48 protein-coding genes and 4 pseudogenes (1 of these 52 running past the window's edge) are annotated in these 56,567 nt (G+C 70.0%); 24 read left to right on the forward strand and 28 right to left on the reverse strand.

The window, feature by feature from the left end; genetic code table 11:
* Positions 1-140 precede the first annotated feature (140 nt).
* From ACZ5Y0_RS30635 to ACZ5Y0_RS30660, 6 genes are all read left to right on the forward strand, one after another.
* Complete coding sequence (locus ACZ5Y0_RS30635) at positions 141-4,940, forward strand: class I SAM-dependent methyltransferase (protein WP_469131922.1); 4,800 nt, start codon at positions 141-143, stop codon at positions 4,938-4,940.
* A gap of 782 nt (positions 4,941-5,722) precedes the next feature.
* Positions 5,723-5,980 (forward strand): response regulator transcription factor, encoded by a 258-nt coding sequence (locus tag ACZ5Y0_RS30640; RefSeq protein ID WP_469131923.1) that lies wholly within the window; start codon positions 5,723-5,725, stop codon positions 5,978-5,980.
* 203 nt (positions 5,981-6,183) lie between these two features.
* Positions 6,184-7,218 (forward strand): LuxR C-terminal-related transcriptional regulator, encoded by a 1,035-nt coding sequence (locus tag ACZ5Y0_RS30645; RefSeq protein ID WP_469131924.1) that lies wholly within the window; start codon positions 6,184-6,186, stop codon positions 7,216-7,218.
* Positions 7,219-7,560: 342 nt separating this feature from the next.
* Positions 7,561-8,043, forward strand: a complete 483-nt coding sequence (locus ACZ5Y0_RS30650) for a hypothetical protein (RefSeq protein ID WP_469131925.1) — start codon at positions 7,561-7,563, stop codon at positions 8,041-8,043.
* Between the two features lie 277 nt (positions 8,044-8,320).
* The gene (locus ACZ5Y0_RS30655) at positions 8,321-10,699 is read left to right on the forward strand and encodes an ATP-binding protein (protein ID WP_469131926.1); all 2,379 of its coding nucleotides are present in this window, start codon (positions 8,321-8,323) and stop codon (positions 10,697-10,699) included.
* A 106-nt stretch (positions 10,700-10,805) separates the two neighbouring features.
* Complete coding sequence (locus ACZ5Y0_RS30660; RefSeq protein WP_469131927.1) at positions 10,806-12,104, forward strand: aminotransferase-like domain-containing protein; 1,299 nt, start codon at positions 10,806-10,808, stop codon at positions 12,102-12,104.
* 76 nt (positions 12,105-12,180) lie between these two features.
* Here ACZ5Y0_RS30660 and dpgC read toward each other — a convergent pair whose 3' ends face one another.
* The 5 genes from dpgC to ACZ5Y0_RS30685 form a co-directional block, all read right to left on the reverse strand.
* Positions 12,181-13,479: a (3,5-dihydroxyphenyl)acetyl-CoA 1,2-dioxygenase DpgC gene (dpgC, locus tag ACZ5Y0_RS30665; RefSeq protein ID WP_469131928.1), complete on the reverse strand. Its 1,299-nt coding sequence runs from the start codon at positions 13,477-13,479 to the stop codon at positions 12,181-12,183.
* A 20-nt stretch (positions 13,480-13,499) separates the two neighbouring features.
* Positions 13,500-14,186, reverse strand: a complete 687-nt coding sequence (dpgB, locus tag ACZ5Y0_RS30670; RefSeq protein ID WP_469131929.1) for an enoyl-CoA-hydratase DpgB — start codon at positions 14,184-14,186, stop codon at positions 13,500-13,502.
* Between the two features lie 78 nt (positions 14,187-14,264).
* Positions 14,265-15,350, reverse strand: a complete 1,086-nt coding sequence (gene dpgA, locus ACZ5Y0_RS30675) for a 3,5-dihydroxyphenylacetyl-CoA synthase DpgA (protein ID WP_469131930.1) — start codon at positions 15,348-15,350, stop codon at positions 14,265-14,267.
* Between the two features lie 188 nt (positions 15,351-15,538).
* On the reverse strand, positions 15,539-17,965 hold the full coding sequence (locus ACZ5Y0_RS30680; RefSeq protein WP_469131931.1) for an ATP-binding protein: 2,427 nt from the start codon (positions 17,963-17,965) through the stop codon (positions 15,539-15,541).
* 273 nt (positions 17,966-18,238) lie between these two features.
* On the reverse strand, positions 18,239-18,451 hold the full coding sequence (locus tag ACZ5Y0_RS30685) for an MbtH family protein (protein ID WP_469131932.1): 213 nt from the start codon (positions 18,449-18,451) through the stop codon (positions 18,239-18,241).
* A 156-nt stretch (positions 18,452-18,607) separates the two neighbouring features.
* On the opposite strand from ACZ5Y0_RS30685, the gene ACZ5Y0_RS30690 reads away from it, so the two are divergent.
* The gene (locus tag ACZ5Y0_RS30690) at positions 18,608-19,369 is read left to right on the forward strand and encodes a thioesterase II family protein (RefSeq protein ID WP_469132005.1); all 762 of its coding nucleotides are present in this window, start codon (positions 18,608-18,610) and stop codon (positions 19,367-19,369) included.
* An 81-nt stretch (positions 19,370-19,450) separates the two neighbouring features.
* Here ACZ5Y0_RS30690 and ACZ5Y0_RS30695 read toward each other — a convergent pair whose 3' ends face one another.
* From ACZ5Y0_RS30695 to ACZ5Y0_RS30725, 7 genes and pseudogenes are all read right to left on the reverse strand, one after another.
* Entirely contained in the window at positions 19,451-21,190 is a 1,740-nt protein-coding gene (locus ACZ5Y0_RS30695; protein WP_469131933.1) for a beta-ketoacyl synthase N-terminal-like domain-containing protein, read from the reverse strand.
* On the reverse strand, positions 21,187-24,426 hold the full coding sequence (locus tag ACZ5Y0_RS30700; RefSeq protein ID WP_469131934.1) for a non-ribosomal peptide synthetase: 3,240 nt from the start codon (positions 24,424-24,426) through the stop codon (positions 21,187-21,189). The genes ACZ5Y0_RS30695 and ACZ5Y0_RS30700 overlap by 4 nt, the downstream gene beginning before the upstream one ends.
* Before the next feature lie 400 nt (positions 24,427-24,826).
* Complete coding sequence (locus ACZ5Y0_RS30705; protein ID WP_469131935.1) at positions 24,827-28,096, reverse strand: non-ribosomal peptide synthetase; 3,270 nt, start codon at positions 28,094-28,096, stop codon at positions 24,827-24,829.
* Complete coding sequence (locus ACZ5Y0_RS30710; RefSeq protein ID WP_469131936.1) at positions 28,093-29,151, reverse strand: MupA/Atu3671 family FMN-dependent luciferase-like monooxygenase; 1,059 nt, start codon at positions 29,149-29,151, stop codon at positions 28,093-28,095. The genes ACZ5Y0_RS30705 and ACZ5Y0_RS30710 overlap by 4 nt, the downstream gene beginning before the upstream one ends.
* Before the next feature lie 805 nt (positions 29,152-29,956).
* Entirely contained in the window at positions 29,957-30,079 is a 123-nt protein-coding gene (locus tag ACZ5Y0_RS30715) for a hypothetical protein (RefSeq protein WP_469131937.1), read from the reverse strand.
* Positions 30,080-30,171: 92 nt separating this feature from the next.
* Positions 30,172-30,453, reverse strand: a pseudogene (locus ACZ5Y0_RS30720) (sigma factor); the annotation flags it as partial.
* The gene (locus ACZ5Y0_RS30725; RefSeq protein WP_469131938.1) at positions 30,450-30,812 is read right to left on the reverse strand and encodes a YciI family protein; all 363 of its coding nucleotides are present in this window, start codon (positions 30,810-30,812) and stop codon (positions 30,450-30,452) included. The pseudogene ACZ5Y0_RS30720 and the gene ACZ5Y0_RS30725, both read right to left, overlap by 4 nt.
* Before the next feature lie 204 nt (positions 30,813-31,016).
* Here ACZ5Y0_RS30725 and ACZ5Y0_RS30730 point away from each other — a divergent pair, with 204 nt between their 5' ends.
* On the forward strand, positions 31,017-31,271 hold the full coding sequence (locus ACZ5Y0_RS30730; protein WP_469131939.1) for a hypothetical protein: 255 nt from the start codon (positions 31,017-31,019) through the stop codon (positions 31,269-31,271).
* A gap of 57 nt (positions 31,272-31,328) precedes the next feature.
* Here ACZ5Y0_RS30730 and ACZ5Y0_RS30735 read toward each other — a convergent pair whose 3' ends face one another.
* Positions 31,329-31,949: a TetR/AcrR family transcriptional regulator gene (locus tag ACZ5Y0_RS30735; protein ID WP_469131940.1), complete on the reverse strand. Its 621-nt coding sequence runs from the start codon at positions 31,947-31,949 to the stop codon at positions 31,329-31,331.
* A gap of 282 nt (positions 31,950-32,231) precedes the next feature.
* Between ACZ5Y0_RS30735 and ACZ5Y0_RS30740 the strand changes: the two genes are divergently transcribed.
* Positions 32,232-33,407 (forward strand): YbfB/YjiJ family MFS transporter, encoded by a 1,176-nt coding sequence (locus ACZ5Y0_RS30740; protein WP_469132006.1) that lies wholly within the window; start codon positions 32,232-32,234, stop codon positions 33,405-33,407.
* Positions 33,408-33,573: 166 nt separating this feature from the next.
* On the opposite strand, the pseudogene ACZ5Y0_RS30745 reads toward ACZ5Y0_RS30740, so the two are convergent.
* A pseudogene (locus ACZ5Y0_RS30745) lies at positions 33,574-33,911 on the reverse strand (hypothetical protein); the annotation flags it as partial.
* 178 nt (positions 33,912-34,089) lie between these two features.
* On the opposite strand from ACZ5Y0_RS30745, the gene ACZ5Y0_RS30750 reads away from it, so the two are divergent.
* The 5 genes and pseudogenes from ACZ5Y0_RS30750 (at position 34,090) to ACZ5Y0_RS30770 (ending at position 37,102) form a co-directional block, all read left to right on the forward strand.
* The gene (locus ACZ5Y0_RS30750; protein WP_469131941.1) at positions 34,090-34,785 is read left to right on the forward strand and encodes a type 1 glutamine amidotransferase domain-containing protein; all 696 of its coding nucleotides are present in this window, start codon (positions 34,090-34,092) and stop codon (positions 34,783-34,785) included.
* Between the two features lie 111 nt (positions 34,786-34,896).
* A pseudogene (locus tag ACZ5Y0_RS30755) lies at positions 34,897-35,145 on the forward strand (YbhB/YbcL family Raf kinase inhibitor-like protein); the annotation flags it as partial.
* 46 nt (positions 35,146-35,191) lie between these two features.
* Positions 35,192-35,440 (forward strand): hypothetical protein, encoded by a 249-nt coding sequence (locus tag ACZ5Y0_RS30760; RefSeq protein ID WP_469131942.1) that lies wholly within the window; start codon positions 35,192-35,194, stop codon positions 35,438-35,440.
* A 205-nt stretch (positions 35,441-35,645) separates the two neighbouring features.
* Complete coding sequence (locus ACZ5Y0_RS30765) at positions 35,646-36,404, forward strand: hypothetical protein (protein WP_469131943.1); 759 nt, start codon at positions 35,646-35,648, stop codon at positions 36,402-36,404.
* 5 nt (positions 36,405-36,409) lie between these two features.
* Positions 36,410-37,102, forward strand: a complete 693-nt coding sequence (locus tag ACZ5Y0_RS30770; protein WP_469131944.1) for a DedA family protein — start codon at positions 36,410-36,412, stop codon at positions 37,100-37,102.
* 287 nt (positions 37,103-37,389) lie between these two features.
* Here the strand turns inward: ACZ5Y0_RS30770 and ACZ5Y0_RS30775 are convergent, their stop codons facing one another.
* The 7 genes and pseudogenes from ACZ5Y0_RS30775 to ACZ5Y0_RS30805 all read right to left on the reverse strand — a co-directional run bounded on the left by ACZ5Y0_RS30775 (position 37,390) and on the right by ACZ5Y0_RS30805 (position 41,478).
* Positions 37,390-37,902 carry a cupin domain-containing protein gene (locus tag ACZ5Y0_RS30775; RefSeq protein WP_469131945.1) on the reverse strand — a complete coding sequence of 171 codons (513 nt, stop codon included), beginning with the start codon at positions 37,900-37,902 and terminating at the stop codon, positions 37,390-37,392.
* A gap of 193 nt (positions 37,903-38,095) precedes the next feature.
* Entirely contained in the window at positions 38,096-38,386 is a 291-nt protein-coding gene (locus tag ACZ5Y0_RS30780) for a hypothetical protein (RefSeq protein WP_469131946.1), read from the reverse strand.
* Positions 38,387-38,796: 410 nt separating this feature from the next.
* A complete protein-coding gene (locus ACZ5Y0_RS30785) occupies positions 38,797-39,057 on the reverse strand; it encodes a TetR/AcrR family transcriptional regulator (protein ID WP_469131947.1) in 261 nt (86 codons plus the stop codon).
* 20 nt (positions 39,058-39,077) lie between these two features.
* Positions 39,078-39,319 (reverse strand): annotated as a pseudogene (locus ACZ5Y0_RS30790) (LLM class flavin-dependent oxidoreductase); the annotation flags it as partial.
* Positions 39,320-39,465: 146 nt separating this feature from the next.
* Positions 39,466-39,705, reverse strand: a complete 240-nt coding sequence (locus tag ACZ5Y0_RS30795; RefSeq protein ID WP_469131948.1) for a hypothetical protein — start codon at positions 39,703-39,705, stop codon at positions 39,466-39,468.
* A gap of 444 nt (positions 39,706-40,149) precedes the next feature.
* Positions 40,150-40,857 (reverse strand): NAD(P)H:quinone oxidoreductase, encoded by a 708-nt coding sequence (gene wrbA, locus ACZ5Y0_RS30800; RefSeq protein WP_469131949.1) that lies wholly within the window; start codon positions 40,855-40,857, stop codon positions 40,150-40,152.
* A gap of 288 nt (positions 40,858-41,145) precedes the next feature.
* The gene (locus tag ACZ5Y0_RS30805) at positions 41,146-41,478 is read right to left on the reverse strand and encodes a hypothetical protein (protein ID WP_469131950.1); all 333 of its coding nucleotides are present in this window, start codon (positions 41,476-41,478) and stop codon (positions 41,146-41,148) included.
* 273 nt (positions 41,479-41,751) lie between these two features.
* On the opposite strand from ACZ5Y0_RS30805, the gene ACZ5Y0_RS30810 reads away from it, so the two are divergent.
* From ACZ5Y0_RS30810 to ACZ5Y0_RS30830, 5 genes are all read left to right on the forward strand, one after another.
* Entirely contained in the window at positions 41,752-42,102 is a 351-nt protein-coding gene (locus ACZ5Y0_RS30810; protein WP_469131951.1) for a TetR/AcrR family transcriptional regulator, read from the forward strand.
* Between the two features lie 121 nt (positions 42,103-42,223).
* Entirely contained in the window at positions 42,224-42,502 is a 279-nt protein-coding gene (locus ACZ5Y0_RS30815; protein ID WP_469131952.1) for a hypothetical protein, read from the forward strand.
* Positions 42,503-42,581: 79 nt separating this feature from the next.
* Complete coding sequence (locus ACZ5Y0_RS30820; protein ID WP_469131953.1) at positions 42,582-43,529, forward strand: ABC transporter ATP-binding protein; 948 nt, start codon at positions 42,582-42,584, stop codon at positions 43,527-43,529.
* A 47-nt stretch (positions 43,530-43,576) separates the two neighbouring features.
* Positions 43,577-44,530 (forward strand): ABC transporter permease, encoded by a 954-nt coding sequence (locus ACZ5Y0_RS30825; protein WP_469131954.1) that lies wholly within the window; start codon positions 43,577-43,579, stop codon positions 44,528-44,530.
* Between the two features lie 462 nt (positions 44,531-44,992).
* Positions 44,993-45,169 carry a helix-turn-helix domain-containing protein gene (locus ACZ5Y0_RS30830; RefSeq protein WP_469131955.1) on the forward strand — a complete coding sequence of 59 codons (177 nt, stop codon included), beginning with the start codon at positions 44,993-44,995 and terminating at the stop codon, positions 45,167-45,169.
* A 109-nt stretch (positions 45,170-45,278) separates the two neighbouring features.
* Here ACZ5Y0_RS30830 and ACZ5Y0_RS30835 read toward each other — a convergent pair whose 3' ends face one another.
* Together ACZ5Y0_RS30835 and ACZ5Y0_RS30840 are read right to left on the reverse strand one after the other, a co-directional pair.
* Positions 45,279-45,998, reverse strand: coding sequence for a hypothetical protein (locus ACZ5Y0_RS30835; protein ID WP_469131956.1), 720 nt, complete (start codon positions 45,996-45,998; stop codon positions 45,279-45,281).
* A gap of 178 nt (positions 45,999-46,176) precedes the next feature.
* Entirely contained in the window at positions 46,177-47,325 is a 1,149-nt protein-coding gene (locus ACZ5Y0_RS30840; protein ID WP_469131957.1) for an MFS transporter, read from the reverse strand.
* Between the two features lie 682 nt (positions 47,326-48,007).
* Between ACZ5Y0_RS30840 and ACZ5Y0_RS30845 the strand changes: the two genes are divergently transcribed.
* The 3 genes from ACZ5Y0_RS30845 to ACZ5Y0_RS30855 all read left to right on the forward strand — a co-directional run bounded on the left by ACZ5Y0_RS30845 (position 48,008) and on the right by ACZ5Y0_RS30855 (position 50,175).
* Positions 48,008-48,727: an SDR family oxidoreductase gene (locus tag ACZ5Y0_RS30845; protein WP_469131958.1), complete on the forward strand. Its 720-nt coding sequence runs from the start codon at positions 48,008-48,010 to the stop codon at positions 48,725-48,727.
* Positions 48,728-48,793: 66 nt separating this feature from the next.
* Positions 48,794-49,549, forward strand: coding sequence for an SDR family oxidoreductase (locus ACZ5Y0_RS30850; protein WP_469131959.1), 756 nt, complete (start codon positions 48,794-48,796; stop codon positions 49,547-49,549).
* A 149-nt stretch (positions 49,550-49,698) separates the two neighbouring features.
* On the forward strand, positions 49,699-50,175 hold the full coding sequence (locus ACZ5Y0_RS30855; protein ID WP_469131960.1) for a winged helix-turn-helix transcriptional regulator: 477 nt from the start codon (positions 49,699-49,701) through the stop codon (positions 50,173-50,175).
* A gap of 579 nt (positions 50,176-50,754) precedes the next feature.
* Here the strand turns inward: ACZ5Y0_RS30855 and ACZ5Y0_RS30860 are convergent.
* The gene (locus ACZ5Y0_RS30860) at positions 50,755-52,221 is read right to left on the reverse strand and encodes a dihydrolipoyl dehydrogenase family protein (protein WP_469131961.1); all 1,467 of its coding nucleotides are present in this window, start codon (positions 52,219-52,221) and stop codon (positions 50,755-50,757) included.
* A gap of 231 nt (positions 52,222-52,452) precedes the next feature.
* A complete protein-coding gene (locus ACZ5Y0_RS30865) occupies positions 52,453-52,896 on the reverse strand; it encodes a VOC family protein (protein WP_469131962.1) in 444 nt (147 codons plus the stop codon).
* Between the two features lie 423 nt (positions 52,897-53,319).
* Between ACZ5Y0_RS30865 and ACZ5Y0_RS30870 the strand changes: the two genes are divergently transcribed.
* Entirely contained in the window at positions 53,320-53,940 is a 621-nt protein-coding gene (locus ACZ5Y0_RS30870; protein WP_469131963.1) for a TetR/AcrR family transcriptional regulator, read from the forward strand.
* A gap of 64 nt (positions 53,941-54,004) precedes the next feature.
* Here ACZ5Y0_RS30870 and ACZ5Y0_RS30875 read toward each other — a convergent pair whose 3' ends face one another.
* The 3 genes from ACZ5Y0_RS30875 to ACZ5Y0_RS30885 all read right to left on the reverse strand — a co-directional run bounded on the left by ACZ5Y0_RS30875 (position 54,005) and on the right by ACZ5Y0_RS30885 (position 55,623).
* Positions 54,005-54,163 (reverse strand): hypothetical protein, encoded by a 159-nt coding sequence (locus ACZ5Y0_RS30875; protein ID WP_469131964.1) that lies wholly within the window; start codon positions 54,161-54,163, stop codon positions 54,005-54,007.
* A 218-nt stretch (positions 54,164-54,381) separates the two neighbouring features.
* Entirely contained in the window at positions 54,382-54,786 is a 405-nt protein-coding gene (locus tag ACZ5Y0_RS30880; protein ID WP_469131965.1) for a tautomerase family protein, read from the reverse strand.
* A gap of 24 nt (positions 54,787-54,810) precedes the next feature.
* Positions 54,811-55,623 (reverse strand): MBL fold metallo-hydrolase, encoded by an 813-nt coding sequence (locus ACZ5Y0_RS30885; protein ID WP_469131966.1) that lies wholly within the window; start codon positions 55,621-55,623, stop codon positions 54,811-54,813.
* Positions 55,624-56,386: 763 nt separating this feature from the next.
* Here ACZ5Y0_RS30885 and ACZ5Y0_RS30890 point away from each other — a divergent pair.
* A protein-coding gene (locus tag ACZ5Y0_RS30890) for an RNA polymerase sigma factor (protein WP_469132007.1) crosses the window boundary here: on the forward strand, positions 56,387-56,567 show its beginning. Its footprint extends 440 nt past the window's final position; the window shows 181 of its 621 coding nt (coding positions 1-181); it begins with the start codon at positions 56,387-56,389; the stop codon falls past the right edge of the window.

Raw genomic sequence — 56,567 nt, forward strand, 5'->3', positions numbered from 1 at the left:
CGGTCCTCGAAAGCCACCCGGGTGTCGCCCAGGCCGTCGTCGTCGCGCGGGAGGACCGCCCCGGCGACCAGCGACTCGTCGCCTACATCGTTCCGGGCGGGGCCGTGGAAGAAGCGGACGGGGCCGTCGATCAGAACCACGTGCACGACTGGCAGCGACTGTACGACTCGGTGTACACGAACTCCGCCCCAGCGCCGTCCGGCGACGACTTCACCGGCTGGAACAGTACTTACGACGGCCGGCCGATCCCGCTGGAGGAGATGCACGAGTGGCGCGACGCCACCGTGGCACGCATTCTGGAGCTCCGCCCTCGCCGTGTGCTCGAGATCGGTGTGGGCACCGGCCTGGTGCTCTCCCAGGTCGCACCCCAGTGCGAGGCCTACTGGGGCACGGACGTCTCCGCGTCGGTGATCGAGGAAGTACAGCGCTGGGTGGACCAGGATCCCGCGCTCGCCTCCAAGGTGGAGCTGCGGAGCCAGGCTGCGCACGAGACCCAGGGCATCCCGGACGGCTACTTCGACACGGTGATCCTCAACTCGGTCGCGATGTACTTCCCCAGCGCCGACTATCTGCACCAGGTCCTTCAGTGGGCCATGAAGATCATCACGCCGGGCGGTGCGGTGTTCGTCGGGGACGTCCGCAACCGGCGGCTCCTCCGGGCGCTCACCACCGCGGTCCATGCGGGGCGCGCTCAGGACACGACCGACGTGAATGCCCTCAAGCGTCAGGTCGAACATGCTCTGGTCATGGAGGAGGAACTGCTGGTCGATCCCGACTTCTTCTCAGCGCTCCAGCAGCGGGAAGCGGATCTGGCTGGTGTGGATCTCCGTATCAAGCGGGGCAAGCACCACAACGAGCTGACCAGGTACCGGTACGACGTCGCGTTGTACAAGCAGGGCGCGTCCCTCCTCCCGCTCGCCGACGCGCCCCAGGCCAAGTGGTCGCGAGAGCTCGACGGCCTGGCCGCGCTGGAGCACCGGCTGACCACCGGGCAGCCGGCGGTGCTGCGGGTCACCGGAGTGCCCAACACCCGGGTGGCCGGTGAGGTGGCGCTCGCCGAGGCGATCCGGAACGGACAGGCCCCTGACAACGACGCCACAGCTGAAAGGGCCGCGGACGACCTGGAGACGTTCCATCGACTCGGGCAGCGGTTGGGTTACTGGGTGGGTATCGCCTGGTCCGGCGATACCTTGGAGACCGCTGACGTCACGTTCGTGCGAGCCGACCGAGTGAGCACCGAGGCACCGGTCGGAGCGTACCTGCCGGCCGCCACGCCCAACGCGACGACGCCGTTGTCGGCATGGACGACCAACCCACACGCGGCGTCGGCCGCGGGCACGCTGCCACTGGCCCTGCGGGAGTTCGCCGGCGTGAGACTGCCGGGCTACATGGTGCCCGCGGCGTTCGTGCCCCTGGACCGACTGCCGCTCACCAGGAACGGCAAGCTCGACCGAGCGGCGCTGCCCGCGCCCCAGCTGGAAGCGCATTCCAGCGGAGGGCGGCTGGCGAGGACACCCCAGGAGGAGATCCTCCGCGCCATGTTCGCCGACATCCTGGGTATACCCGACGTCGGGGTCGAGGACGACTTCTTCGAGCTGGGCGGTCATTCGTTGCTGGCCACCCGCCTCGTCAGCCGGATCCGCGTGACGCTGGGCGTGGAAGTGCCCATCCGCACGGTCTTCGACAGGCCGACCGCCGCGGGCATCGCCTCCTGGGTGGCACGCGCCGGCGTCGCACGGCCCGAGGTGGTGGTGCGGCCGCGTCCGGAGGAGATGCCCCTGTCGTACGCCCAGCAGCGGCTCTGGTTCCTGGGCGAGTTGGAGGGACCGAACACCACCTACAACGTTCCGGTGGCGCTGCGGCTGACCGGCGAGCTGGACGTCGCCGCCCTGGCGGCGGCGCTGCGGGACGTCGTGGTCCGGCATGAGAGCCTGCGTACGCTGTATCCCTCCGTGGACGGCCGGCCGCGCCAGCTCGTCCTCGACCCGGAGTCGGTGGATCCACGGCTGCACGTGGTGGAGGCCGCCCCGGAGGGGCTGGATCAGGCCGTGCTTGTGGCCGCGGCGTACGTCTTCGACCTGACAGTGGACCTGCCGCTGCGCATGACACTGATCAAGCTGAACCCCGATGAGCACGTGCTGGTCGTCACGCTGCACCACATCGCCACCGACGGGTGGTCGATGAAGCCGTTGTGGCAGGACCTCTCGCAGGCCTACGAGCACCGGTGTGCAGGCCGGGCACCCGATTGGGAGCCGTTGCCTGTGCAGTACTCGGACTACGTGCTCTGGCAGCAGGACCTGCTGGGTGACCCGGACGATCCGGACAGTGTCGTGAGCAGGCAGCTCGCGTACTGGTCGCAGCAACTGGCAGGACTGCCCGACGAGCTGACCCTGCCCCGGGACCGTCCGCGACCGGCTGTGGCCAGCCATCGCGGCGCACTGGCCGACCTCTCGGTGCCACCCGAGCTGTACGCCCGGCTGACGAAGCTGGCGGCCGAGCGCGGGGTGACGATGTTCATGCTCCTCCAAGCCGGGCTGGCGGTCCTCGTGTCCCGGCTCGGCGGCGGCGACGACGTCCCGATCGGCAGCCCGATCGCCGGGCGTACCGACGAGGCTCTCGACGATCTGGTCGGGTTCTTCGTCAACACACTGGTGCTGCGCACCGACGTGACAGACGACCCGACCTTCGCAGAGCTGCTCGACCGCGTACGAGAAGCCGGGCTGGCGGCCTTCGAGCACCAGGATGCCCCCTTCGAGAGCCTGGTCGACACCCTCGCCCCCACCCGCTCGCTGGCGCGGCATCCGTTGTGCCAGGTGGTGCTGTCCGTGCAGAACGCCGAGTACGCGGAACCCGTGTTCACCGGCGTTCAGGTGGAGCCGCGTTCAACCGGGTTCACGGCGACGCAGTTCGACCTGAACTTCGAGTTCGTCGAACGGCTCGACCCGGCCGGACGCTCGATCGGTCTGGACGGGCGGATCATCTTCGCGACGGACCTGTTCGACCAGGGCACCGCGGAGGCCCTCGGCACCAGGCTGCTGAGGCTGCTTTCGGCGGCAGCGGCCGATCCCCACGCGCGCGTGGGACAGCTCGACTTCCTGTCGGACTCCGACCGGGCACAGCTCATGCGCTTCTCGAACGGACCGGTCGCGCCGCTTCCCTCGGCGTCCGTGACCCGGCTCTTCGAGGAGCAGGTGGACCGCACGCCTGAAGCGCCGGCGCTGGTGTCGTCGGACGGCACGCTCACCTATGCGGAGCTGGACGCACGGGCGAACCGGTTGGCGCACGTCCTGATCGAGAGGGGGGTGCGGCCCGAGCGGCCTGTGGTGATGCTCCAGGAGAGGTCGGCGGCGCTGGTCGTCTCGATCCTGGCGGTCCTCAAGGCCGGGGGCTACTACGTGCCCCTGCCCACGGGCTTCCCTGTCGCGCGCATGCGATGGGTCCTGACCGACACCGGCGCCCCGGTCCTCCTGACCGACCGGGCTTCGCTCGACCACTCGCTGGTGGCCGGAAGCGATGTGCCGGTGGTGGTCGCGGACGACCTGGACGAACGGGCGGGGCTGCCGGACCTCCGTCCGGACGTCGAGGTGCACCCCGACCAACTGCTGTACGTGATGTACACCTCGGGCTCGACGGGCGTGCCCAAGGGCGTCGGAGTGAGCCACAGCAATGTCGCGGCCTTCGCGGCCGACCAGCGCTGGCGTCCGCAGGACCGGCAGGCGACGCTGATGCACTCGCCCCACGCGTTCGACCCGTCGACCTACGAGCTGTGGCTGCCCCTGCTGTCCGGGGGGCGGGTGGAAGTGGCACCGCCGGGGATGCTGGACGTGGACGCGATGAGCGCCGTCGCCGGCCGGGCGTCATCGGCGGTGTTCGCGGCGGCCCTGTTCAACGTGCTGGCGGAGGAGGCCACCGCCGCGATGGGGCAGCTGGGACTCGCCTGGTCCGGCGGTGACGTGATCTCCCCGGCTGGCGTACGCAAACTGCTCGCCACCGGACCGGACGCCGTAGTGGCCAACGCCTATGGCGCGACGGAAACCACCGTCATCTCCACCTGGTACCCCATGCGGTCGGGAGACCCGGTGCCGGCCACCGTACCGGTGGGGGTGCCCATGGACAACACTCAGGTGTACGTGCTCGACCGTCGACTGCAGAAGGTACCGGTCGGTGTACCGGGCGAGGTGTACGTGGCCGGTTCCGGGCTCGCCCGCGGTTACCTCGGTCAGCCCGCTCTGACCGCGGAGCGCTTCGTGGCCGGTCCTGACGGCAGTCGGATGTACCGGACCGGAGACCTGGGACGCTGGCGTCACGACGGCAACCTGGAATTCGTGGGCCGCGCCGACGACCAGGTGAAGGTGCGCGGGTTCAGGGTGGAGCCGTCCGAGGTCAGCGCGGCGCTGCTCGCACAGCCCGGCGTCGGCCAGGCCACCGTCGTGCTGCGTCAGGACGCCGGGAACACGTATCTCGTCGCTTACGTGGTGCCTGTGGACGGTGCCGCGGAGCCTGCGCCCGACGCGTTGCGCCTCGCGCTGGCCGAGACTCTGCCCGACTACATGCTGCCGGCCGCGATCATCCCGCTCGAGCGGCTGCCGCTGACCGGCAACGGCAAGCTCGACCGGGACGCGCTGCCCGCCCCCACCCTGTCGAGCGTCGACGGCGGTCGAGAGCCGCGCGACGACCGGGAGAAGGTGCTCTGCGCCCTCTTCACCGAGATCCTCGGCGTGCCGGGGGTCAGTATCGACGACGACTTCTTCGCGTTGGGCGGGCATTCCTTGCTGGCCACGCGTCTGTTGAGCCGCATCCGGACGGAACTCGACGCCCAGTGCGACCTGCGGGCCCTGTTCGACGCCCCCACCGTCGCCGGGCTCGTCGACAGACTCACCGCGATAGACGCCGTCCGACCGGCGCTGAAGCCGCGTCCGAGGGTGCGCCTGGAATTCTGACGCTGGGCGCGGCGACGCGCGCACTGACCTGCCGGACCATCCGGACAACGCGACCTCGGCCACCCCCGACGCGATCTCGGCGGCGGGGGTGGCCTTGGATGTTCAGCCTCACGAGCCGGGTCCCTCAGCACGCCTCCCCGCCTGGGGAAGCGACGGGGGGCCACGGCTCGTCTGCTTGACGACGTCCATGCCGGGGCGGGTACGTCATGGCGTCGGGGCATGCGCCCAGGCCAGTGGAACGACGGTCGCGTGACGCGCGCCGACCCGCGCCGAAACGCCGCAAAGGGGCTTCCTCGAGTGGCACCAGATGGAAACGCACCGCTGTCTCACCGGAAGCGGGCTGCAGTGCCACGGCACGGGCGGGTCCGCCTGGCGGGCCCGCCCGTGCCGCATGCGGGGTGCGGCACGCGAACATCGCGTGGCCGCGTCGCCGAGATGCCGGTCGGCCACGGGCCCGAGGGGCTCCGGCCGCTGACCGGCGCACAAAGTGTCACCTTTGTCTGCTATGGGGCCGGCTCCTTCTCATGCCAAACACTTAACTGACGTGCTTGCGCCCTGGTGTTCGCCGACCGCGCCTCAGACGCTGGTATCGGACGCGGGGCACGCTGGCCGCGTGTCGACGGCACGACCAGGAGAGCTCACCACCGTCACAAGCCGCGTCCCGAGGTGCCGCGGAGCGGGGTACCGGGCTGTGCAGCTACGGCTTCACTCCTGGAGGCCGTTGACCGCACCGGCCGGACCTGCGCCATGGCCGGATCCATCGCCTACTTGCAAAGGTCGTCATGCCTTCGGAGAACGTCCGACCGTCCTTCACCCCCAGGGAACGCGAAGTCCTCGTGCGCATGTGCAGGGGTCAGACCTATGAGGCCATCGCGCGGGAGCTGGGTATCAGTCCGTACACTGTGGACACTCATATCCGGCGGATCCGAAGCAAGGCCAGAGTGACCAACCGTACGCAACTGCTCATCCTTGCCATCAAATTGGGCATTTTTGAACCAGCGGCGGAGGAATTCGGCGCTTGGTCGGGCGACGAGGTGTAACAGCCGCCCTCGCCCACCGCGCGGCATCGGTGGAGCACGGGCGGCCGGCACGGCGCCGTGAGCGGTGGTCGCCGTGTTCACGTGTCCGGCGTGGACGCCGCGGCCCTGAACCTTTCACCGGGACGCCCTCGGATCCACACACGTGTAGAAAATCACGTTCCGTTTGTCGCCGACTCCTACCTGCTTAGACCGACAATGAGCCAATGGAGCATCCGAATGGGGAGCTTGATCAGCCGGCCATCGAAGACGACGACATCCTCTTGTACGGATGGATCGTCGACGGAGGAACCGGAGACGTCGACCAGGCTGCTTCTGAACTCGGCCTCCATCCCGAGCGAGTGGCCGCAGCGCTCAAGCGGTTGAGCGGTCTCGGTCTGACCCGGACCGACGAGTCGAGGCCCGGCAAGGTCATGGTCGTGGACCCCGACGCCGTGGTCACCACGTTGACAGCGTCGTTGAGGGAGTCGGTCAACCGCCAGACGGAGCAGCTGGAACAGATTCACCGCAGCGTCGACCGGCTGCGTGACCGCTTTCTCAGCCGCAGGCCGGGGAACCGGGACGCTCTCGTCGAGGTCATTCCGACGCTGGAGGAAACGCGTGCGGCCCTGAACAGGGCGTCGGCCGAGTGCCGGGAAGAAGTGGTCAGCAGTCAGCCCGGTGGGACCGGCCGAAAGCCGGAAGCGATGCAGGAAGCCCTGGGCCGCGACCACGAACTGCTGTCACGGGGAGTGAGGATGCGGACGCTCTACCATCACACCGCCAGGTTCAATGGTCCCAGTCAGGCATATGTCGCCGCGGCCACGGCCCTCGGCGCCGAGTACCGCACCTCGTACGAGCTTTTCGGTCGCTTGATCATTTTTGACCGCAGGACCGCCTTCCTGCCGGACAGAATGGAGAGCTGGGGAGCGGTCGTCATCACCGAGCCCAACATCGTGCACTACCTCTACACCATCTTCGAGCAGTCCTGGGTCCGGGCCACTCCATTCTCCGACGCCGCGCGGGACGGTCTCGAACGCGTGGCGAAGGAGATCCACCAGACCATCGTGGACCTGCTGGCGGCCGGTCTGAAGGACGAAGCGATCGCCCGCCGTCTGGGCATGTCGCTTCGCACGGCCCGCCGGCATATCGCCGACATCATGGACAGCCTGGGGGCGGAGAGCCGTTTCCAGGCGGGCGTGCTCACGGCGAGAGCGCCGTTACTGCGTCGGCCGTCAGCGTCCGGTACCGAGGAGTCGTGACTTGCGTGACCTGCTGGGCTGCACGAGAGTTGCCTCGGCGGGTGCGAGTGTCCGCCAGATACCTGATGACCGGGGCGAAACCGTCCTCCCTGCCGCACGGCACCGTTCCGAAGGAACGTTCCGGCGCCAAGCGCCGGGGAGAGCCAGTCGTCCCATCCGTACGAGCAATCCGCGCATGTGCCTGCTCCGCGCGGGTGGGGGACGCAGCGCCGCGACACGTCCGCTGACCGGACGACCCGATCTGGACGAGTGGGAAGGTGTCGGCCGCTGTTGAGGGAGCGCGTTCCCCGGAGGAGCCGACCCGGTGTCTCTGCGCGTCCGGGACCTGGTGAGGAGACGTGCATGGACGCATTGACGGCATTCCATTCGGATGTGGAAGGCTTCCTCGAAGACATCGTACTGTCCTTCGGTATCCACGGCGGTCGCAGTCCAGCCGTGGTCTGGCCGCAGGGGGAGGCCTCGGTCGTCCAGGCCCTCGTGGCGGCTCACGACCGGACGGAGCCGTCCGCCGGAGGAGTTCCCCAGTTCGTCGCACGGACACTGGGTGAGCTGGTGGGTCGGCGTGTCAACGTCAGGCACCGCACGGTCCGTGCCGGCCACATGGAAGAGGAACGGCACATCACCCTGGACACCTTGGCGGTGATGCTGAGAGGCGCTTTGGAGGTCCGGACACGGACGCTCGGTGACGGTGAGTTAGGAGAGGTGGACCGGTTCCGGTACCGCATATTGACGGGTGAAGTGCTGTACATACCACCCGGTTTCAGCTGCGTTCTGGCCGGACAGCACAGTGCCGCACTCCTCATGGAGCTCGCCCTCGACAACTGACCGCCCCGGTCGGCCGGCTTCCCGGCCCGAGAGGCGGTGGCCGCATGGGCCAAGCGTTCGCGTTCGTATGACGACCTCGGTCGAGGGCCGCAGATCACGGATCTGTGATGCCCCCGCGTTCCTGATGTGGGAGGTGTTCTCCATGACTCAGCCGCCTGACGCACCGTCGTCGTGCGCCATGTGTGGTGCGGTGAAGCATGCGGCTGCGAAGCCGGCTCTGTCTTCGCCCGCACGCTACTGCTCGAACGCCTGTCGGCAGCGTGCCTACCGGCAACGCGTGCGGTACAGCACCTTCTTACCGCTGACATCCGGTGACCTGCTGACCCACCTGAGCAGTTTCGTCGGCCGTGTCGACGAGATGGTGGAGATCAGCCGTCTGCTTCGTGCGTCCCGTCTGGTTACCCTGACCGGCGTCGCGGGCACGGGAAAAACGCGGTTGGCCGTCGAAACGGCCAGGAAGGAGCAGCGCGGCAGCCGCCGGGACATCGCGGTCGCGGAGCTCGGAAATGTGGCCGGCATGGAGCCGGTGCAGCATCAGGTCGCCGCGGCGCTGGACGCTCCGAACGATTTCGCCGGCCTGCTGGCGAAGTTCGGAGACTCGGACACCGCATTCGCGGGCCGGCTGCTGGTGATGGACAATTGCGAGCATGTGATCGACGAGTGCGGGGCCGTGATAGGCCGACTCCTGTCCCGGTTCCCCGGACTTCAGGTGCTTGCCACCAGCCGTGAGCCACTGCGGATACCGGGCGAGACGGTCTACGCCGTGAACGGTCTTCCGCTCGCCGACCGCGACAATCGCCTGTCGGTCACCGAACACCTGCGGTCGGACGCGGTTCGCCTCTTCGTCGACCGAGCACAGGCGGTGGTACCGGACTTCACGCTCACCCAGCAGAACGCCGCGGACATCAGCGCCGTCTGTGAGCGGTTGGCGGGCCTTCCTCTGGCCATCGAACTCGCCGCCCAACTGGTCCGCGCGTTCCCGCTGTCCGAGCTCCGGCGTCGCCTGGACGACCCGCTGTCACTCCTGATCAGCGGCTGGCGTACGGCGCCCGCCCGTCAGCGCAACTGGAGGGCTGCTGTCGGCTGGAGCTACGACCTGCTCAGCCCCATGGAGCAGCGGCTGTTCCGCAGGCTCTCGATCCTTCCCGACGGCTTCGGAGTGGGCGCCGCGGCAGCGGTCACAGCGCGCAGCGATGTACCGGCTGCCATGGTGCCGGAGCTCCTGGCAGGACTTGAGGCCAAGTCCCTCATCCGCCCGCTCAGGAAGCGAGAAGGGGCGCGAGCGGAGGAGACCACGAAGTTCCACATGTTGGAACTCGTCCGGGCGTACTCGTACGAACGCCTCCTGGATTGCCGGGAGGGGGAAGACGCCTACGACGGGCTGACGCAGTGGTTGGTGGACAAGGTCAGTCCGTTCCGGCGGACGGCTGTCGCGCCCATCGGCTCGGTGCGCTCGGTGCGAGCGGAACTCGACTGTCTGCGAGCCGTTCTCAGCAGACCGAGCAGTCACGTCGACGAGCGGCGACTACTCCTGGCCGGCGCGCTGATGGCCGTGGAGACGACCCTGAGTCCCGACACGGACGCGACCCGCCTGGTCCACGGCGCGGTCAGTCACACAGACGCCTCGCCGTCCCACCGAGGGCTCGCCCTTGAGGCCCAAGCTGTACTGGCCGCCTCGCGGGGCGAGCACAGCAAGGCGCTGCGCCTGACCGAGCAGGCGGTCGGCCTCCGACGCACCGCGGCACCTGGGCCGGACCTGTGCCGTCTGCTTCTGCGGCTGAGTCTCACAAGGGAACGTTTGGCTGATGAGGTGGAAGCCGAGAAGGCCCTGCTGGAGTGCATCAGCCTGAGTGAACTGATGGGTGACGACCTGATGCTCGCCGTGGGCATGGGTCAACTCGCCAGGCTTCGCCTGACCTCCGGCAGGCCGGCGGAAGCCGAACGCCTGGTCGACGAGGTGCTGCCCTCCCTTCGGGCCGACGCGTCCGCTGATTGGCTCTGCGATCTCAGCACCACCGCGGGAGCCGTAGCCGTGGAACGGGCCGACTTCACGGAGGCAGGGAAGTACTTCACTCAGTTCCTGCGTTCCGCCGAGGCGGCCCCCGCCGTCACGGCCGGCCTGATCGAAGGGCTGGCCGTCGTGGCCATTCGGTGCTTCCAGTTCGAACGCGGGCTACACCTCATCGGGGCGGCGGAGCGCATCGATCATTCCGGCACCTACGGATGGCGTGCGCATGTCTGGTGGCGTCAACGTCTGGCGGCTGCCCGGACGACCGCGACGGAGGCCCTTTCCGCGCGCGCCGAGCGGGCACTGGCTTTCGGGCGCGCCCTCGACTGGGACCAGGTGGTGGCCTACGCCTCGGGGGACGCACCCGAGCCCGGCCCCACCGCGCGCTCGGTCGACAGCGGCCCCCTGAGCCCGCGCGAACGGGACGTGGTCACGTTGCTGGTGGAGGGGCTGACGAATCGTCAGATTGCCTCCCGTATGCACCTCTCCGTCCGCACGGTGGAGACACACGTGCGCAACGTCCGCGACACCCTCGGTCTGCGCTCGCGCTCCCACATAGCCGCGTGGGCCGCCCAGACCCGATTCGTCCTGGAACCGGCGACCCCGGGAACCGAGCCCTCGCGGGGGGCGTGGCCGACTGCGATCTGACTCGGCCCGGACAGCGAGACGGGCTCCGTGCGACTCGCGGCAGCGCCGTGCGTAACGGCGGTGACCGCTGATTGCCCGTGGTGTCGTCCGGCGAATACTCAGCCGAATGGAGCTTTCGGATCTCAACGCGATGTTGAGCGATCCCCTACTTGATTCTGTCAACTTCCTGAACGAGGTGGCCACCCGCTACCCCGATGCCATCTCCTTCGCCGCCGGCCGACCCTGCGAGGACTTCTTCGCCATGGCCGACCTCGACCGCTGTCTGGGGAAGTACCGGGAGTACTTGTCCTCGGAACTCGGCTACAGCGAGCGTGACATCGTCCGGACCTTTTTCCAGTACGGGCGTACGAAAGGGCTGACACATGGCCTGATCGCCCGCTACCTGGCGGTCGACGAAGGCACTGAGGTCGATCCGGAGTCGATCGTGGTGACGGTCGGGGCGCAGGAGGCGATGTTCCTGGTCCTGCGGGCGCTGCGCCGTGACGAACACGACGTGGCGCTGGCCGTGGCACCCACCTACATGGGCTTCAGCGGGGCCGCACGACTGGTAGGGATGCCGGTGCTGCCGGTGACCGGCGGGCCGGGTGGTATCGACTTCACCGATCTGCACGATCGTCTGCGGGCGGCGCGCGACAGCGGCCTGCGGCCCCGATGCCTGTACCTGAGTCCGGACTGCGCCAATCCGACGGGCATCTCCATGGACATGGCCTCGCGGCGTCAGCTCCTGGCGGTCGCCGCGGAAGAGGACCTGCTCATCCTCGAAGACAATCCCTACGGCCAGTTCACAGACTCCGGGGAACGGCTGCCGACCCTCAAGTCCATGGACGGTCAACAGCGGGTCGTCTACATCGGCTCGTTCGCGAAAACTGCCTTTCCCGGCGCGCGCATGGGTTTCGCGGTGGCGAACCAGCGGGTGACCGCGGAAGACGGTCGCTCGGGCTACTTCGCGGACGAGTTGGCGAAGATAAAGAGCATGGTCACGGTCAACACGTCACCGCTCACCCAGGCAGTGATCGCCGGGCAGCTGCTGGAGAACGACTTCAGCTTGGCCAAAGCGAACGCGGAGCTGTCGGCGATCTACCGGCGCAACCGTGATCTGGTGCTGACGGGGCTGCGGGCGCGCTTCCCTCAGGTAGCCGGCGCCCCGGTCACCTGGACGACACCGAGCGGCGGATTCTTCATCGTCCTCACCGTGCCCTTTCGTACGGACGACGCCCTGCTGGAACACTCGGCGCGCGATCACCGCGTGCTGTGGACACCGATGGGCCACTTCTACTCGGGGACCGAGGGCGGCCGTCACCAGCTGCGGCTTTCATGCAGTCTGCTGACTCCCGAGACCATCGAGACCGGTCTCGACCGCCTGGCCGGCCTCGTCGATGAACAAGGCTGCCTCGCCCCCCGGTGACCTCGTCGAAACGGCCGTTCCGCCACCCTGATCCGAACAACCGGGGCAGCGGGACGGCCGTGACCATCCCTGGGAGTCAGCGCTCCAGTTTGGCAAGGACGTCGGGGCTGTAGGCGCGCAGCGCCTGCTGCAACGCGAACTCGGCCACGTACGCGCGGAACGCCTCGGCCGGCTCCTCGGCCAGGTTCAGCATGGAGCGGTTGGCCGTCACGGCGGGGTTGGCCAGCGCGGCGACCGACTCCGCGACCGCGGCGTCAACGGCTTCCGGGGCGACGACCTCGTCGAAGACCAGGCCGGCCTCGGGGTCCTCGGCCTCGATGCGGCGGCCCCACAGGATGACCCGGCGCGCCTGGCGGGCGCCGAGGAACCGGGTCAGCCGCAGGTTGGCCAACCCAGGCACAATGCCTTCCTTGGCGGCGGGAAGGCTGAAATAGGCGTCGCTCGCCGCAAGGACCCGGTCGCAGGCGAGCAGGATCTGCGCCCCACCGCCGATGGCGAACCCGTCCACCACGGCGAGCCAGGGCTTCTGCACGGGCGCGCCCGGCCAGGGGGCGTGCGGCACGAGGAGTCCCCGCATCAGCTTGCTGATGTAACCGAGTTCCCGGCCCAACAGGAACTCGACGAAGGAGATGTTCCCTGCCCGCAGTTCCTTGAGGTTGATCCCGGCGCTGAAGATCCGCCGGCCGGCGTACCGGGGGTGGGTCATGACACCGCCCCTGAGGACGCCGACATCCACCTGAGGGTCGAGCAGTACGAGATCGACCAGAGTCTCCAGATCGGCGACATGCTGGTTGTCCTCGGCGTTGAGACAGCGCTCGTTGGTGATGGTCACGAATCCGGCCGTGCCCCGGCGTTCCAGCCGAGCCGCTTCGAGGACCACCTGGCCCGTGCGCCGGAACGCCGGCAGCAGCTCCTCAGCACGCGCGGTCGGACGCAGCATCGACTCCATGAGGTGGTGGCCGGCTCGGGGCGAACGCAGCAGGGCGCGGAAGAGGATGCCCTGGTCGATCTCACGTCCCTCCTTGTCGGCCTGGGAACGCTCCGCCTCGTCGGCCAGTTGCCGCGCGGACGGCGCGAGTCCCGGGAAGTCCCGGCCCACGGCCCACGCCACTTCCGCCAGACGGGGATGCTTCGTGCGGCCGTCGGTCAGCTCGTCGTACACCCGATCGGCGTGCAGCTCCAGGAACTCCGTCCGAGCCCGGCGCGCCGATTGGTGGGTGATGCGTGCCAGCTCCTCCTCCGCGTCGCTGCGTCGCGATCGTGGCGGCAGCGCGGCCAGGACTTCGTCCGAATCCTGGAAACGGGATGTGGCGAGGTCGCGGTCGGTGTCGAACACACCGGTGAAATCGAGTGGCTCGGCCGGGCGTCGCTTCATCGCGGGCACGATCGGCCCGGTCACCGTCCCTCTCCCGTCGTGGCGTGGCGCAGGGCTCGGTCGCAGGCGGCCAGATGAAGGCCGAGGGCCGTCTCGAAGGGCGTGGTGACGTCGTCGAGCAGCAGCCGGCGGCGCAGGGCCACCTCGGTGCCGGCGGACCGCGCCGCGCGCTTGAGGACATCGGCGAGGGCGTGGTCCACGTCCTCCGCGGCCTCGTCGATGATCCCGGCGGTCAGCAGACCTGTTACGTCGACCTCACCGGGGAAGGACACCAGACGGCGGGCGACGCCCATGCCGGCCTGGTGCACCAGCCGGTGCAGTGCCATCCCCGGCCACATGCCGTCGGGCCCGGTGCTCAGGTCGAGGACCATGCCGGGTCCGGCGATGCGGTGGTCGGTCGCGAGGAGCACCTCCAGCGCGGCCTGGTTGCACGTGCCCAGGCCGATGCCGACGGTGAGGACGTTGAGGCGCTCGAGCCGCCGCAAGGCGTTCTCCCACTTGCTGACGAGGCGCACCCGGACGTCTCCGGGCCACGAGGCGGGAACGGTCGCCGTCCCGGTCAGCCGGAGTACGACGACGCAGTCGCCGTGCGCGTCCTCCGCCCGGTCACAGGCGTCGGTGACCTCCGCGACCAGGCCCGGTGACAGCGCTTGGGACAGGTCGATGACGGCTTCCACGACGTTTTGCGCGTAGGTGGCAGTAGACATGATGTGTACTCCTCTTGGGATGCTGGGATCAGGGATGTGCAGGCGCCGCAGGCAGGACCGGGCGACTCCGCGCCATCGTCAGAAGCGCACCAGGGCGGTCTCGATGGTGGACCCGGGACCCATCGTCATGAGAATCCCGAAGTCGCCCGGTCGCGCCACGCCCTCGCGCACCAGCCGGTCGTACGAGAAGAGGAAGGACCCGCTGGAGAGGTTGCCGTGATCGCGTAGGACGCCGGTGGTATGGCGCAGGTCATGGCGGGCGATGCCGAGATTGACCTGCACGGAGTCGATGACCTTCTTGCCGCCCGAGTGAACCACCCAGTGGGCGATGTCGCTGCGCCGCAGACCGGTTCCGGTGAGCAGCCTGTCGACCGCGGTCTCGGCGTTGGCCCCTACGACGTACGGCACGTCCGGGTCGAGGAAGAAGCTGAACTTCCCGGCGGAGTCGTCCCAGTCGTAGCGCATCGCCGTGGACGCCTCGGGAACGATGTGACTGGTGAACTTCAACAGCTCAGGACCCGCTCCGTCCCCCGACCCGTCCGTGGTCAGGGCGACGGCGGCCGCCCCGTCACCGAACAGGCTGTTGACCACGGACGTACGCATGGTGCCGTCGAAGACGTAGGCCGCCGAGCAGACTTCGATGCACACCATGAGCGCCACTCGCCCCGGATTGGCCGCGCTCCAGCCGGCCACGGCGTTGAGAGCGTTGAGGCCGGCGTTGCACCCCATGCCCACGACGTCGAGTCTGCTGGTGTCCACTCCCATCCCCAGCTCCTTGATCAGCAGGGCGCTAAATCCGGGTGTGAGCAGACCCGTGGTGGACACGCAGCACAGATAGCCGACGTCGTCCAGCGACAGCCGCGATTCCGTCAGGCATGAACGCAGGGCGTCGGCCCCCATGGCAATTCCCTGAACGGCATGTTTGCGCAGCAGTTCACCCTGGGTCTCGGTGACGGGCCTTCCCTGCTCGTCGAGTGAGGGGAGAATGAGGTGCCGGCTGTCGATACCGCTGTTCGCGAAGACCGAGCGGATCCGCGGATCGGTGATGCCGAAGTATTCGAGGACCTCGTCCTGCGTGTAGGCGCGGCCAGGGACGGAAGTACCCACTCCCAGGACCGAGGGCACGGCCCGTTCGGGGAGGGAACCGCCATGCCGACTCGGCACGACATCATCCTCTGGTCCAACAGAAGCGGCGAACACGGTACTCAACGCTGGTCAGCCTCCCATCGCGGCGGGGCAGCATTTCCATGGAACGCGGGTGTCCATGAGCTCCCTACGGGTGTGCCCTCCTGGGCAATCGCGGTAAGACTGCGGCATGCGCGCCACAGGTGTCATCGGCGGAGTCCGCACAGTTACGTCACCGGGCTGCCCGCTCGGGAGGCGGACCACGCCGCCAGGTGTGACCGCGAACGCAGCCCGAACCGGTCCCGGATACTGCGCGTATGTGTTTCGACGGTGCGCACCGAGATATTGAGCCGTGCGGCTATCTCGCGGTTCGACATACCTTTCGCGACGAGGTCGGCGACTTGCCTTTCGCGTCCGGTCATTGCGGCACCGGGCCCGTCCGGGGCGGCGGTGCAGCCGTCCAGCGCGTAGGCGACGGCCCGCTGGGCCGACATCGACCGCCCTGCCCGGTACGCCGACGCCGCCCGCGCCCGGGACAGGTTTCGTTCGCCATCCGTACGTGTCTGCGCGATCACCTGCCGCCACCAGGACGGGGCCCGGTTTTCCGCCCGTTCCCGCAACACCTCGGCCGCTCCGAGCAGCCGCAGACCCCGTTCCGACTGCCGGGAAGCCCCTGCGACCGCCGCCACCCCTTCCAGCCCCCAGGGGACACCCCTCCTGCCGGAGCCGGCCACCGCCAGTCCGCCGGTGAAGTGATGGCGGGCAGTGCTCATGTCGCCGCGCCGCAGTTCGACGGCCCCTGCCGTGTACAGCAGCCCGGCAGCGTGCGACGAGTCACCCATCTTCGGCGGCATGTGCTCCATTCCCGCGGCGACGGCCTCGGCCGCCGCGTCGACATCGCCACGGCCCAGCAGGTACCAGCCGAGCTCCGAACTGCAGCGCAGCTGCGCCTCCTCGTCCCCCAGACGACGGCTGACGCGCAGTGCGCAGGCGATGTCGGCGACGGCCGACGACAGTTCGCCGGCGTAGGCGCTGACCGCCGCGCGTGCCCGCAGACCTCGGGCGATGCCGCGGTCGTCGCCGCTCTGCCGTGCCGTCACAAGGGCGTCCTCGGCCAGCTTCGCGGCCACCGACATCTGGCCCGCTTCACTGGCCAGGACGGCGGCGACGGCCAGTGCGGCACCGCGGTGCGGGCTTTCGGGCGGGGCGTCCCGCAGGGCGCTGGTGAGCGCGCGGCGCCCGTCCAGTTCCTCTCCGCCGGCTTCCTCGATCGCGAGCACGGCGAGCGCGAGAGCCAACCTGCGCTCGTCGGCCCTCCCGTCCAGCAACTGCACCGCTTCCAGCACGTTGTCGCGTTCCTGGACGAGCCGGGACATGTGTGTCCTGGGCGGGACGACGGCGTCACCGAGCGGGGCCGCGAGGGCCGCCAGGGCACCGACCAGGCTGTCCTCGGCTTCCCGGCGTCCCCTGTCGTCGTCCCTCCGGCCACGCGCGAAGAGGCGCGTCGACTCCGTCATGCGGAACCGGGTGCCGTCCGCGGCACCGCGTTCCGCGATCAGCAGTGACCGGGCCTCCAGCCGGCGAAGGACCGGCAGCACGGCGAAGGACGCGCCCGGTGAGGCGGGTTCGCCGGAGGCGACGGCCGCCGCCGTGTCGAGCCCGAAACTCCCGGGGAGCGACGATAAACGGCTGAGCACCGCGCGTTCGTCCGGATCGAGCCGCTGATAGCTCCAGTCGATGGCGGCGTGCAGGCTGCGGTGGCGCGGGTCGGCGGTGCGCCATCCGGTGCTCAGCAGGGTGAAGCGGTCGGTCAGTCCTTCGAGGATCTCCGCCGGTGACAGCACACGGCTGAGCCCCGCCGCCAGTTCGAGGGCCAGCGGATTGCCGTCCACCCGGGCGCAGATCTCGTCGATGACGCCCAGGTCCCAGCCGGTGTGCTCGAGGTCAGGGCGTACCGCACGGGCCCGGTCGAGGAAGAGCCGACGGGCGGCACCGTCGTCGTCATCCGCCAGGGCGGGCAGGCCGTGCAGCGAGTACACCACCTCTCCGGGGAGGCGCAGCAGCTCGCGGCTGGTGGCAAGCACACGCAGGCGAGGGCACTGGGGGAGCAGCACCGCGAGCAGTTCTCCGCACTCGTCCAAGCGGTGTTCGCAGTTGTCGAGGATGAGCTGCACCTCGTGCTGTGAGCCGAAGGCCTCGATCACCGACCGAACGGACGGCGGCGGGCCGCCGGTGCCTTCGGGCAGACCGGCGGTGGCGGCGATCCCCGCCGCCAGGGACTCGTCGTCGCCGAGCACCCCGACGTCGAAATGGAACATCGCCGAAGCCACCCTTGACCGGGGTGGGCGTTTCATCATCTCGACGGCCAGTCGGGTTTTACCGACGCCGGGTTCCCCCACGATCGTCAGTAAGCGGGAGGAACCGGCGAGCCGACCGACGGCGAGCAGGTTGTCGGCGCGGCCATGGAAGCTGCTCACATGCGCGCTCAGCCCGACGGGAAGCTGCGTCGGCAGGGACTGCGCCTTCCTGCGCAGCCGATAGGCCTGCTGGCGGCAGGCGTTCGAGCAGTAACGCAGCGAACGCGAGGTTCCGGTCCGTACCGCCGAGCCGACGAGCTGCGTGTCGCAGCTCTCGCACCGCGACTCTGGGGGCACGGGCATCCTCCTGGGCTCAGATCAACCGCGGCACTGCGCGGATACTTCGGCCCCATGCGGCACGACGGCTCACGCCGACACGTATGAGCGGTGCACCGACACGGCGTAGGGGATCGGACTGCACCGCGGACCGGGCACCGCCACCGGAGTACCGAGTGCGGACGGAGGCATGCCGCCGCGCGGCAGTCCGGGCCCGCGTGCGGCGGCCCTCGATGACGAACTCGGCGAAGCCGAGGTCTCATCGAGGGCCGGTCACGCGGCGCTCGTGGACAGTCAGCCGCCCATCGCCTCGACCAGACTCCTGGGCCGCAGGTCAGTCCAGTTCTCCTCGATGTACTCCAGACAGGCGGAACGACCGGCGCGGCCGTGGACCACGTTCCACCCGTCGGGCACGTCGATGAAGTGAGGCCACAGCGAATGCTGTCCCTCGTCGTTGACCAATACGAGGAACTCACCGTCAGGATCATCGAAGGGGTTCATGCACATGAGTCTGCCGAAGCGCCACACGCAGGACATCAGCGATGACCACAGTTACGGCGGTCGCGTCGCGGGAATCGCCGGAAACCGACCACCTGACTTCACATGTATCTCGCCCTGCCTACTTCCAACCGGCCCTCCGCCGACTAGAGTTCTCGCGTGAACATGTGGATACGGCGGTTCCATCCCGCCCCCGACGCTCCGGTACGCCTGCTGTGCTTCCCCCATGCGGGCGGCGCGGCCAGCGCCTATCACGATCTGTCGGCCGCGGTCGCGGGCCCGGTGGAGCCCTATGTGGTGCAGTACCCGGGCCGCCACGACCGCCTCCTGGAGCCGTTCTCCGAGCGTGTCGCGGACGTGATCGAGGCCGTGCTGGCCGAGATTCCCGCAGACCCGGCACGACCGCTGGCGCTGTTCGGACACAGCATGGGAGCGGTCATCGCGTACGAGACAGCCAGGCTGTTGCAGGAGCGGGGCAGCGCACCCGAAGCGCTGTTCGTGTCGGGCAGGCAAGGTCCGGCGAGTCCGGTGCCGCCGCCTTGGACACATGACCCCTCCGACGCCGAGCTGCTGGCCGAGATGCGGCTGCTGACCGGCACGGACGACGAACTGTTCCAGAATCCGGAGCTGCTGGAACTCGTCCTTCCCCCACTGCGCGCCGACTACCGCATGCTGTTCGCCCACGCGCACCGTCCCGGAACGCTGTTGAGCTGCCCGGTGGTGGCGTTGGTCGGCGACGACGACCCGAGAGCCTCTGTGGAGGGCGCCGGGGCCTGGGGGCGCGAGACCGAGGCGGGGTTCGCCAGCCACGTGTTCGAAGGCGGTCACTTCTACCTGAACGACCACGTGACCGGAGTCGGCGACGCGATCACGTCGGCCATCGCCGACGCCCCCGCGCAAGGTGCCGGCCGGCACGGCAGCCTGTAGGCGAAGGCCCCCCGGTCGCACGAGTGCGGCGCGGGGGGTCACCGGTGCGGGGCAGGCGTCTCGCCGCCCCGCACAGGCGGTTCACGCACTCAGATCTCGGCCCTCGACCTGATCGATCAGGTCGTCGAGCAGGTTCTCCGTGGCGTCCGCCGCGATCTGCCGCAACACCTCGTTCAACGGCAGGTCGTCGAGGAAGCGGGTGATCGGAACGTCGATGGCGTACTCGTCACGTATCCGGCCCAGCAGATGCACCGCGCCGAGGGAGTCGCCGCCGACGCCGATGTACGACTGCTGCAGATCCTGGGGGCCGCTGAGAGCCAGTGTGTCGATGACGAGACGTGCCAGGGACCGCTCCAAGGAGGCGTCCGCTTCCTGAGCGTCGGTGCCCTGTGGACCGTCGCCGCCCTGTTCGTGCGGCGACACGTCGGCCGGGACCGGCAGTCGCAACGCCCCCAAGGCGTCCCCGGTGAACACATGGGTCGCACGGCTCCTGGCCGCCCGCCATGACCGCGAGGCCTCCTCCAGCACCACGTGCACGTTCGTGCCGCCGATACCCACCGAGGTCACGCCCGCCCGGAGCGGCTCGCCATCGTGCGAGGCCCTCCAGTCGGACGTCTCCAGCACCAGACGGAACGGTGAGTCGTCCAGTCCCAGTTCAGGGTGAGGACGGGTCACCCCAGGAATCGGAACAAGCCGGCGCTTCTCCAGCATGAGCGTCGTCTTGGCCAGCTGCGCGATACCGGCCGCCGCGTCCAGGTGCCCGATGTTCGCTTTGACGGAACCAAGTGCGATCCGGCCCTTACCTGCCGAGCCGAACGCCGCCGCGGCGGCGGCGATCTCCACCCGGTCTCCCAGCTCCGTGCCCGTGCCGTGCGCCTCGAGGTAGTGCGCCTGTTCCGGCTCGAGTCCCGCGGTCGCCCACGCCTCGGTGATGGCCGCCGTCTGGCCCTGGATGCCTGGCGCGGTGAAACCTATCTTGCCCGCGCCGTCGTTGGTCACCGCCGTGCCGCGAATCACCGCCCGGATGGGGTCTCCGTCGGCGAGGGCGTCCTCGAGACGCCGCAGCACGACCATGCCGACGCCGTTGCCGGGAACCGTGCCCGCCGCGTCCTCGCCGAACGGGCGGCATCGCCCGTCCGGCGAGTAGATCCCCCCTTGCTGATAGCGGTATCCGCGCGGGTCCACGGTGTCCACGGCCACCCCGCCCGCCAGCGCCGTGTCGCATTCGCCCAGCAGCAGTGCCTGCACTGCCAGGTGGACGGCGGTCAGCGAGGTGGAACAGGCCGTCTGCACCGCGATGCTGGGCCCGTCGAGCCCGAGCCGGTACGAGATCCAGGGGGCGAGGAACTCACGGTCGGTGAGGATACGTACCTGCAGGTCACCCATGGATTCGGCGAGCTTGCCGGTCGTCTGCGCGGCGAACATGTGCTCGGTGATGCTGCCTCCGGCGAAGACGCCGGTTCGGCCGGGCGGCTTGTCCGGGTCGTAGGCGGCGTCCAGCAGGGCCGACCACGCGGTCTCCAGCAGCAGCCGGTGCTGCGGGTCCAGTACGGCGGCCTCGGCCCGGGTGAACCGGAACCGGGCGTGGTCGAAGCGGTCGGCATCGGCGAGCCAGCCCTTGGTGGGCACGTACCCGGAACGCCGGAGCTGCTCGGCCGGGACCCCGGCGGCCAGCAGCTCCGCTTCGCCGAAGTCCGTCAGGGAGCACACGCCGTCCCGCAGGTTCTCCCAATACCGGTCGAGGTCGGGAGCGCCTGGGAAGCGGCCGTTGAGGCCGATGATGGCGACGGCGTTGGGGCCGTACGAGGAGTGCTGGGTCATCGCGTCCTGTCTTTCGGTTCGTTGGGCATCCGGACACCACGGAGCGTGGCCGCGCGTGCGCGGCGGCTCCGTCCACGCTGGCGCGCCTCGGCCTGGGCGGCCGCTTCGTCGTCGTTCGTCGTACCCGGGCCGGCCGTGCCGAGGAGCTTGTCCAAGTGGGCCGCCATCGTGGCGACTGTCGGATATCGGAAGAGGTCTGTGAGGACCAGGCGGTCGCCGGCATCGGCCGCCGTCTCTTCGCGCAGGGCTGCCAGGACGGCGACGGACTTGAGCGAGTTGCCCCCCACGTCGAAGAAGTTGTCGTGGGTGCCGATCCGGTCGCGCCGGAGCACCCGGGCCCACACCTCGGCCACCTGGCGTTCGGTCGCTGTCGCCGGCCGGGTGCCGTGTTCGTCGTGCGTGGGCTCGTCGGCGGAGAGCTCGGGGAGCCGTGCGCGATCGATCTTTCCGGAGCGGTTCAGCGGCAGCTCGCCGGTGTACACGAAGCGCTCCGGGACCATGTACGCGGGCAGCCGCTCAGCGAGATGAGCCCGCAGCTCCCCGACCGGAGGGCGGCAGCCGGGCGCGTGCACGACATATGCGACCAGATGGCGGTCGGCGCCCGTGCCGCGAACCGTGGCCGCCGCCATCACGACGCCGGGGTGAGCCGCCAGGGCGTTCTCGACCTCGCCCGGCTCGATACGGAAGCCGCGCACCTTCACCTGGGCATCGACTCGGCCGAGGTAGTGCAGGACGCCGTTGGCGTCGTGCTTGCCCCGGTCACCGGTGCGGTACATGCGCGAACCCGGCGGACCGAAGGGGTTCGGTACGAAACGTTCCGCTGTCATGGCCGTCCGGTTCACGTATCCACGGCTCAGGGACGCGCCTGCGACGTAGATGTCGCCGGTCACCCCCGGCGGCGCCGGACACAGCCGGTCGTCCAGCACCATGACCCTCGTGCCGCCCACCGGGCGACCCAGCACGACGGGTTCGTTCGGCGCCAGCTCGGCCGTGGTGGCGTACACGGTGGCCTCGGTCGGGCCGTACACGTTGAGGACCCTGCGCCCCGGAGCGGCCCAGCGTGTCACGAGCTCGGGAGGGCACGGCTCCCCGCCCACCGCGAGGGTGCGCAGCCCGGGCAGCCCGTCGCCGGGACCGGGAATCGAGAGGGCGGCGGCGGGGGGCAGCACGGCGTAGGTGATCCGGGACTCCCTCAGCCGCGCCAGCAGATCCCCTCCGAGTCGTTCCTCGGCGCTCGCGATGTGCAACTCGGCGCCGGCCGCCCACGTGAAGAAGAGGTCGGACACGGCGGCGTCGAAACCGAAGTTGACGTACTGCAGTACCCGGTCGTCGGGCCTGACCGCGAAGGTCGGGCGTACCGCCAGGCTGAGGTTGGTCAGTGCCCGGTGCTCGACGGCGATTCCCTTGGGCGTCCCGGTGGATCCGGACGTGTAGACGACGTATGCCAGTTGGGCGGGGGCCACGGCGGCGGGCTCGAAGGGCTCCGCGGGGCCGGGCACGTCAGCCCGCACGACCGGCACGGCCAGCTCGGTCGCGAGTGCCGCCGTCTCCGCGGCGGCCAGCACCAGCCGCATCCCCGAGTTCTCGGCCATGTAGGCGAGCCGGGATGGTGGATTGCCCGGATCCAGGGGGACGTACGCGCCGCCCGCCCGGAGTACGGCGAGCGCCGCCACGCACATGTGGACGGTACGGGGCAGCAGCAGGCCGACCGGCACCTCGGGACCGACGCCCGCCGCCCGCAGGCGCGCCGCCAGGGCGTCGGCCTCATCGAGGAGCTGTCGGTAGGTCAGCGTCGTCGTTCCGTCGGTGACGGCCACCGCGTCGGGGCGCTCCTCGGTCCGCGCGGCGATCAGGTCCGTGACCGGGGGTTCGAGCACCGCCTCACGGGTGCGGTCCGCGGCCAGCAGCAGCTGTTCGTGCTCGCGGTCGTCAAGTACGCGTACGGCTGCCACGGGCCTGTCCGGACCGTCGAGCATGTCTTCCACAAGGGCGGAGAAGGCGGAGGCCCACTGCCGTACGGTGGCCGCCTCCAGCACGTCGGTCGAGTAGGTGAACCGCGCCGACAGCTCCTCACCCCGTCGCTCCACATGCAACGCCAGGTCGAACCTGGCCGTCGGCAGGAGGAGGGGCACCGGCCGCACCTCAGCTCCGGGGACGACGAAGGACGGCTGCGTGTCATCGTAGGAGAACGTCACCTGGACGAATGGCTCCCGCGCGGCGTCCCGACCGGGGGCCACCGCCTCGACCACCGCGTTGTACGGCGCGTCCCGGTAGGCCTGCCCCGCCAGCGACCGCGTCCGCACCCGCCGCATCAGTTCGGCGAAGGTGGGGTCGCCCGACAGGTCGCCGCGTACGGCGAGCATGGTGGTGAGCGGGCCCACGACGCCCTGCACCTCCGACCGTTCACGTCCGGGCGCGGGCACGCCCACGACCAGGTCCTCCGTTGCGCAGAGCCGGCCGAGGAACGCGGTGAACGCGGCGAACAACGTCATGAACGGCGTGCACCGGTGCTCGTGTGACACCCGGTCGAGGCGGGAAGTCACCTCGGGGCCGAGGATGAAGGACTCCACGCCTCCGGCAGTGGTGCGCTGGGGCGGAGGCAGCCGATCGGCGGGAATCACAAGGGTGGGCGGCGCCCCGCGCAGCTCGTCCGCCCAGAACGCCACGGCCTCGGCGTAGCCCCCCGAGTCCCGCCATTCGCGATCCCAGAGGGCGAAGTCGCCGTAGTGCACTGCCGGTTCGGGCGGGTCCCAGGCCGCGCCGGCCGTGTACGCGGCGTAGGCGGCGGCCAGTTCGCCCAGCAGCACCTGCCACGACCAGCCGTCGCACACCATGTGGTGGGCGGCCAGCAGCACCCAGGTGCTGCCGTCGTCGACCTGGTACACGGTGGTGCGCAGCAGCGGGCCCGTCGTGGTGTCGAAAGGGCGTGCCGCCGCGGTCTGTATCCGCTCACGCACATGGGCGGCGGGCACGTCCTGCTCGACGACGGCGTCGGCGCGCCCGGAGACGACGGGCACGACCACCTGCACCGGGCCGCGGTCCGAAGCGGGGAAGACGGTGCGCAGGGCCTCGTGCCGGGCCACCAGCGTGTCCACGGCACGGAGGAACGCCTCGGTGTCGAACGGGCCGCGCACGCGGAAGCCGACAGGGACGTTGGTCTGCCCGGAGGGGGAACGCGGGCGGTCCAGCGCCAGCAACCCTTCCTGAGCCGGTGACAGGGGCAACTCGTGGATCATGTTTATTCTCCCGGGGCGGGAACGACGCGAGCAGGGTCTCGGCGGCCACCGCGATGCGAAGTGCGGTTCTCGTGGGCGGGATCTGGTAGTGGGGGAGGACTGCGCGGTCGGCGGGCGTGGGGTCGCTGTCGGACGCCTCGCCGTCGAGGGCAGGGGGCCCTTGCGGGCTCCTCGGCAGCGGCATCCGCTCGTCGTACGGCTCAGGCTGTCCACTCCCGGGAAGGGCAGCGGACGTCGTTCACCCGGTCCCGGAGAGTGCCCGCGGCCCGGAAGACCGCCCGGCGGTGGCACGGACGGGTCGGGGCCCGGCCGGCCCTCCGGGGCCGCCGCTGTGACACGGTCGTCGCAGCGGCGGTCCGAAGGCCGGGCCGGACCGCCGCGGACTGGCGCGCGGCTACGCCTACCTGCCCACGATCGGGGTGAGGGGCACCCGTTCGGGTCCGGGGTCCGACGCGCCTTCCTCGTCGGCATCCGCGGCCTGGGCGACGACCGCGAGACCGGCGGGTGTGCGTGCCTCGAAGACCTGGACGGGTGTGATCAGCAAGCCTGCCGCGCGGGCCCGGCCCACCAGCCGGATCGCCATCGTGCTGTCACCGCCCAATTCGAAGAAGTCGTCGCCGACGGAGATCTTCTCGCGCTTCAGCAGCCCTGCGAACAGCTCGCTCAGCAACGCCTCCCGCGGTGTCACGGGCCCGCTCCCGGCGACACCGGTCCGGACCCGCGGGACGGGCAGCGCCGCCCGGTCGATCTTGCCGTTGCGCGTCAGCGGCATCGTGCCGAGCTCGACGTAGAAGACAGGCACCATGCCCGCGAGGAGACGCGCGGCCGCGTGGGAACGCAGCTCCTTCGCATCCATCCGGTGCCCGGGGCGCGGCACGACATACGCCACCAGTTGGTGGTCACCCGGTGTGTCCTCACGGAGCAGTACCACCGCCCGCAGGACAGCCGGGTGTTCGGCGAGCACTGCCTCGATCTCGCCGGGCTCGGTCCGCAGGCCGTTCAGCTTCAGCTGGTCGTCCGCGCGGCCGATGAATTCCAGCTCGCCGTCGGGACGGATGCGGGCCAGGTCACCCGTGCGGTACATACGTGTCCCGGGCGCGCCGTACGGGTCCGCGACGAAGCGTTCGGCGGTCAGCGCCATCTTGCCGAGATAGCCGTTGGCCAGCCCGTTGCCCGCGATGTACAACTCGCCCTGCACACCGACGGGCGCCGCCCGCAACGCCGGGTCCAGGACGTACGCCTGCGTCCCGGGGAACGGCCCGCCGATCGGAGGCGGGGTGGCCTCGGCGCCGAGGGGGCCGGAGGCGGTGGCGGCGACAGTGGCCTCGGTGGGACCGTACACGTTGAGCACGGTGCACCCCGCGGACACCCAGTGGGAGACCAGGGCGGCCCCGAAGGCCTCGCCGATGAAGCCCACCGTCCGCAGATCGGGGCAGTTGTCGGCGGACACGCCGTCGAACAGGGCCGGGGTCAGCAGGAGGTCGGTGATCCGCCGCTCGCGCAGGAGCCTGGCCAGCTGTTCCCCGGCCCACGGACCCGGCGGCGCCACGACCAGGGTCGCACCGGCCTGGAAGGCCATGGCGACATCGCTGACGGAAACGTCGAACGATGGGGAGGCGGTCTGTAGCACCCGGCTGTCCGAGGCGAGGCCGTACAGCTCGACCAGGTGCCGCCCGAGCCCCGCGATGCCGGCGTGCGGCACGACGACGCCCTTCGGGCGGCCGGTGGTGCCCGAGGTGTAGAGCAGGTAGGCCGCCTCCTGGGGCAGCGGGGCGTGCAGGGGCGCCGGTGCCGCGGCGAAAGCCTCCTCGTCCAGTTCCACCAGAGGCAGGCCGTCGGGTGCGTACGGCGCCACGCAACCGGGTCCGACGACCAGGAACTCGGGGCGCGCGTCGTCGAGCATGTGACGCAGGCGATGCACCGGGCCGTCCGGGTCGAGAAGCAGATAGGCCGCGCCCGTGCGCTGTACCGCGAGCGCCGCCGCCACGGCTGCGAAACCGCGGCCGAACGCCAGCGCGACGATGCGGCCGGGACCCGCACCCCGTGCCGCCAGGTGGCCCGCCAGGTTCGCGACCCGCTCCGCCAGCTGGCGGTAGGTCAGCGTTTCGCCGTCGGCCTCGATCGCCGGCGCGTGCGGAACGCGCTCGGCTTGCTGGTCCAGCAGTTCCGGCAGGCTCACGCACTCGGGGACTGGGCCCACTCCGCGCAGCAACCGCTGCCGCTCGCCTTCGGCCAGCAGGTCGTGGGAAGCGACGGGCGTGTCCGGGGCGGCGACGAGGCGCGCCAGCAGTGCGGTGAAACCTTCCGCCCAATGCCGGACCGCGGCCGGGTCGTACACGTCGGTCCGTATTTCGAAGGCGCCGCGGAACCCGTGCTCGGCGTCCTGGACGATGGCGACCAGGTCGTGTTCACCGCCGGTGTGTATGCGCTCGGGCATGGTGACTTCCCGCAGGCGCCTGGCGCTCTGCTGCTGCGGCGTGTAAATGAACATCCACCGGAACAACGGTGACTTCCCGGCGGTGCGCTTGGGCGCGGTGCGCGTCACGATGTTCCCCACGGGTACGGAGGAATGGGCCAGTACCTGCGGGAGCTCGCCGGCGAAGCGACTGATCAGAGAAGACAGGGAATCGTCCGAGCCGACCCGCCAGCGGGTGGGCACGACGTTCATCACATAGCCGAGGACCTGTTGCAGCCCCTTGGCCGCCCGGTTGGCGATAGGGGTACCGAGAACCAGATCGGGCGCGCTGGTGAGCCGTGCGGTGAACGCCGCGAACGCTGAGATGACCACCGCGTACACGGTCGTGCCGTGTTTGCGGGCCAGGTCGCGCACTGCCTGCGCTGTGTCGGCGTCGATGTCGAACGGCAGTTGGGCGATGCCGGGTTCCTCGCTCATGGCCCGGGCTCCGGGCACGATCAGTGGCGCGGGCGGGTCGGCGAGGTAGCCCTCCCAGAAGCCGAGCCGGGCGTCGAGGACTCCGGCGGCCTTCAGTTCCCGCTGCCAGGACGCGAAGTCGGCGTACTGGACGGCGGAGCGCACCGGCGGGGTGCCGCCTTCTGTCACGGCGCGGTAGGCGTCGACGAACTGGTCGTGCAGGATGTCGAACGACCACCAGTCGGTGATCATGTGGTGCAGGCAGAGCAGCAGGGTGGCGCGCTCGTCGTCCACCGTGACGAACAAACCTCGCATCAGACGCTCTCCGCCGGCCATGTCGAAGGCACGGCTGCGGAAGGAGGTGAAGACGTCGCCCTGCGTGCGGCCGGTGGCCCGCAGGTCCAGTCGCTCCAGAGTGAATGGACCCGCGGGCGGGAAGACCATGCGCATGCTGCTCGGATCCGTGCTGTTTCCGGAGAGCCGGACGCGCAGGATGTCGTTGTTGTCCTGCACCATGGTGAGGGCGGCCGACAGTTGTTCCGGGTCGATCGGTTTGTCGAAGTGGTAGGCGATGCACAGATTGAGGGCTGCGGTCCGCGGATGGAGCATCTCGTAGACCATCAGGTCCTCCTGCGCCGGGCTGAGCCGTACCGGCCCCTCGCCGTCGCGGCGTGGAACCACCGCCGGCACTTGATCCACCCGCCCGGCCTCCACCAGGCGGCGCATGAGCTGAATCCTCTGCTCGGCGCCCAGGGCCGTGAACCGGTCGAGCGCCGAAGCGGACGCGGATGCGGTCATGCCAAATCCTTCCATATGGCGGCAAGTCTGTGCAGACTGGCGAGGACCTCGTCCCGGCCGAGCCCGAAATCCACGAAGCAGGCCACCTCGTCACAGCCGATGTCCCGCAGATCGGCGAGCATCGCCGCGCAGGTGTCCGGTGAGCCGAGCAGGCTGCCCCAGGAGAGGTAGCGGTGGTAGGCGAACTCGGTGAGCTGGTCGAGCTGCCTCTCATCGAGAGGGGTGGGGGCTGCCCCGTCCCTGTTGCTCACCTCCTGCCTCATGTGCGAGGAGAGATAGGCCTTGAGCGGTGCCTCGACCATGCGACGTGTCTCGGCGTCGTCGGTGCCCACATAGGTGTGAGCCATGAGCGTGACGGTGCCGCGGCTTCCGTGCGGCTCGGCTACGGGCCGAGCCGCCGCGGTGCCGTAGGCGGCCCGGTAGCGGCCGATCCGGTCCACAAGTTCGGCCCGGCTCTGCCCGACCGTGGCGCCCAGCACCCCGGTTCTCAGCCGGCCGGCGGTCTCCCAAGTGGAGAGGGAGCGTGAGGCACTCAGCCACAACGGCAGTTCTGGCTGCACCGGGACAGGCTGAGGGCGTACGGCGACCGTTCGGCCGGTGCCGTCGGTGAAGTCGGCGCTCTCACCGCTCCACAGGCTGCGCAGCAGCGGGATGTGCCCCAGCGCGCGCTCGCGGCGGGTGGCGTAGTGATCGGGGGCGATGACGAAGTCGGCCGAGTGCCACCCCGTCGCGACCGAGAAGCCGGCCCGTCCCCGGGACAGGTTGTCGACCATCGCCCAGTCCTCGACGACCCGCAGCGGGTGATGCAGCGGCAGCACCACGCTGCCGGCGCGCAGGGCGATCTGCTCCGTGACCATCGCGAGCGCGGCACTCAGCACCGGAGGGCTGGGGAAGACCTGCCCGACCTGCTGGAAGTGTCGTTCCGGAGTCCATACGGCGGTGAAGCCGAGTGCATCGGCCGCGCGGGTGATGGCCACGATGTCCTCGTACTTCGTCGCGTGATCGGTCGCTTGTGCCACCGAGTCCGCGCCGAAGAACATGACGCTGCACTCCACGGTCTCTCCCCAATCGGCACGTTTAACGCCCTCCGAGCCTCACCAGGCGATTGCGTGCCGCACTGTTCGATGACTGTCCTGGGTTCTGCCCGGTTCTCACTGGCGCGGGGTCACGGCTCCAGCAGCAGATTAAAGCGCTCCGTTACCAGCCGTGATGTCCTGAGTGTTCCTGCCGGAATGTTGCCGGTGCCTTTTATGGGCAAGGCGACTGGAAAGCTGAAGAAATCGGAACTATCGACAGCAAATACTTGATGCGTAAAATACATGGAGATGGTGAGCAAGTGGCCGGGGACGTGACGGGCGGCACCGGGCAGGACCGGCTACGGGCCGTCTTCTCTCCCCCCCCCCGCCGCGGGTGCCTCTGCGCGAACCGGAGTTCGCGGCCCTGCCTCACCTGTACAGCCGGCGGTCGTGGCTCGCGACGACGATCGCGCCGGGCCGGGGCCGACTTCAACCGCATGCTCGGCCAGCTCTACCACTGCCCCCAGCACCGCACCTTGTTCGACGAGCAGACCGCTTTCCCCACCGCGCTCGCCGCCGCTGCTTGACACGTTGAGCGCCTGAGGTGTCTACACCGCCCGGTGGGGCCTGTCCCACCTCCCCGACCGGCCCCGCCCACCCAGCCCCGCACCTGACCCGGACCGGCAACGCCCGGCCGATCCCGGCGAGCCGGTGCGCCCCGGCCCCGGGCCAGGGCGCGGGGGAGTGGGAAGTACCCCGCGCCCCGTCGCAGCTCGGATATGTGCTCAGCCGGGTACGGGCGAACGTGCTCAGCGCCGGTGGTGTGCGATGGCTGGAAGCACGGTCACAAGGTCCACAGATGAAGAGCGGTCTCGCTGGCGGACACGGTGCACCAGGTGCCGTCGCCGAGGACCCTTGGCAGGCTGGGCACCTCGAAGGCGTAGACGAGCCGGTCGGTCAGTCGCATTCGGGCCGGCATCGATGAGCCAGTGCCGGCCCGTGCCGAACTCCTCGTCGCTTTCGACTGTCCCGACAACTGTGTGCCAGAACCGAGAACCGCAAATCCGCCTGCGGGGTGGCCAGGGCGATGCGGTCCTCTCGCTGCCTGCGTGCCTGTTCACTGCGTACCTGGTCCACCAGCTTGCGGGAGGCGACGGTGACCAGCCAGGCCCGGGGGCTGTCCGGTACTCCCTGGGACGGCCACTGCAGCGCAGCGGCGAGCAGCGCCTCTTGGACGGCGTCCTCACACGTGTCGAAGACGCCGTACCGACGGACCAGCGTGCCGAGGACCTGCGGCGCCAGCTCGCGCAGCAGGTCCTCGACACGGTGCTGCTCGCTCACATGTCCGCCGCGGACTCGTGCAGGACCGGCCACAGCTCGACCGGCTCCACATCGGCGAAGGGCATGTCCGCCGCGATCTGCTGCGCGCGCTCCTCGCTCTCGCAGTCGAGCAGGTAGAAGCTGGCGATGTACTCCTTGGTCTCCAGGTACGGACCGTCAGTGACCGCGGGGATCCCGTCCCTGCGCCGTACGAGCCGGGCCTCGGCCGCGTCCGCAAGGCCGAAGGCGCCCACAAGCTCTCCGGTCTCCCGGTACTTCTTGTTGAACGCCTCCTGCTTGGCGATGGCCTCCGGCCATGCCTCGGCCGGGAAGGACTCCCACTTGGCCTGGTTGCCGTAGATCATCGCGACGTACTTCATCTCGGGTGTCCCCTCACTCCCGCGCACCCCCTCGGCGCGCTGTCACCCCTCAGTCGGAGCCGGAAACGAGCCCTCGACATCCCACGACAACTTTCTTCAACCTTTTCTTCCACAGGGCCGAAGACCGCTTTGAGGCCCCGTGCGCCACAAACGATCAACCTACCTGGCCTCCCTGCGAAGAGCGCAGCCGCTTGGCACATTCGCGTGTACCTGGCGGCACAGACAGACCTGTGCCCTGGTCACAGCAGGGCGACGGACCGGCCGGCGGGCAGTCTGCGCAGCCAGCCGCGGTCGGCCAGTCTGACCAGCTTCCCGCGCAGCGTGCTGCTCTACGATCTCTTCGTCGGCGACGTCCTGCGCATGCGGCAGACGGTGGCCCTGACGTCCGAGGTGGGCCGCACGCGCCCCGTGACCAGCGAGAAGAGGTACTTGGTCGGCGGTGGGCTGCCCGGAGGGTGACCGGTGAGGGAAGGAAGCGGCCCGAGTGAGGGGACACCTGCGAAGCCCACTGGGCTGTCAGGCCCGGGCGGCGGTTGCCTGATCGTCGTGAACGCCCAGGAGCGCGCGGCAGCTCGGCCAGAGGGTGTCGAGCTGGGAGGGGTTGTTGTAGAGCTTGGCGAAGAGCACCTGGCCCTCCAGTTGTGCGACCACGGAGCGGGCCGTGTCCCGGGTGTCGCTCAACGTCACCTCGCCGCGTTCCTGAGCCTCCTGGATGACCGCGTCGACCATCTCCACTTCGGCCTCGAAGATCTCTTGCAGGCGCAACCGTATGGCATCGGCTTGATTGCTCATCTCCAGCGAGAGGTTTCCGAACATGCAGCCCAGTACGGCCCCGTAACTTCCCTGGCCCTCCCGCTGTCGCGCTTCCGTGGCCACCAGCAAGTGCCGCAGCCGCCGCAGGGGCTCGTCGTCGGCGTGCAGGATCGATTCCCAGTCGTGCCGTTCGGCGGCCCAGTGCATGTCGATCACGGCCAGCGCCAAAGCCTCCTTGGACTCGAAGAAGTAGTAGAAACTGCCCTTCGGTACCCCGGCCGCCTTGCAGATCTCGGCGACACCCAGGCCCGAATAGCCGCGCTGCCCCAGCAGTGACTGGGCCGCGAGGAGGATCTTGCTCTTGGCTTCGCTTGTACGTCCCATACCACGAGTATACGACCGACCGTCTATTTCTGCCGAGATCGTTCGCGACAGCGACTGTGAGGTCTGGACTCCCAGCAGAGAGGAACACGGTCCTGGAAACCCGCACAGCGGCGGGCGCAGCCTGTCTGTATGGGAATGAGGCGAAACAGCAAGTCGGCGGCCGGCGGCCCGGCCCGTGGTCCCGCCGTCGCACCCCGGCCGTACGGCCCACGTGCTGCGGGAAGCTCTCAAGGCTCACCGTGGCGGCACGTTCTCCAGGCCGCCGCTGCGCTCGCCGCAGGCATGGGCGTCGGCCGGTTCGTCTACACCCCCATCCTCCCGCTGATGCACACGCAGGCCGGACTGTCGGCCGGCGCAGGCGCCGATCTCGCGACCGCCAACTACGTCGGCTATCTGATCGGTGCCCTGGCCGGCACCTTCGTGCCGCGGCTGGTCGGCTCCTCCGCCGTGCTGCGGAGCTCCCTCCTCGCGCTGGTGGCATCCCTGGCCGGAATGGCACTGACACAGAGCACCGCAGTCTGGCTCCTCCTGCGGTTGGCAGCGGGCGCCTTCAGCGCGATGATCTTCGTCATCGCGGTCAGTGCGCTCCTCAGCCACCTGAGAGAACACCCGGCCCACCTCCCCGGCTGGGCCTTCGGCGGCGTCGGGGCCGGCATCGCACTGTCGGGCCTGCTCGTCCTGGTGCTGCGCACGGTGGGCACCTGGCGGAGTGCCTGGTGGGCCTCCGCTGTCCTGGCGGTGTTGCTGACGCTGGCAGCCTGGGGCCTTCGCCCGGAGCCGGCGGTCCGGCGGGCGCCGACGGCGTCGGGCACGGAGCCTCGGTCGAGCGGGTCGCGGAACCACCGTTGGTTCAGCGCGCTGTTCGCGTCCTACACACTTGAGGGCATCGGCTACATCATCGCCGGTACGTTTCTGGTCGCGGCCATCAATCAGACCCTGCCTGGCTCGGTCGGCAGCGGTGCGTGGGTGCTGGTGGGGCTGGCGGCCATCCCGTCCTCCGCGTTCTGGGCCGGTTTGGGACGCCGCTGGTCCAGGCCGGACCTCCTGCTGGCCGCCCTCGGTGTGCAGGCGGTGGGCATCGCCCTGCCCGCGCTGGCCGGGGGAGTGGCGGCCGCGTTGATCTCGGCGGTGCTGTTCGGCGCCACCTTCATCGGTGTGAGCACGCTGGCCCTGGGAACCGGAGCCCATCTGCGCTTCCCACGGGCCGTGGCCCTGCTGACCGCCGGATACTCGGTGGGTCAGATCCTCGGCCCGCTGGTCGCGTCGCCTCTCCTGCGCCACGGCTACCACCAGGCTCTGCTCCTGTCGGCCGCCGTGGTGCTGGCCGCCGCGCTTGCCGCGTTCCTGCTGCGCACCGGATTCCCGCACGCGATGCCGGAAGAGACGGATCGGGCCGGCGGTGACCGCCACACGGCGCCGGGGGCGGTGCCGCAGGCCGGAGGCGGTTCCCCTTCCTGAGGTGGGTGCTCGGCTGAGGCATGAGGAATCCGGGAGACGCGAGCCGTCCGCACGTGCCTCGAAAGCCTGCACGGTGTCAGCGAGGCCCGGCCCGGCCGGTGAGGAGACAGTCCGGACACGCGGGCCGGGCGCGGTGGTACCCGGGCGGCCTGTGGGAGACCGCGGTTCACCGGCCGCCCACACGGACTGCGGTACGCCGCACCTCCTCCGCAACCGGCTGCCTGTGCACATCGTCGTCGCCGTCGACTACGACCTTGCGTGAGGGGCCAGGATGCCTGTGCTGCAACGGCCGACCCCCCTCGTCCCGGTGGGTCTCCAGCAACCGCGCCAGACTTCCCTGATGGTGGGAAACGCGGGCACGGCGTGCCACAGCCGGTCCAAGGGCACCTCGCCCGAGACGGCGATCGTCGCGGACCGCAGGAGTTCCACCACGCCCGGTCCGGCGAAGGTGACGCCTGCGACGGTGCGACGGTCGGTGTCGATCAGCATGCGCGCTCGTCCCCGTGAAGTGTGCAGGGACACCGCTTCAGAGCCCGAGTCGGCGTCGTCAGTCGCCAGGGAGTCGCGGAGCGGCGTCGATCCCGCCCGAGGTGCGCCTGATGGGAGTAGGGCCTACGGTGCTTATGTCTTGAATGTTCTGAGCCATCGCCCGTATTCATGAGGGACAGAGAGGTCCGTTCATATGGCGAAGATACTTTTCGTGGTGTCCGGTGCGACGTACTGGGTGCTCAAGGACGGTACGCGGTACGCGACGGGTTACTGGGCCGAGGAATTCGCGCTGCCCTACAAGAAGGTCACCGAAGCGGGACACGAGGTCGTGGTCGCCACGCCGAACGGCGTGACGCCCAACGTCGACATGATGAGTCTGCGTCCCTCCATGGCCGGAGGTGAAGAAGGGGCCCTCGAACTGGAGTCAATCATCCGTTCCGCTGAAGTCATGCGTCGCCCGCTCAAGCTGTCGGACGTCCGTCTGGAGGACTACGACGCGGTCTATCTGCCTGGCGGTCACGGCCCGATGTCGGACTTGTGGGAAGACGCCGATGCCGGACGCATCCTCACCGCGCAACTCGCGTCGGGCAAGCCCCTCGCGATCGTGTGTCACGCTCCCGCGGCCCTGTTGTCCACGAGGATCCACGGGGAGTCGCCATTCAAGGGCTATCGGGTCACGGGGTTCACGAACGACGAGGAAGAAGCCGTTGGGCTGGCGTCCAAGGCGACGTGGTTGCTGGAGGACGAACTGAAGGACAAGGTCGGCGTCGACTTCAGCCGGGGCGAGATGTGGGAGCCGTACATGGTCGAGGACCGCAACCTGATCACGGGGCAGAATCCGCACTCGGCCGCGATCCTCGCCGACCGGCTGCTCGAGATTCTCTCCTGAGGCGGGACCTCTCCGCGCCTCGGCCGGCGGAGACGAACAGCGTGGCCGGACGACGCGGAGGGCCTCTGGCCTTCTCCGCACCCGGCCGGGTGACCGGGTGCGGAGAACGACATGAGACCACGTCAGGATCCCTACAGCGCGCTGCCCGCGGTTCCGCCCTTCCGGCTTCGCAGCGAAGACATCGCCGACGGCGAGAGCCTGGGCGTCGCTCAGACCAGTGCCATCTTCGGCGGCCCTGGGCGGGACCGTTCCCCGCACCTGGTCTGGGACGGTCATCCGGCCGATACGGCGAATTTCGCCGTGACCTGCTTCGACCCGGACGCCTTGACGGTCAGCGGCTTCTGGCACTGGGTCCTTTACGACCTGCCCGCCTCCGTGACCGAGTTGCCCGCCGGGGCCGGGGACAGTGGGGGAGCAGGCTTCCCCCGGTGCCAGGACGCTGCTCAACGACGCCGGGCGGCGGAGCTATCTCGGCGCCGCCCCGTCTCCGGGGGAGGCCCCTCACCGTTCCATGTTCGTCGTGCACGCACTGGACGTTCCGACGCTGGATGTCTCCCTGCACGCGACCCCCGCCTGGCTGGGATTCCGTCTCGTCGCCCACGCCCTGGGGCGAGCCCGGCTCTCACCGGTGTTCGGACTCCCGGAACCCTCCTGAGCTATCGGGGTGGCCGGGCCCTCGGACGAGTCGCTCACCGCACATGCCCGGTCGGCCCGGCATCTCGCATGCCCCACAGGAGGAGGCTGTCCGGGAGCGGGTGCCGTCCTCGGGGGAGGGGCCGGGCCGCCATCCGGCGATTTTTATTGCTTGACGCATCAAGTAGCTGATATGCTTGCTGTGTCAACCAAGTGAGGGGGGTGCCATGGATACCCACGCCATCACGACGCCGGGTGCCGCAGCCCAGGCGTCCGTTCATCCGATCGCCGGCCGCCGCAGGACAGCCCGAGAGGCGCGCCTGCCCCGGCTTCTGCGCCAACTGGTCACAGGGGCGGCTGCGGCCGCGATGCTCCACGCGGCCGTCCTCGGGGTTTCCTCCCGTCGCGAGTCGTATCCCGAACTCGCCTGGACGGACACTGCCGAGGCGATGACCTCCCTGCACGTGCTCATGCCCTGGCCACTCACGGCGCTGGTCCTGCTCTGGCTGGCGAACCAACGGTCGGTGCTCTACGCCCGTGCCGCACTCGCGCTGCTGCTGACCAGCATGGCCGGGCTCGCCTACGTCGGCCGGGTGTCCCTCGCGGACCTCCCCGCGCATGAGGGCAGCCTCTTCAGCGCCTACGTGGCGCTGCCGGGCGCGCTCACCGGCTGGTACCTGCTGACAGCGCTCGCGATGGCGGCAGCCGTTCCCTCACCCCGCGCACGGATCCTCGTCGTGACGGCGGGGCTGGGTGCCGTGGTCATCTCCGTCCTGACCTCCGCCGACCCTGTGCTCGCCGCTTCGTTCGCCGCCGGAGTCCCTCTGCTGGCCTGGTATCTCGCGAGCCGCCTGCCGGGGCAGCGGGGGACGCGCCACCGGCCTGCCGACGCCTGGGACCCGCAGGAGCGAGTGGTTCCGCTCCACGGCCGTGCCCCGGCACGCGCCCACGCTCCGGCACTCGCGCTGACGCGGCGGGCGGGCTGAGGGCCGTGCACCTGAACACGGTCATCGAGACGGCCGGATGGTGGACGTACCTCATCGTGTTCGTCCTGACAGCCGCTGAGACCAGCGCCTTCGTCGGCCTGCTGGTGCCGGGGGAGGCGGCTGTCCTGCTGGCGGCAGCCGTCGCAGGCCAAGGCGGACTGAAGGCCCCGCTGCTGGCGGCCGTGGTGGTCGGAGGCGCCGTCACCGGCGACAACCTCGGCTTCGCCCTGGGCCGCCGGTGCCGGCGACGCCCGGGCAACCGCTGGACACCCAAGGTCCCGGACCGTCACCGTGATGGACGGGGGAAGGCCTTCCTGGCCCACCACAGTGGTGCGGCGCTCTTCGCGGGCAAGTTCATCGGTTTCGCCCGGACGTTCCTGCCCTACGCCGCCGGTTCGTCCGGCATGCCGTACCGGCGCTTCTTCCTCTATAGTGCCGCCGCCTCCCTCGTCTGGGGCACCGGCACGGTACTCGTCGGCTACTTCACCGGCTCGGCCGCGATCGAACTGCTGCACAGAGCGGGACTGATCGGCGGAGCGGCCCTCGCCGCCACGATCGCGCCGATTCTCGTCGTCTCGCGTATGCGGGCGCGCCGTCGGCGACGGCCCACCGGATCCACCGTCGTGGCGTCCGGCGGGCCACGGCATCGGGCAGCGCGGAAGGACCCGGTCAACTCCACGTATTCACGGCAGAGTTAGCCATCCGATCCGAGCCCGGGGAGTGGACGGTGGCGCCCATGGAGACTCTGCTCCCGCCCGACTTGACGCACTCGCGTTGACGGACACCGTCGAACGGCGGCAGGTCTGCCACGGGCCCGCTCGCAGCACGGTCCGTTGTCCATCGGGCAGGTCGGCCACTGCCGCGGCAGGGGAACCGGGTGACCGGATCGCACCGAGCGAAGCGGACGGCACTGTCTGACGCGACGGCAGGGGCGGCGAGCCCGGCACCGGTCGGTGCCCTCGCCGCTCCCGTCGAGCCGACCGGGTCAGGGAAGCATGATCGTCTTGGACTTCCGGATCACCTGCTCGGCACGGGCGGTCATGTCGTCGTCGATGGGCGGGGGAGTCTCGCCGGGGCGGGCGGGGGTGCTGTGGTCCAGCATGAGCTGCTCCAGCCCCGGCGGCGTGTAGATGAACAGCAGCCTGGCGGCGTGTATGCGCTTGTTCTTGAACCCGTGGCGGATTCCCTTCGGAACGTGGATGAAGTCGCCGGCGACGGCCGTGAACTCATGGTCGCCGTCGGTGAACTCCAGCTCGCCGTCAAGCACATAGAACGTCTCGTCCTCCTCCGTGTGCGCGTGCGGGATGGGACCGCCACCTGCCGGGACGGTGGCCTCGATGAAGCCGATGTTCCCGTTGGTCTGCGCACCAGTGGCCTTGACCGTGTAGATGTCGTCCGCAGCCCAGACGGTCGGGCCCTGACCGGACGGCACGTAGAGCGCGCCGCGCTTGTTCCACGAGGGGTCGTCGGGTGCCACGTCACCCAGCAGAAAGCTCATGAGGTCTCCGATGCTTCGTGTGATGCGGGCCGCTCCCGGACCGGACAGGCCCCAGGGGTGGCCCGGTGAACGACCGACCTTTCGCATTACTTGTCGTAGCAAGTATATGGTGTGAGCGGGCAATTGTTCCGCGATGCGCACGGAGTGATGACTCCGGAGAGAACCGTGGCGGCGTCCGGCGACGGCCGCGCCGTCACCTCTCAGCGTTGCCCACCCCTCGAGCCCGGTCCCGGACCGAAGCGATGGTGATCACACGGGATCGGGCCATGCGCGAAGCGACGTCCAGCCATGAGGGCCATGAGGGCCCCGTGTAGGGCTGCTTCGGCGGCACGAGATGGAAATGCGCGGGGAAGAAGTCCGGATCCGCGCTCTCGAAGACGACGACCTTCAGGTCGTCGGCGGCGTCCATTCGGTCCACGGAGGTCGCCGAGGCCGCGAACGGCTCGAAGGTCACCAGGCTGAGGGGAGGGGAGTCGAAGGTCACGCGCCAGTACGAGGCGGACCGCTGTACCACTCCGAACGGGGGGTATCAGTCATGAGAAGAAACTCGTGCTCTCGTTTCGGGTTTGTGCCCGCCCCTGGGAGAGCGGGAGCGGTACGCCGCCGCGAGGGAAACTGGCGACGGCTCTCCCGCAGAGGTGCCGCATCGAGGAGGGCCGCCGCTGTGTGTCGGGCGCTGGTGGCGGCGGACGGGTCGCGGTCCATCCGTGCCGCTTGCTCCGCGCCGTCGTACAGCAGGTGCACTGGCGGGCCAGTTCCTCCGGCTCGGCAAAGCCGGAAGCGGCGGCCAGTTCGGTGAACAGGCCGCGAACCCAGGTGCGGTAGTTCTCGGCGGCGCGACGCACCGTGCTGTCCGCCGGTGCCTCTGCGGTGGCCCGCACGAAGGCGCAGCCGTTATATGCGGGTCGGTGAAGGCCTCGCCATGGGCGTCGAAGACACCGAGAAGTCGCTCACGCGGTGAGCGGAATCGGGTGAGGGTCCGGGTGATCCGATCACGGCTCCGCCCGTGCCGCGACCCCAGATAGGCGCAGACCAGGCCTTGCTGCCGAAGGTGTTGCAGAGAGACGCCTTGGCCACCCCTGCGTGCTCGATCACCCGGTCGATGCCGACGGTCTGCACGCCCTCGCCGTGGAACAGCTCGTTGGCCGCCTGCACAGCAGGATCCGCTGGGTTCAGGCCGCGATGTGGCCGAGCAGTGTGGTGGGCGAGGACGGTACGAAGGGCGGGTTGTGGTGCTCGCCCATGGCGAAGACGTCCAGGCCCACGTCCTCGGCCAGCTTCGCGTAGTCCACGACGGCCTTGGTCCGCTCGTGTTCCGTGGGGTACGTCCCGACACCGGGTCGCGGGCCACGTCCCCCACGCCGGAGATCCCGATCTGCCTCGTGTCCGTCCTTGTGTCGTGTCCCTCCGACCCGATGGCGGGGAGGGCGGCGGTCCGATACGGGGCAGGGCGGGGCGACGGCGCCCGGTGGCGGCATGACCGTGCGCTCCGCCCTATGCCGGGCTTGTGTCCGCACGACGACCTTCCGCTCGGCCGGCGTGGCCTTCTCGAGGCCCGCGTTCTCAGTTCCGCACGAACTGCCCGGCCGGCTCACCGACGGAGGAGATGCCGGGTGTGGCGGCCGGCCGCGCCGACATGACGCTCGTCGTCCTGCGGTGGCGGCCGTGACCGACCGTCTCGCTTCCGGTGGCCCATATGTCCCCGGCGGCCCGATGGCCACGGTGCCGCCCGGTGCCCGCGGTCTCGAGGGCACTCGTGCTTCCGAACTGGTCGGGCTGGATGTCGGTCAGGGTGGAGGACACGTGTTTTCCCTTTCGAGTGGGGTCTGGGTGTGGCACGGGGGCGCGCCGCGCGCGGGACTCGCCAACAGTAGTTGCTGTGCGAAGCAAATGTAACACTCGATTGCCCGGTAGGTGTGGCGCGCTGTCGAGGTGCAGCGAGATCGCGAGGAGACGAGCAACGGCCCGCCGAGGAGATCGACGGGCCGTCACTGACGGTCAAGCGCCACACGCCGCTCGAACGCATCGCAGCGGTGGGTGAGGCGGACGCGCCTGGCCGCCCCAGCGCTTCGGTGAACAGGCTCGGGCGTCGGTGGCGAGGGGGTCGGGTGCGGGTGGCCGGTCCGCCGTGACAGACCCCCACACGCGGATCGGCCGTCAGACCCCACGCGTGTCGGATCGGCCGCGCGGCGACACGCGTCTTCCCGGGGCGTGTTCGCCGCGACCCGTCCGAGCGGTGAGCCCGCGCTACTTGCGGCGGCGCTGCCACCAGCGCCGCGGGCTTTCCGCCTCGGTGTGCGCCTCGGCCTCGGTGTCGGGCCCGGCGTCGGCGCGGGACTCGGCCTCGGCCGCCGCCTTGAGCTTCGCGGCCATCGCGATGACGCGTTCGGCCTGGATGCGGGCGGCGGTGCGGGTGGTGTCGTCCACGGGATTGGTGCCCTGGCCGTCCGCGTGGGAGGTGCCATAGGGGTTGCCGTCGACGAACTTGGCCGGGTCGGTGAAGCCTGGGCTGACGACGATGCCGCCGAAGTGGTGGACGGAGTTGTACAGGGCGAGCAGAGTCGACTCATGGCCGGCGTGAGCGGTGGCGGTGGAGACGAAACCGCTGTAGACCTTGTCGGCGAGCTTGCCCTCGGCCCACAGGCCCCCCAGCGTGTCGATGAACTGCTTCAGCTGCGAGGAGACGTTGCCGAAACGGGTGGGCGTGCCGAATATGACTGCGTCTGCCCACTCGATGTCCGCAGGACTGGCCTCGGGGATGGTCGCGGTGGCGGTCTGGTTGGCGGCCCAGGCGGGGTTGGAGTCGATGGCGGCCTGAGGGGCCAGCTCGCCCGCCCTGACGAGACGCACCTCGGCGCCTGCCTTCACGCTCGCGTCGTGCAACTCCTTGGCGATCGTCGCGATCGTTCCGGTGGAGGAGTAGTAGACGATGGCGAGCTTCACGGGGGTGGTCATGATCGGCGATCTCCGTTGGCTTGTGGTCGGGGAAGGCGATCGGAGTGATCGATTAATACGACCGGTCGCCTATGTCAAAGTAGACGACCGGTCTAGAAAATGTCAAGCGCGGATGCCCGCGGTCGGAGAGGCGGGATGATCCGGCCGTGGATGCAGGCGGGGTCGAGCCATCGGGCGCCGCACCGAGCACCAGGGAAGTAGCCGATTGCCAAGCGGTTCGGCCCGGACCAGGCCTCCGCCCGCGCACGCCGGGAGTGCCGATGCTCCGCCGTGGCCGTGTCGCCGGGATCAGGGCCGACGCGGCAGGCAATCCTCCGCCCGGATGCGGCGGGTCCGGCGTCGGAAGGCGACCACGATGCCGGGCCACAGAACGGTGTTGCGGCCCGATCGCGGGTCCAAATACCAGCTGCGGCAGCCGCCGGTCTGCCATACGGTGTCGGCCATGCGGCCGTCGATCCAGTCGCTGAAGAACCGCTGCACCTCGCGACGCACCTCGACCGTCCGCGCGCAGTGCCGGCGCATGAGGCGCGTCAGGGCGACGACCTGACGTGCCTGCGCTTCGATCATGCCGATCTGCGAGTTGTGCCCGAGTCCCGTGTTAGGGCCGACCATGAAGAACAAGTTCGGAAGACCGGCCACCGTGGGACCGAGGTAGGCCTGATCGCCACCCCTCCAGGCGTCACTGAGCGTGAGGCCGTCGCGGCGTTGGCCGTCGTGGTCGGCGACCCTGCGAGCACCACGGCCCCGTCGGCGTCCGTGGCGGCGGCGAGCCGGTGTTTGAGCGCCTTCCCGGACGGGTCGCGGGTGACGGGGTCGCTACACCGTGGCGGCCGCGGCGGCCGCTTCTGTGTGGCAGAGTCGGATTACCGGCAGGCCACCGAGGAGATGCTCGGTATGCGCACGCCTGAGGCGGTCATCACGGCGCTGGCCCGGGGGACGCGAGCGGGCAACGAGAGTCAGCACGCCGTACACGAAGCCATCCGCAAGGCACTCCCGGTCCACGAGGACGGCGAGGCCCTCTGGGACCGTGCCACGGCGGCGTACCGGGACGTGCTGCGGGCTGTCGCCGGTCACCTGCACTCGCTCGACCCCTCGCCTTCCTGCCCGGTTGAGGAAACGGCCGATCTCCTCTGGTACTGGTTCGGGCCTCTCGGCTGGCACACGCTCGTGATGGAGAGCGGCCGGACGTGGGAACGCGCCGAGCAAGTCCTGCACAGGACCGCCATGCTCACGCTGTCCGGCTGAAGTCACGTCCCAGGGCGGCCGCTCCCACATCACCCACCCACCGATCGATACTTTGGTCACCGGGCATCGGCCGACTTTCGGCCGATGCCCGCACGGCCCGCCCGGACCTAGCGTCGGCGTCATGAACCGATCCACGCACGAGACCACTGCCCTCCCCTTCCAGCAGCCCGCGCGGCTCACCGCGGCCGTGACCGCCACACTGCTCCTCCTCATGGGCGGCGTGCCCATGGCCGAGCGTCTCGTGGCCCACTTGACGGTGTGGAACGCCGGTGCGCCTGTGCCCGGACTGGCGTGGCTGGTGCCGTTCGCCGCAGGCGCTTCGGTGCTGGTCCTGACGCTGGTCCGTCGCCGCGGCACCGCGGGCGAGGCGCATGCGCAGAAGGGATCACCGGGAGCCTGAGTGAGCCGTACGGCACCGTCGTACGGCCGCGCCCCTCGTCCCGCACTCCGCAGAAAGATCACACAGGTTTCCTCACGCCATGACAGACCGCATCACGGACCTCCGAGTCACTTCCGCCCCGGCCTTGGAAACTCATGGGCTGGGCAAGCGTTACCGCCGCGGGTGGGCCCTGCGCGACACTTCCTTCCGGCTGCCCGCAGGCAGCACGTGCGCCCTCGTCGGACCCAACGGCGCCGGCAAGACCACCCTGCTCTCCCTGGCCGCGGACCTCCTCGAACCGACGACCGGCACCATCACGCTGTCCGGGCATGATCCGGGAAGCGCCGAGGCCCGCCGGAGCACGGCCTTCCTCAGCCAGCGCAAGGCGCTCTACCCGCGTTTCAGCGTGCGGGACATCCTGCGCATGGGGCAGGAACTCAACCCCACCTGGCACCAGGAGACAGCCGAATCGGTCATCGAAGCCGGCCGCATCCCGATGGGCGCTCGTGTCGGAACACTTTCCGGAGGCCAGTCCACCCGGGTCGCTTTCGCCCTCGCCCTGGGCAAACGGCCCCGGCTGCTGCTCCTGGACGAACCGATGGCAGATCTCGATCCGCTGGTGCGCCGGCAGATGACCGACCTCCTGCGCGCCGAGGCGCGGACGAACGGAGCGACCGTGATCATGTCCTCCCACCTGGTGTCCGAGCTGGCGAGCGCCTGCGACTACCTCGTTCTCATCAACAACGGCCGGGTCCGCCTGGCCGGCGAGGTGGACTTCCTCCTGGACCAGCACCGCCGCGTCACCTCGAAGGCGGGCGCACGCCATTGGCCTCCGGGGGTGAGGTCGGATGCGTACGACGTCGTGGCGACCACCGACACCGGTGGTGAGAGCACCTCCCTGGTGCGCCTCCACGACACATCGCTTGCCGGCGACGGCCATCGTGCGCCCACTCTCGAAGAGCTGGTGCTCGGCTATCTCGGCGCCCCCGACGCGTCTCCCGTCCTCACAGCCGGCGCTCGTGTCGACGGAAGCCAGGTGTCGGCGTGAGCACCGCGACTACCCGTGCCCGGGCGAGCGTCCGATACGGCCCGCGTGTGCGAGGGCTGACATGGCTCATGTGGCGGCAGAACCGGGCCGCTTTCGTCATCGGGCTGGCGGTCGCCGCGGCTGTGGCCGTCTACGCCGCTGTGCAGCATCAGCATGTGACCGAGGCCATCACTGCACAGCACCTCGACGCCTGCCGCGGTACCGTCGAGTCCATCCAGTGCACGCGCGACCTCCTCAGCTTCGGCAAGGAGTACCAGTACCCGCTGCGGCGCCCTCTGCAGCTCGTGCCCGTACTGCCGTTCCTGTTCGGCGTGTTCCTCGGTGCGCCACAGTTCGCCCAGGAGCTGGAATCCGGCACCTACCGCACCGTGGCCACCCAGTCCGTGACTCGGCTGCGCTGGTTCGCGGCCAAGCTGGGCGTGCCGCTCGCCGTGACCGTGGTCGTCAGCGGCCTCCTCTCCGCCGCCATGACCTGGTGGTGGCACCCGGTCGCCGACATCATGGGCCCGCTCTTCCCCTGGCACGACTGGTACCCGTTCTACGGTGTGGGACCGATCGTGGTCGGGCTCAGCGTGATGTTCTTCCTCCTGGGCGCCACGCTCGGCCTGTTCCTCCGGCGCACGGTCGCGGCCATGGGCACCGCACTCGTTGCGGGAGCCGGGTTGTTCGCCCTGCTCGAATGGCTCCGTCCGCACCTGTGGCCGGTCAGTACCTCCGTCGCCCACAACGCCGCGGAACCTCGGGTACCGGGCAACGCCTGGCTGCTGGCGGATGGTCCGTTGACCGCGGATGGACGACGCGCCCCCGAAGTCACCGACTGCCTGCCTCAGGACAGTTACGCGCAGTGCCTGAAGTCGCACGGGCTCACCGGCCGCTGGGCCGAGTACCATCCGGTCTCCCACTTCTGGAGCCTCCAGTGGACGGCGACGACCCTGTGTCTGGCGATCGGCACGGCACTCGTGGCGCTCTCGGTGTGGCGGATGCGAAGGCACCCCGCCTGATCACCCGGCTGGGGCCGCCCGTGGCGGAGCCGGCGGTCGGACGGCGATCGAAGGAATGGCACGGGGGGCTTCGCCGCGCGACTCCGATCCCCCGCCCCCCGGTCAGGCGCCCGCCACGCGCCCCATGGTGATCCAATGGTGAACGCGAACAGGAAGTCCCCGTGCCACCGACTCGTGGACGGAGTCGAGGAACCGCCTCCGCCCTCCCTGCCCACGCCGGCCCCGAGCCGGCGGGCCACCTCACCCGCGCCGCACCCGACGTCGAGCAGCCGTTCGCCCCGAGCCGGGGCGAAGGTGTCGTACGCGGCGGAGCGCATGCGCTGTGTCTCGTGAGGGGCCGCCGCCGCGTCGATCTTGTAGACGGCTGTCTTCGCGCCGGGCGCCACGCCCGACACTGCTCGGCGACGACACTCCGGCGGCTCCGACGGGCAGGCCGAGGAGGGACTGCCCAGCGAGGCGGACGTGTTGCTGCTGCGTATGCTGCACCACGGTCTGAAGGACCAGGCGATCGCGCGGCAACCGGGCGTCAGCCAGCGCACCGCGACCCGGCGTGTGGCCGCACTGATGGAGCGGCTGGGGGCTCGGACCCGCTTCCAGGCGGGCGCCGACGCGCGGGAGAAGGGGTGGCTCGGACTGTGAGGCCCGTGCAGCTCCGGTCCGGTGCTGCACGGGCGCGTGTGATGTCTCCCGCGCCCTTGAACGGCCCGGGCCGTTCACGGGCGTCGCAGGCGGCTCCTGCCGTGGGCGCTCAGACGAACAGGGCGCTCTCGATGTCAATGGTGACCAGTTCCAGCTCACGGTTGACGGTTCCGTCGGCGGCCAGCGGGTGGACGCGCCTGCGGGTCGGCACCATGATGCCGTCGAACTCCTTGTAGTCGGAGGAGTAGTGCGCGACGGGGCCGGCGTTCAGGACGTCGGCGGTGTAGTCGTGCCTGCGCAGGAGGCCGTGCTGGTCGAAGTGGAAGATCTGCTCTCGGCTGTGGGTGGCGATGCGGTCGGGGAAGGTGACCTTCAGGCGTCGCAGGGTCTGCCCGTTCTCCGTCGACGAGGGCAGCTCCTCGGTGCGGACGTCGGAGGCGGCGAAGGTGAAGGGCGCCGTGAGGTAGGTCCACATCGCGTAGCCGGCGAAGTAGGCCACGTGAAGGTCGTCCCAGGGCGTTTCGAGGGTGTGGCCGGCGAATGCCGCGCGCGGGTCGAGCCGTTCCGCCTTCACCTCGCCGTCCTCGGTCTCTACGGCCACCCGCTCTGCGGTCACGGAGGTGCGCAGATGGGGTGCGGTGAAGGGGAAGTGGCCGGCGTGCTGGCGGTGCAGGTCCACTCGCACCGCGGCGTGCCCGAACACGCCCTCCTGCTGCTTGAGGCCCCACAGGGCGCCGCCGGAGCGGAAGTGCGCGGTGACCGAATTGAAAGCGTTGTAGCGCTCGAGGCCGCCGTGGGCCTCTATGGCAGTGCTCGTGAGGTCGCTCATGACATTCTCCTGGGTGAGGACGAGGGTCCGACCATGGCGTATACGACCGGTCGTCTTACTCGGTCGGTACAAGCCATCGGGACGGGCGGAGCTTCCCGGTCCGGAGCTGCGGCGGCGTGATCCTCGACACCTTCACCGCCGCAGTCCACCGAAGTTCAGGGCCCGGCGACTCAGAAGCTCATCTGCGGTGCTTGCCGCGGCGGGGCCGGGAGCGGGTGCCGTAGGTCAACGCACAGGCCAGGCCGAGGCTTTGCACCATCGCGCAGATGGTGATCAGTACGGGGAGGTCCGCCGGATCGGAGACGGCGAGGAGGATGCCGGCGAGCGGGTACGGCAGGAGCAGGAGCAGTACGGTGACGGACAGGGTGCTGCCGAACACCTCGGCGGGGATGAGCAGGGAGCGGATGGTGCGCAGCACGACACTCAGCACGCTGTCGCCGGCCATGAAGACGGCGATCAGTGCGAGGTAGGCCACGTAGGAGTCGGCGAGCGGGATGAGGAAGCAGGGCACGCTCGTCACGAGTGCGGCCCAGCGGCCCACCGTCGTCAGCCCCCACCGGTCGATCACCGTGCGGCAGATGGCGACCGCGAGCAGCGAAGCGGCGGCCGCGCAGGACCACACCAGGCCGACCGAGGCACTGGAACGGCCGAGTTGCTTCACCACCAGCACCGGCGTCGCCGTCTCCAGCAGACCCAGGGCCAGATTGGACAGTGCCAGGCCGGATACCAGCCATGCGAGGGACGGCAGGGAGCGCAGGGTGGACCAGCCCGTGCGCCATCCACTCGCCGCTGGTGTGCTCCGCTTGTGCCCCCGTAAAGGTGCCTGCTGTGACCGCGGGGCGGCAGCGGCCGACAGCAGGGACAGACCGCCGAGCACCATGAGCATGCCGCTGGGACCGTGCCATTGCAGGAGGAGGCCGCCCGCCGCGGGGCCGGCCAGGGCGGCCGCCTGGTCGATGCCGAGAAGGACCGACTGGACGCGGTGTGCCGCGTCGCCCGCCTCCTTGCTGGTGATCACGCCGACGCTCTCGGCCGCGATGAAGCTGAACTGTGTCAGGCACCCCGCGCACACCGCCAGCAACATCACGAGGCCCAGGGCCGTGCTGCCGGCGGTCATGGCCAGGGCGGCGGCGGCACACCCGGTGAGCACGGCCCGGGTAGCGGCGGCCAGCCGGAAGACCCGTGCGGGCCCGTAGCGGTCGACAGCCATGCCCGCGAGAGCGAACGTGCAGAGCCGCGGCGCCCAAGTCAGCATGAAGGAGATCCCGGTCCACGAGGACGAATTCGTCGCACCCAGGACCAGTAGGGGGATTCCGTACGTGGCCATGGAGGATGCGACCGCATCTGCGAGACGAGGCAGGTAAACACCCCGAATCCGGCCGTGGGCGACGGTGCGGGCGTGCCGGGGTGGGTGGACTTTCGTGGGTATCAAGTGAACGTGCTTCTCTTCCGTGAACCGGAGGCAGCCGACGAGCGGCCGAGACATGGGCGGGTGCAAAATCTGACAAAACGAGTTCTCGGAGGACCCCTTCCTGCATGAGTGAGGAAGGCCGCATTCCGGACCATGACCACAAAAGAGCGCGACGTGCTCCCGGACAGGCCGGAAGCCGTGCCCGCGGACCACGACGTGCGCTCGATCTGCCGCGCAACGCCGCTGGCCAGGCGGCACACTGGTACAGCGTGATCGACTCACGGGATGTCACTCCTGGTCAGCCAGGCCCGGACCGAACAGGAGATTTCGCCCGACATCCCCGCCCGCCACCCGAGGACCGGCACGAGGTCCGGTGCCACAGCGCATTTCACATGGCTCAAGCCCGACTCGTACCGGGGACGGGGGTCCGCCGGGCCGGGTAACGGACTCGAGGTGTCGTTTCCGGTCGGTGCGGACAGCGGGCCGGCGTCAGGTGGTGGCGGAATCCGCGGCGCTATAGCTTGGAAGAGACCGCTGTGGACTGTCGCATCGCGACCCAGGTCTTCAGCCCTCGCCCCCCTTCCGGAAGGGTCCACGCATGAAGGTGGATGGATCAGTCGCGTTCGTGACCGGTGCCAACCGCGGGCTCGGTGAGCAGTTCGTGCGAGCGCTGCTCGAAGCGGGCGCGGCCAAGGTCTATGCCGGAGCCCGCGATCCGGCGAAGGTGACGGTGCCCGAGGCCGTGCCCGTCGCCGTGGACATCACCGACCATGCCTCGGTCCTGGCCGCGGCCGAACAGGCGCCGGACGTGACCCTCCTCGTCAACAACGCCGGATCCACGACCCGGGCGCACATCCTCACCGCGGAATTGGACTTCTTCCGTACGGAGTTCGAGACGCATGTGCTCGGCACCCTCGCGATGAGCAGGGCTTTCGCCCCGATTCTCGGCCGCAACGGCGGCGGGGCGATCGTCAACGTCCTCTCGGTGCTTTCCTGGGTGTCGATCACGGCCAGTGCCGGGTATGCCGCTGCCAAGTCCGCGGAGTGGTCGATGACCAACGCCCTGCGGGTGGCCCTGGCGGAACAGGGGACACAGGTCACCGCCCTGCACGTGAGCTACCTCGCGACAGACATGGCCGCGGCCGTCACGGGGCCGAAGGCGGACCCTGCCGCAGTGGCCCGCGCGACCCTGGAGGGAGTCGAGGCGGGGTGGCCCGAGGTTCTCGGCGATGACGTCAGCCGGCGCGTGCAGGCCGCGTTGTCCCAGGGACCTGAGGCGCTTTACCCGCAATTGCGCGGCGGCTCGTCCCTCGTGTGACCGCCTCGGGGACGGTTCGCCCCCAGGGCCCCTCGGTGCCGGATCGCACGCCCGTCGGAGGTTCCGATGAATGACAGCACGCCACCGCACGACGCCGCCGGCGCCCTCGCAGGCCAGACCGTGGTGGTGATCGGCGGCAGCGCCGGTATGGGGCTGGCGACCGCTCGCCGTGTGCGCGCGGAGGGGGGTCAGGTCGTGCTGACCGGACGTGATCCCGAGCGGCTGCGGCAGGCCGCACGCGAACTCCAGCCCGCAGGGACGGCGGCCTTCGACGCGACCGACACCGACCGCCTCGAGCTGTTCTTCCGCGAGCTGACCGGCCCGGTCGACCACGTGATCCTCACGGCCGGCCGCCCCTTCTACATGCCCCTGGGCGACATGGACCTCGCCCAGGCCCACCGTCACTTCACCGAGCGTCTGACCATGAGCCTCGCTGTCGCCCTGTGCAGCCGCGAGAAGGTCCGCCCCGCAGGAACGGTGTTGTTCATCGGCGGCACGGGCGCGCGACGCCCGGCCGTCGGCCTCACCGTCACCGCCGCACTGACCGCCGCTCTTCCCGCCCTCACCGCGAACCTCGCACTCGAACTGGCGCCCGTCCGCGTGAACCTCATCGCCGCCGGCTTCGTCGACACACCCCTTTCCGCGTCCCTCCTCGGCGACCAGCTGGAAGCGCGCCGTGAGGAACTGCGCGCCTCGTTGCCCATCGGCCGGGTCGTCAGCGCCGACGACGTCGCCTCCCTGGCGACCCACATCATGTGCAACGACGCGCTCACCGGTGCCACGTACGACATCGACGGTGGACAACAGCTTCTCGGGCATTGAGCGAGCGCGCACTGGTCGTGTCGACCGCATGGGACGCCGAGACGCGGGCGAGGCCGTGCGCCGAGCCGTCCCAGGCGGGTGTGCTTCCGCCCGGCCCGGCATGGTCTGGATTTCCAACCCAGCGATATCCCCAGCGATATCCTTGAGGCATGACGAAACGCATAGCGTCGACCGCGGAGCGCGGACAGCGCTGCTCGATCGGCCGGGCCCTGGAGGTCGTCGGGGATCGATGGAGTCTGCTGATCCTCAGGGAGGCGGTACAGGGCGTCACGCGCTTCTCGGAGTTCCGTGAGCGTCTCCATGTGGCCAGCGACGTACTGACCCAGCGGCTCGGTGTGCTGGTGGACGCGGGCGTGCTGGAGAAACACCCCTACCGCGAGGGCGGAGCCCGCACGCGCATGGCCTATCGCCTGACCCCGGCCGGCCGGGACCTCATCGTCGTCATCGGCGCTCTTCAGCAGTGGGGTGACCTGCACCGGCCCCATCCCGAAGGCCCTCTGGTGCACCGGGCGAGCCGATCGACCGGACGCCCCCTCCGGGTCGCCTTCATCGACGACGAGGGAAACGAATCGCCGCTCGACGACGTCCACCTCGCCGCGCGGTTCGCACCGTCGCAGGGGATGTGACGGACTCCGGGAAACGGCGTCCCCAGCAGGGTCGAGGGCCGAATCCGGGCACGCCGGACATCGGGTGCGCACAGGCAGCCCGATGGGGTCTGTGAGGTCCCTGTCACTCCTCGAACCGGGGATACCCCGCACAACCGTGGAGGACCGGCTGTGGCGCCGGGACCGCGAGCTCGCGGCGCGCTATCAAATCGCGCTGGAAGCAGACGGACTCGTGGCGCGCGCGCCCCCACCGCAACCCCCAGCGCCGGAGCCGACCGGCACCGGTGGACCCACTGCCCTCCTCCCGGCAAAAGACCGCTGGGCACCGGGTGAACCCGTACGCGCGGGCTTCGCCGGCTGCCGCGGGGCTGAGCGAAGTACCGGCGGACGCGGTCGCCGGTCTGGTTTCTGGTGGACGAGCACGACGCCGTGCTGGCGGTCGTCCAGCAGGCCGTCAGGGAACTCGCCGCCCAGCGGCAGCGCCGGTCCATCGAGGCCGCCGCCTTCGACAACATCTGGCGCGGCGACTGACGCAGGCTCGACCGCCCGGGCCCCGCCGAGGAGACGAACGCTGCGTCGGCCGGACCCGGTGGAGGGGTGTCAGCTGTCCTGCTCGCGCGCGCCCCGGTCCCGGTAGGTCTCCAGCACGCGCAGCCACACTTCACTGATCGTCGGGAACGCGGGGACGGCGTGCCACAACCGCTCCACCGGCGTCTCACCGGCGACCACCACCGTCGCCGAGTACAGGAGCTCCTGTGTGCCGGGACCGACGAAGGTGGCACCGACGACCGTGCCGCGCTCGGCGTCGATCAGCACCCGGGCCCTGCCCCGGTAGCCGTCGGCGTACTGCAGCGCGCCGGCGATCCAGCTGAGGTCGTAGTCCACGACGTCCACCCGGCGGCCGGTCCGCTCGGCTTCCTGCGTGGTCAGTCCGACGCTGGTCACCTCGGGTTCGGAGAACACCACCTGCGGCACGGCGGCACTGTCGGCCGTTGATGCGTGCCTGCCCCACGGGCCGTCGTCGAGAGGCTCCCCCTTGGCGCGCGCCCCGATGACGGCGCCCGCGATCCGGGCCTGGTACTTGCCCTGATGGGTCATCAGCGCCCGGTGGTTGACGTCGCCCACGGCGTAGAGCCATCCGTCGGCGACGTCCGTCACGCGGTACGAGTCGTCCACGGTCAGCCAGTCACCGGGGGAGAGGCCGATGGTGTCCAGGCCGATGTCGGCGGTGTGCGGTGCGCGGCCGGTCGCGAAGAGGATCTCGTCGCCGACCAGCGAGCGTCCGTCGTCCAGCGTGACGTGCACGGGACCGTCCGAGCCGTCCTCGCGGGCGACCGCGCTCACCGAGGCGCCGAAGCGCACGTCGGCTCCGGCGGCGCGCAGGGCGTCGGCCACCATCTCGCCGGCGAACGGCTCCATCCGGTTCAGCAGCCCCTTGTCCCCGCGAACCAGCAGCGTCACCTGGGAGCCGAACGCCTGGAACGCGGTGGCCATCTCGACGGCCACCACTCCGCCCCCCACCACGATGAGCCGGTTCGGCACGTGCTGTGCCGCGGTCGCGTCACGGTTGGTCCACGGACGCACCTGCTCCAGTCCCGGCAGGTCCGGGAAGGCGGTGACGGTCCCCGTGCACACCCCCACGGCATGCCGGGCGGTCAGGCGTACGCTTCCGCCGTCCGCGGTCTCCACCACCACCTGGCGCGGCCCATCCAGCCGGCCGTGGCCCCGCACCAGGTCCACGGACACCGAGTCGAGCCAGTCGACCTGGTCGTCGTCCTGCCAGTAGGCGGACATCTTGTCGCGGTAGGCGAAGACGGCCGGAACGTCCAGGGGCCCCTCCACCGCCCGTCTGAGTCCGGGGACCCGGCGGGCGTCGGCCCGCGCCACCACCGGGCGCAGCAGGGCCTTGCTCGGTTCGCATGCCCAGAACGAGCATTCGCCGCCGAGGAGTTCGTTTTCCACGATCACTGTGGTGAGCCCGGCCGCCCGGGTGCGTTCGGCGAAATTCTCTCCCGCTGGACCTGCACCGAGAACCACCACGTCGTAAGCGCGGGACGTGTCGTCCATTCCTGCTCCCGTTCATGCTGGGCCTGGTGCGGCTGACGGGAGCCCGGAGCGGGGACGCCACGGTGTGACGCCGGCTGGTCGTCCGACGCCGCAACAGCGCCTCTCAAGTGTGCTCCCCGGCCGGTACGCCGCCCGGTGTGCGAGGGGCCGCATACCGCGGCCCTGCTGGGTCCGTCGCGCGGTCCACCTCGCCTGAGGCCGGCGAGGGAGCCCACGCCGGCACGTCGTGGCTCAGCGGCCCGGCAGCCGTTCGGTGACCTCCTGCACGACCCAGCCGTTGCCGTCCGGGTCGGTGAACGACAGGTAGGAGGCGTAGCTGCCCCGCTGGGGGTCCGGGCCGGAAACCCGGGCCTTCTGCCCCGCGTGATGGAACACCCCGCCGGCGTCGTGGAAGACCTCGCTGACGTCTGCGCCTGCCTGTGCCAGCTCCTCCCGCGCCGCCTCGATGTCCGAGACCACGAGGTGGAGTCCTTCAGCGGACCCCGGGGCGGCAGCGCTGACGTCGCGACCGAAGATCACCGAGCACGCCGACCCGGGCGGCGTCACCTGCACGACGCGCAGGCCGTCGTCGGCGGTGAAGTCGGCGTCCAGCCGCCATCCCAGCCCTTCGTAGAAGCTCTTCGCCCGGTCGACATCCGCCACCGGAATCACGACGACTTCGAGTTTCATGTCCATGGATGAGCCTTCCTGACCAACCAGTGCGATCCGCGCCGACCCTCACACCACAGGGTCCGGCCGCCCGATCGCGGAAGTGAGGGGACGGACCGGCCGCTCCCGGTGGCCGGCGGGCGCACACCCGCGCGCCTCGGCAGGACACGTCCGCAGGACAGCGCGGAAAGCGTCGGACCCGGTCCCCAGCGCGTTCGTGCCTGCCACGCACAGCGGAGCATTCGACCTGCAAAGGGACCTCCCCCTAGTACGGGGAACGAGCGACGGCCGACTCTCGGGATGTGGTGCGACGGCATCCGCGGCCACCTCGAAGTTAACGCGCCTGGCGGTCGGTCACCACTCGAAGTGTCCGATCCCGGCCTGTGCTGTGCCCGTTTCCGAGAACCGGCCGTTTCCCCCGAGCTAGTCGAATGGTCGTATACTGTGTGGATGGGGCGTACGAGTGATGCCAAAGACAAGATCCTCGATGCTGCGCGGTCCCTCATCGAACTGCGGGGCTACTCAGCGCTCGGTGTGGCCGAGATCTGCAAGACGGCCGGCGTGCCGAAGGGCAGCTTCTACTACTTCTTCGAGTCCAAGGAAGCCCTGGCACTGGCCGTGATCGATGAGCAGTGGGCCACCCAGCGCGAGAACTGGAATCGCGTGCTGCGCGGCGACGAGGAACCCCTGCTCCGCCTCCGGCAGCTGTTCGAGGAGACCGCAACCGCCCAGCGCGCCGGCCAGGAGACGTGCGGCACTGTGTCCGGGTGCATGTTCGGCAACCTCACACTGGAACTGAGCAACCAGACGGAGGTCATCCGCAGGCGTCTGCAGGAGATCTTCGAAGCCCAGGTGGACATGGTCCAAGAGGTGATCGAAGCCGCCGTGGAACGCGGTGATGTGCAGGTCGCCGACACCCATGACGCCGCGCGCGCCGTCGTCGCGCAGCTGGAGGGCCACGTGCTGTTCGCCAAGCTCTACAACAACACCGCCCAGCTCGATGTCCTGTGGCTCAACTGCCTTGCCCTTCTGGGAGCGCAGGCACCCGCGAAGGGTGTGGCCGCAGTCTGATCACTGACCCGGGGGCCGGTCCGGCCGATAGGGACGGGGACCGCTGATCGGGGCCAGGTGCGGCTCAGGCCAGGTCGTGGAAGGGCATGTCGACGACGACGTTCTTGCCGTGGCCGTTCGGGAAGCTGTTCCCCGCCCCGCCCAACGCGTCGACGATCAGCGGACCACGTCCGTGCTCGGCGTCGGCGTTGTCCTCCTCGGACAGTGCCAGAGGTGACGGCACCGGCGGATTGCTCCGGGAATCGCGTACTTCAAGCCGGAGGCGGCAACGACGCCTTCCAGGCGGCCGGAGAGCCTCGCGAGCGGCGCCGTGCAGGGCTATCCCGAGATCCGCGTCCAGGATCCCCTCGGGCCTGCTCGGCCGTGCACTGTGCGGACGGCTCGCCTCCCAGCAGCAGGATAGGCGCGCGGGCTGGAAGGCGCGCCACGGAGCGGGAGCGGTCAGCTTCCGGGCACGGGAAGGTCGCCCTGGACGTACTGGGCGCGGCCGTCGGCGAACGACCAGTCGTCCGGGCCGTTCTCGGAGTAGCTGATGAACAGATCCGTCCCGATGACGCCGGCTTCGGCGAGCCGGGAGGCGAGCGCCTTGTACAGCCGCTGTTTGTCCTCGGTGCTGCGGCCGCGCTGGGTGAAGATGTGGACGATCACCGTGCCGGGGGTGCGCTGGAACCCGAGTCCCGCGTCGAGGGCGACGATCTCGTCCGGCTCGTGCTGGGTGACGATCTGGAAGCGATCGCGCTCGGGCACCTTCAGGACGTCGACGAGGGACTGCTGGACGGCCTCGGCGATGGCCTTGACGGCCTCGGGGCTGCGGCCACGGACGAGATCGATGCGTACGAGAGGCATGGCGGGGTCCTTGGGTGGGTGGGTTCAGGGCCTGAGGGGGAGCCAAGTGCCGAGGTCGGCGATCGCCAGGGCGGATGTGAGGCCGGCGTCGTCGAAGGCCCGCTCGATGGATTCGCGGCCTTCGGTGAAGTGGGCCCAGCCGGTGTAGTGGGCGGCGATGGTGACGGGAGCGCCGAGAACGGCGGCGGCAGCGGCGGCCCGGACGCTGTCCAGGCTGACGGGCCGTTCGCGGAACTTGCCCTGGACGCGGGCGGCACCGGCGTGCAGGACGGCCACGTCGATGCCGGCGGTGCGCCGGGCGATCTCGGCGACGGTGCGCAGCGAGGCGTTGTCGCCGCTGATGTAGACGGTCGGTACGTCGTTCCCGGTCAGCACGAAGCCGATGACCTGGCAGTTGACGTTGCCGTTTACGTCCCGCTCACCGTCTTCCGGGCCGTGCACGGCGGGCACGGCGGTAACGGTCAGCTCGCCGCCGTCCGGGCGCTGGAGCGTGTGGGTGTGCCAGGCGGCCAGGCCCTTCGCAGGGTGGCCGAGACGCTCGGCGCCGCCGGTCGTGGTGAGCAGCAGGGGGGCGGCGAGGACGAAGGCGCGGCCGCGGTCGTCGAGGTTGTCCGCATGGTTGTCGTGGCTGACCAGGACCAGGTCCACGTCCGCGAGCCGGTCCTCGGCGACCGCGGGACCCTCGGTCTTGGTCAGGTAGCCGTACGGGCCCGGGGCGTCGAAGGTCGGGTCGGAGACGATGCGCAGTCCACCGAGGTCGATGACGGTGGTGGGGCCGCCCACCACCATGGCCGACCCGTCGTGACGAGGAAGAAGGGGGGAAGAGGACGATCCCATGGTGCCGGGGCTCCTTGGCGTGAGCTGAGAGGACGGGCGGGGCCGATGCCGCCGGGGCGCACCGGAAGGTCCGGTCGCGCCACTCCCTCCGCGGTCGACCGTGGGCAGCATGTGCCGCGGGGCGGAAATGCCGCTCCGGTAGAGCCTATGCCTCACCTGCATGGGCGCAGGTCGAGGCCGCGTCCAGAGCCGCTTCGAGGAAGCGGCGCACGAGGGCCGGCACCGCTCCCGTGTCCTGCCGGTAGATGAGACGGACCGGGCTGGGCGGCGCGCGGTCACCGGCAGGTAGCGCAACTTTCACCGGCCGCCCCGCCCCCGCGGGCTGCGCAACCACTTCACCGACACCTACGAACCCCTGGCCCCGCCCGGCTGTCCCACGCTGCACCACCTCACCGCTCCGCTGCGCAGCCACCGCCGCGGGCGACACCGATCTGATCCATCTGTGGGCGGGCACCGGCCAGCGCGAGGCGCGGGAGGAACCCGCCGCCCGGACGCTCACCCGCCTCGCCTCGCGAGGATGACCGCGGCGCGCTCCTGGCTTCGCCTTGCGACCCGTCCCCGGTAAGCCCTCCGTCCCGGCCGGCCGGGCACTTCGGCCGGCTGCGAGCATGAGAGCGTGGCGAGACCCCCGCGATGCCGGTGCGCAGGACGGCACCGCCGGCCGGAAGCGTGACGGACGACCAGCGGTGTGGCGCACGACACGGGAACGCGGCCGGGCCCGCGGAGAGAACCAGACGTGAGTCCTATAGAACCCAGTGAGTCGTTGCGGGCGCGAGTACGGGCGGGCGACCGTGCGGCGTTCGCGGACCTGTACGACCAGAACGCCCGCGCCGTCTACAGCCATGCCCTGCGGCTGACCGGCAACTGGTCGGAAGCAGAGGAAGTGATGTCCGAGACCTTCCTCGGTGCTTGGCGTACCCGGCAGTCGCTGGAACCGGAAGGCG

The sequence above is a fragment of the Streptomyces sp. NPDC033216 genome (assembly GCF_055577115.1).

Excerpts from the sequence above, each read along its gene's own strand:
- ACZ5Y0_RS30845 (WP_469131958.1), top strand. The coding sequence starts at position 48,008 with ATGAAGGTGGATGGATCAGTCGCGTTCGTGACCGGTGCCAACCGCGGG.
- ACZ5Y0_RS30850 (WP_469131959.1), top strand. The coding sequence starts at position 48,794 with ATGAATGACAGCACGCCACCGCACGACGCCGCCGGCGCCCTCGCAGGC.
- ACZ5Y0_RS30660 (WP_469131927.1), top strand. The coding sequence starts at position 10,806 with ATGGAGCTTTCGGATCTCAACGCGATGTTGAGCGATCCCCTACTTGAT.
- ACZ5Y0_RS30855 (WP_469131960.1), top strand. The coding sequence starts at position 49,699 with ATGACGAAACGCATAGCGTCGACCGCGGAGCGCGGACAGCGCTGCTCG.
- ACZ5Y0_RS30880 (WP_469131965.1), bottom strand. The coding sequence starts at position 54,786 with ATGCCTCTCGTACGCATCGATCTCGTCCGTGGCCGCAGCCCCGAGGCC.
- ACZ5Y0_RS30750 (WP_469131941.1), top strand. The coding sequence starts at position 34,090 with ATGGCGAAGATACTTTTCGTGGTGTCCGGTGCGACGTACTGGGTGCTC.
- ACZ5Y0_RS30690 (WP_469132005.1), top strand. The coding sequence starts at position 18,608 with ATGTGGATACGGCGGTTCCATCCCGCCCCCGACGCTCCGGTACGCCTG.
- ACZ5Y0_RS30705 (WP_469131935.1), bottom strand. The coding sequence starts at position 28,096 with ATGACCGCATCCGCGTCCGCTTCGGCGCTCGACCGGTTCACGGCCCTG.
- ACZ5Y0_RS30860 (WP_469131961.1), bottom strand. The coding sequence starts at position 52,221 with ATGGACGACACGTCCCGCGCTTACGACGTGGTGGTTCTCGGTGCAGGT.
- ACZ5Y0_RS30865 (WP_469131962.1), bottom strand. The coding sequence starts at position 52,896 with ATGGACATGAAACTCGAAGTCGTCGTGATTCCGGTGGCGGATGTCGAC.
- ACZ5Y0_RS30775 (WP_469131945.1), bottom strand. The coding sequence starts at position 37,902 with ATGAGCTTTCTGCTGGGTGACGTGGCACCCGACGACCCCTCGTGGAAC.
- ACZ5Y0_RS30810 (WP_469131951.1), top strand. The coding sequence starts at position 41,752 with ATGCGCACGCCTGAGGCGGTCATCACGGCGCTGGCCCGGGGGACGCGA.
- ACZ5Y0_RS30645 (WP_469131924.1), top strand. The coding sequence starts at position 6,184 with ATGGAGCATCCGAATGGGGAGCTTGATCAGCCGGCCATCGAAGACGAC.
- dpgC (WP_469131928.1), bottom strand. The coding sequence starts at position 13,479 with ATGAAGCGACGCCCGGCCGAGCCACTCGATTTCACCGGTGTGTTCGAC.
- ACZ5Y0_RS30715 (WP_469131937.1), bottom strand. The coding sequence starts at position 30,079 with ATGCGACTGACCGACCGGCTCGTCTACGCCTTCGAGGTGCCCAGCCTG.
- ACZ5Y0_RS30650 (WP_469131925.1), top strand. The coding sequence starts at position 7,561 with ATGGACGCATTGACGGCATTCCATTCGGATGTGGAAGGCTTCCTCGAA.
- ACZ5Y0_RS30735 (WP_469131940.1), bottom strand. The coding sequence starts at position 31,949 with ATGGGACGTACAAGCGAAGCCAAGAGCAAGATCCTCCTCGCGGCCCAG.
- ACZ5Y0_RS30685 (WP_469131932.1), bottom strand. The coding sequence starts at position 18,451 with ATGTGCATGAACCCCTTCGATGATCCTGACGGTGAGTTCCTCGTATTG.
- ACZ5Y0_RS30840 (WP_469131957.1), bottom strand. The coding sequence starts at position 47,325 with ATGGCCACGTACGGAATCCCCCTACTGGTCCTGGGTGCGACGAATTCG.
- dpgB (WP_469131929.1), bottom strand. The coding sequence starts at position 14,186 with ATGTCTACTGCCACCTACGCGCAAAACGTCGTGGAAGCCGTCATCGAC.
- ACZ5Y0_RS30815 (WP_469131952.1), top strand. The coding sequence starts at position 42,224 with ATGAACCGATCCACGCACGAGACCACTGCCCTCCCCTTCCAGCAGCCC.
- ACZ5Y0_RS30740 (WP_469132006.1), top strand. The coding sequence starts at position 32,232 with ATGGGCGTCGGCCGGTTCGTCTACACCCCCATCCTCCCGCTGATGCAC.
- ACZ5Y0_RS30725 (WP_469131938.1), bottom strand. The coding sequence starts at position 30,812 with ATGAAGTACGTCGCGATGATCTACGGCAACCAGGCCAAGTGGGAGTCC.
- ACZ5Y0_RS30835 (WP_469131956.1), bottom strand. The coding sequence starts at position 45,998 with ATGAGCGACCTCACGAGCACTGCCATAGAGGCCCACGGCGGCCTCGAG.
- ACZ5Y0_RS30870 (WP_469131963.1), top strand. The coding sequence starts at position 53,320 with ATGGGGCGTACGAGTGATGCCAAAGACAAGATCCTCGATGCTGCGCGG.
- ACZ5Y0_RS30700 (WP_469131934.1), bottom strand. The coding sequence starts at position 24,426 with ATGATCCACGAGTTGCCCCTGTCACCGGCTCAGGAAGGGTTGCTGGCG.
- ACZ5Y0_RS30765 (WP_469131943.1), top strand. The coding sequence starts at position 35,646 with ATGGATACCCACGCCATCACGACGCCGGGTGCCGCAGCCCAGGCGTCC.
- ACZ5Y0_RS30885 (WP_469131966.1), bottom strand. The coding sequence starts at position 55,623 with ATGGGATCGTCCTCTTCCCCCCTTCTTCCTCGTCACGACGGGTCGGCC.
- ACZ5Y0_RS30640 (WP_469131923.1), top strand. The coding sequence starts at position 5,723 with ATGCCTTCGGAGAACGTCCGACCGTCCTTCACCCCCAGGGAACGCGAA.
- wrbA (WP_469131949.1), bottom strand. The coding sequence starts at position 40,857 with ATGACCACCCCCGTGAAGCTCGCCATCGTCTACTACTCCTCCACCGGA.
- ACZ5Y0_RS30820 (WP_469131953.1), top strand. The coding sequence starts at position 42,582 with ATGACAGACCGCATCACGGACCTCCGAGTCACTTCCGCCCCGGCCTTG.
- ACZ5Y0_RS30695 (WP_469131933.1), bottom strand. The coding sequence starts at position 21,190 with ATGACCCAGCACTCCTCGTACGGCCCCAACGCCGTCGCCATCATCGGC.